Source organism: Bacillus sp. (in: firmicutes) (genome assembly GCA_017656295.1).
Classification (GTDB): domain Bacteria; phylum Bacillota; class Bacilli; order Bacillales; family JACDOC01; genus JACDOC01.
This window is the reverse complement of sequence record JACDOC010000001.1, coordinates 346,028-403,698: the sequence shown is the minus strand read 5'-3', so window position 1 is coordinate 403,698 and position 57,671 is coordinate 346,028. Positions and strand designations below refer to the sequence as shown.

Annotated in this window: 58 protein-coding genes, 1 tRNA gene, 2 pseudogenes and 1 riboswitch (2 of these 62 running past the window's edge); of the genes and pseudogenes, 10 read left to right on the top strand and 51 right to left on the bottom strand. The window is 40.7% G+C overall.

All coding sequences use genetic code 11. The features are described 5' to 3' along the window. The 4 genes from H0Z31_01980 to H0Z31_01965 all read right to left on the bottom strand — a co-directional run. On the bottom strand, nucleotides 1-146 hold the start of the coding sequence (locus tag H0Z31_01980; protein ID MBO8176203.1) for a sugar-binding transcriptional regulator. Its footprint begins 889 nt before the window's first position; 146 of the gene's 1,035 nt are visible here — the first part of the coding sequence; the start codon lies at nucleotides 144-146; its stop codon lies beyond the left edge, outside the window. Between the two features lie 134 nt (nucleotides 147-280). Further along, nucleotides 281-520 carry a glutaredoxin family protein gene (locus H0Z31_01975; protein MBO8176202.1) on the bottom strand — a complete coding sequence of 80 codons (240 nt, stop codon included), beginning with the start codon at nucleotides 518-520 and terminating at the stop codon, nucleotides 281-283. A gap of 15 nt (nucleotides 521-535) precedes the next feature. After that, on the bottom strand, nucleotides 536-1,867 hold the full coding sequence (rpoN, locus tag H0Z31_01970) for an RNA polymerase factor sigma-54 (GenBank protein ID MBO8176201.1): 1,332 nt from the start codon (nucleotides 1,865-1,867) through the stop codon (nucleotides 536-538). A gap of 179 nt (nucleotides 1,868-2,046) precedes the next feature. Continuing rightward, nucleotides 2,047-2,118: transfer RNA gene (locus H0Z31_01965), tRNA-Arg, on the bottom strand. A gap of 242 nt (nucleotides 2,119-2,360) precedes the next feature. On the opposite strand from H0Z31_01965, the gene clpP reads away from it, so the two are divergent. Next, nucleotides 2,361-2,954, top strand: coding sequence for an ATP-dependent Clp endopeptidase proteolytic subunit ClpP (gene clpP, locus H0Z31_01960; protein MBO8176200.1), 594 nt, complete (start codon nucleotides 2,361-2,363; stop codon nucleotides 2,952-2,954). Nucleotides 2,955-3,289: 335 nt separating this feature from the next. Here clpP and H0Z31_01955 read toward each other — a convergent pair whose 3' ends face one another. The 15 genes from H0Z31_01955 to H0Z31_01885 form a co-directional block, all read right to left on the bottom strand. Beyond that, the gene (locus H0Z31_01955) at nucleotides 3,290-3,547 is read right to left on the bottom strand and encodes an HPr family phosphocarrier protein (protein ID MBO8176199.1); all 258 of its coding nucleotides are present in this window, start codon (nucleotides 3,545-3,547) and stop codon (nucleotides 3,290-3,292) included. A 38-nt stretch (nucleotides 3,548-3,585) separates the two neighbouring features. After that, nucleotides 3,586-4,539, bottom strand: a complete 954-nt coding sequence (gene whiA / locus H0Z31_01950; protein MBO8176198.1) for a DNA-binding protein WhiA — start codon at nucleotides 4,537-4,539, stop codon at nucleotides 3,586-3,588. 34 nt (nucleotides 4,540-4,573) lie between these two features. After that, nucleotides 4,574-5,539 (bottom strand): YvcK family protein, encoded by a 966-nt coding sequence (locus H0Z31_01945; GenBank protein MBO8176197.1) that lies wholly within the window; start codon nucleotides 5,537-5,539, stop codon nucleotides 4,574-4,576. A 2-nt stretch (nucleotides 5,540-5,541) separates the two neighbouring features. Beyond that, entirely contained in the window at nucleotides 5,542-6,435 is an 894-nt protein-coding gene (gene rapZ, locus H0Z31_01940) for an RNase adapter RapZ (protein ID MBO8176196.1), read from the bottom strand. Between the two features lie 28 nt (nucleotides 6,436-6,463). Beyond that, nucleotides 6,464-6,922, bottom strand: a complete 459-nt coding sequence (locus H0Z31_01935) for an 8-oxo-dGTP diphosphatase (protein MBO8176195.1) — start codon at nucleotides 6,920-6,922, stop codon at nucleotides 6,464-6,466. A 478-nt stretch (nucleotides 6,923-7,400) separates the two neighbouring features. Further along, the gene (gene trxB / locus H0Z31_01930) at nucleotides 7,401-8,351 is read right to left on the bottom strand and encodes a thioredoxin-disulfide reductase (protein ID MBO8176194.1); all 951 of its coding nucleotides are present in this window, start codon (nucleotides 8,349-8,351) and stop codon (nucleotides 7,401-7,403) included. A 98-nt stretch (nucleotides 8,352-8,449) separates the two neighbouring features. After that, complete coding sequence (locus H0Z31_01925) at nucleotides 8,450-9,958, bottom strand: tetratricopeptide repeat protein (protein MBO8176193.1); 1,509 nt, start codon at nucleotides 9,956-9,958, stop codon at nucleotides 8,450-8,452. A gap of 351 nt (nucleotides 9,959-10,309) precedes the next feature. Next, nucleotides 10,310-10,939, bottom strand: coding sequence for a bifunctional phosphoribosyl-AMP cyclohydrolase/phosphoribosyl-ATP diphosphatase HisIE (locus H0Z31_01920; protein ID MBO8176192.1), 630 nt, complete (start codon nucleotides 10,937-10,939; stop codon nucleotides 10,310-10,312). Then, the gene (gene hisF, locus H0Z31_01915; protein MBO8176191.1) at nucleotides 10,917-11,708 is read right to left on the bottom strand and encodes an imidazole glycerol phosphate synthase subunit HisF; all 792 of its coding nucleotides are present in this window, start codon (nucleotides 11,706-11,708) and stop codon (nucleotides 10,917-10,919) included. The genes H0Z31_01920 and hisF overlap by 23 nt, the downstream gene beginning before the upstream one ends. Next, entirely contained in the window at nucleotides 11,698-12,441 is a 744-nt protein-coding gene (gene hisA, locus H0Z31_01910) for a 1-(5-phosphoribosyl)-5-[(5-phosphoribosylamino)methylideneamino]imidazole-4-carboxamide isomerase (GenBank protein MBO8176190.1), read from the bottom strand. The genes hisF and hisA overlap by 11 nt, the downstream gene beginning before the upstream one ends. Continuing rightward, on the bottom strand, nucleotides 12,413-13,072 hold the full coding sequence (gene hisH, locus H0Z31_01905; GenBank protein ID MBO8176189.1) for an imidazole glycerol phosphate synthase subunit HisH: 660 nt from the start codon (nucleotides 13,070-13,072) through the stop codon (nucleotides 12,413-12,415). Before hisH ends, hisA begins: the two co-directional genes overlap by 29 nt. Before the next feature lie 2 nt (nucleotides 13,073-13,074). Beyond that, a complete protein-coding gene (hisB, locus tag H0Z31_01900; GenBank protein ID MBO8176188.1) occupies nucleotides 13,075-13,659 on the bottom strand; it encodes an imidazoleglycerol-phosphate dehydratase HisB in 585 nt (194 codons plus the stop codon). After that, nucleotides 13,659-14,939, bottom strand: coding sequence for a histidinol dehydrogenase (hisD, locus tag H0Z31_01895; protein MBO8176187.1), 1,281 nt, complete (start codon nucleotides 14,937-14,939; stop codon nucleotides 13,659-13,661). The genes hisB and hisD overlap by 1 nt, the downstream gene beginning before the upstream one ends. Then, the gene (locus tag H0Z31_01890; protein ID MBO8176186.1) at nucleotides 14,936-15,571 is read right to left on the bottom strand and encodes an ATP phosphoribosyltransferase; all 636 of its coding nucleotides are present in this window, start codon (nucleotides 15,569-15,571) and stop codon (nucleotides 14,936-14,938) included. The genes hisD and H0Z31_01890 overlap by 4 nt, the downstream gene beginning before the upstream one ends. 13 nt (nucleotides 15,572-15,584) lie before the next feature. Continuing rightward, the gene (locus H0Z31_01885; protein MBO8176185.1) at nucleotides 15,585-16,745 is read right to left on the bottom strand and encodes an ATP phosphoribosyltransferase regulatory subunit; all 1,161 of its coding nucleotides are present in this window, start codon (nucleotides 16,743-16,745) and stop codon (nucleotides 15,585-15,587) included. Nucleotides 16,746-16,947: 202 nt separating this feature from the next. Here H0Z31_01885 and H0Z31_01880 point away from each other — a divergent pair, with 202 nt between their 5' ends. After that, a complete protein-coding gene (locus H0Z31_01880; protein ID MBO8176184.1) occupies nucleotides 16,948-17,358 on the top strand; it encodes a DUF1232 domain-containing protein in 411 nt (136 codons plus the stop codon). A 333-nt stretch (nucleotides 17,359-17,691) separates the two neighbouring features. Here H0Z31_01880 and H0Z31_01875 read toward each other — a convergent pair whose 3' ends face one another. The 6 genes from H0Z31_01875 to H0Z31_01850 form a co-directional block, all read right to left on the bottom strand. Continuing rightward, complete coding sequence (locus tag H0Z31_01875; protein MBO8176183.1) at nucleotides 17,692-18,246, bottom strand: acyltransferase; 555 nt, start codon at nucleotides 18,244-18,246, stop codon at nucleotides 17,692-17,694. Next, on the bottom strand, nucleotides 18,243-18,896 hold the full coding sequence (gene ppaX / locus H0Z31_01870) for a pyrophosphatase PpaX (GenBank protein MBO8176182.1): 654 nt from the start codon (nucleotides 18,894-18,896) through the stop codon (nucleotides 18,243-18,245). Before ppaX ends, H0Z31_01875 begins: the two co-directional genes overlap by 4 nt. Then, nucleotides 18,893-19,837, bottom strand: a complete 945-nt coding sequence (locus tag H0Z31_01865) for a hypothetical protein (protein ID MBO8176181.1) — start codon at nucleotides 19,835-19,837, stop codon at nucleotides 18,893-18,895. Before H0Z31_01865 ends, ppaX begins: the two co-directional genes overlap by 4 nt. A gap of 18 nt (nucleotides 19,838-19,855) precedes the next feature. Continuing rightward, a complete protein-coding gene (locus H0Z31_01860; protein ID MBO8176180.1) occupies nucleotides 19,856-20,686 on the bottom strand; it encodes a prolipoprotein diacylglyceryl transferase in 831 nt (276 codons plus the stop codon). A gap of 20 nt (nucleotides 20,687-20,706) precedes the next feature. After that, nucleotides 20,707-21,642 (bottom strand): HPr kinase/phosphorylase, encoded by a 936-nt coding sequence (locus H0Z31_01855; protein MBO8176179.1) that lies wholly within the window; start codon nucleotides 21,640-21,642, stop codon nucleotides 20,707-20,709. A 242-nt stretch (nucleotides 21,643-21,884) separates the two neighbouring features. Next, nucleotides 21,885-22,022, bottom strand: a complete 138-nt coding sequence (locus H0Z31_01850) for a hypothetical protein (GenBank protein ID MBO8176178.1) — start codon at nucleotides 22,020-22,022, stop codon at nucleotides 21,885-21,887. A 113-nt stretch (nucleotides 22,023-22,135) separates the two neighbouring features. Here H0Z31_01850 and H0Z31_01845 point away from each other — a divergent pair, with 113 nt between their 5' ends. Further along, nucleotides 22,136-22,849, top strand: a complete 714-nt coding sequence (locus H0Z31_01845; GenBank protein MBO8176177.1) for an N-acetylmuramoyl-L-alanine amidase — start codon at nucleotides 22,136-22,138, stop codon at nucleotides 22,847-22,849. A gap of 29 nt (nucleotides 22,850-22,878) precedes the next feature. Here the strand turns inward: H0Z31_01845 and H0Z31_01840 are convergent, their stop codons facing one another. The 23 genes and pseudogenes from H0Z31_01840 to H0Z31_01730 form a co-directional block, all read right to left on the bottom strand. Continuing rightward, complete coding sequence (locus H0Z31_01840) at nucleotides 22,879-23,238, bottom strand: phage holin family protein (GenBank protein MBO8176176.1); 360 nt, start codon at nucleotides 23,236-23,238, stop codon at nucleotides 22,879-22,881. Between the two features lie 14 nt (nucleotides 23,239-23,252). Further along, a complete protein-coding gene (locus H0Z31_01835) occupies nucleotides 23,253-24,359 on the bottom strand; it encodes a DUF4097 domain-containing protein (GenBank protein ID MBO8176175.1) in 1,107 nt (368 codons plus the stop codon). 23 nt (nucleotides 24,360-24,382) lie between these two features. Beyond that, nucleotides 24,383-24,700, bottom strand: a complete 318-nt coding sequence (locus H0Z31_01830; protein ID MBO8176174.1) for a DUF4870 domain-containing protein — start codon at nucleotides 24,698-24,700, stop codon at nucleotides 24,383-24,385. A 450-nt stretch (nucleotides 24,701-25,150) separates the two neighbouring features. Beyond that, complete coding sequence (uvrA, locus tag H0Z31_01825; GenBank protein ID MBO8176173.1) at nucleotides 25,151-28,027, bottom strand: excinuclease ABC subunit UvrA; 2,877 nt, start codon at nucleotides 28,025-28,027, stop codon at nucleotides 25,151-25,153. 7 nt (nucleotides 28,028-28,034) lie between these two features. Then, a complete protein-coding gene (gene uvrB, locus H0Z31_01820; protein ID MBO8176172.1) occupies nucleotides 28,035-30,014 on the bottom strand; it encodes an excinuclease ABC subunit UvrB in 1,980 nt (659 codons plus the stop codon). Nucleotides 30,015-30,395: 381 nt separating this feature from the next. Further along, the gene (locus H0Z31_01815) at nucleotides 30,396-31,181 is read right to left on the bottom strand and encodes a sulfite exporter TauE/SafE family protein (GenBank protein MBO8176171.1); all 786 of its coding nucleotides are present in this window, start codon (nucleotides 31,179-31,181) and stop codon (nucleotides 30,396-30,398) included. A gap of 66 nt (nucleotides 31,182-31,247) precedes the next feature. Beyond that, nucleotides 31,248-31,475 (bottom strand): sulfurtransferase TusA family protein, encoded by a 228-nt coding sequence (locus H0Z31_01810; protein MBO8176170.1) that lies wholly within the window; start codon nucleotides 31,473-31,475, stop codon nucleotides 31,248-31,250. Nucleotides 31,476-31,495: 20 nt separating this feature from the next. Continuing rightward, nucleotides 31,496-31,855 (bottom strand): rhodanese-like domain-containing protein, encoded by a 360-nt coding sequence (locus H0Z31_01805; protein MBO8176169.1) that lies wholly within the window; start codon nucleotides 31,853-31,855, stop codon nucleotides 31,496-31,498. 116 nt (nucleotides 31,856-31,971) lie between these two features. Then, nucleotides 31,972-32,205, bottom strand: a complete 234-nt coding sequence (locus H0Z31_01800) for a glutaredoxin family protein (GenBank protein ID MBO8176168.1) — start codon at nucleotides 32,203-32,205, stop codon at nucleotides 31,972-31,974. Between the two features lie 32 nt (nucleotides 32,206-32,237). Next, nucleotides 32,238-32,425: pseudogene (locus H0Z31_01795) on the bottom strand (DsrE/DsrF/DrsH-like family protein). A 104-nt stretch (nucleotides 32,426-32,529) separates the two neighbouring features. Continuing rightward, nucleotides 32,530-32,760 (bottom strand): CsbA family protein, encoded by a 231-nt coding sequence (locus H0Z31_01790; protein MBO8176167.1) that lies wholly within the window; start codon nucleotides 32,758-32,760, stop codon nucleotides 32,530-32,532. 19 nt (nucleotides 32,761-32,779) lie between these two features. After that, entirely contained in the window at nucleotides 32,780-33,970 is a 1,191-nt protein-coding gene (locus H0Z31_01785; protein MBO8176166.1) for a PDZ domain-containing protein, read from the bottom strand. Between the two features lie 376 nt (nucleotides 33,971-34,346). Beyond that, nucleotides 34,347-35,624 carry a M48 family metalloprotease gene (locus H0Z31_01780; GenBank protein MBO8176165.1) on the bottom strand — a complete coding sequence of 426 codons (1,278 nt, stop codon included), beginning with the start codon at nucleotides 35,622-35,624 and terminating at the stop codon, nucleotides 34,347-34,349. Between the two features lie 171 nt (nucleotides 35,625-35,795). After that, complete coding sequence (locus tag H0Z31_01775; GenBank protein MBO8176164.1) at nucleotides 35,796-37,244, bottom strand: S41 family peptidase; 1,449 nt, start codon at nucleotides 37,242-37,244, stop codon at nucleotides 35,796-35,798. Nucleotides 37,245-37,384: 140 nt separating this feature from the next. Further along, on the bottom strand, nucleotides 37,385-38,482 hold the full coding sequence (locus H0Z31_01770; protein MBO8176163.1) for a homoserine O-acetyltransferase: 1,098 nt from the start codon (nucleotides 38,480-38,482) through the stop codon (nucleotides 37,385-37,387). 5 nt (nucleotides 38,483-38,487) lie between these two features. Beyond that, nucleotides 38,488-39,792, bottom strand: a complete 1,305-nt coding sequence (locus tag H0Z31_01765; protein ID MBO8176162.1) for an O-acetylhomoserine aminocarboxypropyltransferase/cysteine synthase — start codon at nucleotides 39,790-39,792, stop codon at nucleotides 38,488-38,490. 141 nt (nucleotides 39,793-39,933) lie between these two features. Then, nucleotides 39,934-40,049, bottom strand: a riboswitch (SAM riboswitch). A gap of 184 nt (nucleotides 40,050-40,233) precedes the next feature. Then, nucleotides 40,234-41,148 (bottom strand): haloacid dehalogenase-like hydrolase, encoded by a 915-nt coding sequence (locus H0Z31_01760; GenBank protein ID MBO8176161.1) that lies wholly within the window; start codon nucleotides 41,146-41,148, stop codon nucleotides 40,234-40,236. 57 nt (nucleotides 41,149-41,205) lie between these two features. Beyond that, nucleotides 41,206-42,558 (bottom strand): PTS transporter subunit EIIC, encoded by a 1,353-nt coding sequence (locus H0Z31_01755; GenBank protein ID MBO8176160.1) that lies wholly within the window; start codon nucleotides 42,556-42,558, stop codon nucleotides 41,206-41,208. 53 nt (nucleotides 42,559-42,611) lie between these two features. Further along, nucleotides 42,612-43,337, bottom strand: coding sequence for a GntR family transcriptional regulator (locus H0Z31_01750; protein ID MBO8176159.1), 726 nt, complete (start codon nucleotides 43,335-43,337; stop codon nucleotides 42,612-42,614). Continuing rightward, on the bottom strand, nucleotides 43,334-44,089 hold the full coding sequence (nagB, locus tag H0Z31_01745) for a glucosamine-6-phosphate deaminase (protein ID MBO8176158.1): 756 nt from the start codon (nucleotides 44,087-44,089) through the stop codon (nucleotides 43,334-43,336). The genes H0Z31_01750 and nagB overlap by 4 nt, the downstream gene beginning before the upstream one ends. Then, the gene (gene nagA / locus H0Z31_01740; protein MBO8176157.1) at nucleotides 44,076-45,272 is read right to left on the bottom strand and encodes an N-acetylglucosamine-6-phosphate deacetylase; all 1,197 of its coding nucleotides are present in this window, start codon (nucleotides 45,270-45,272) and stop codon (nucleotides 44,076-44,078) included. Before nagA ends, nagB begins: the two co-directional genes overlap by 14 nt. A 103-nt stretch (nucleotides 45,273-45,375) precedes the next feature. Continuing rightward, nucleotides 45,376-46,113, bottom strand: a complete 738-nt coding sequence (locus H0Z31_01735; protein ID MBO8176156.1) for an SIS domain-containing protein — start codon at nucleotides 46,111-46,113, stop codon at nucleotides 45,376-45,378. Between the two features lie 163 nt (nucleotides 46,114-46,276). After that, nucleotides 46,277-47,326: an NAD(P)/FAD-dependent oxidoreductase gene (locus tag H0Z31_01730; protein MBO8176155.1), complete on the bottom strand. Its 1,050-nt coding sequence runs from the start codon at nucleotides 47,324-47,326 to the stop codon at nucleotides 46,277-46,279. Nucleotides 47,327-47,494: 168 nt separating this feature from the next. On the opposite strand from H0Z31_01730, the gene H0Z31_01725 reads away from it, so the two are divergent. From H0Z31_01725 to H0Z31_01705, 5 genes are all read left to right on the top strand, one after another. Next, entirely contained in the window at nucleotides 47,495-48,340 is an 846-nt protein-coding gene (locus H0Z31_01725; protein ID MBO8176154.1) for an ABC transporter ATP-binding protein, read from the top strand. After that, nucleotides 48,291-49,214, top strand: a complete 924-nt coding sequence (locus tag H0Z31_01720; GenBank protein ID MBO8176153.1) for an iron-hydroxamate ABC transporter substrate-binding protein — start codon at nucleotides 48,291-48,293, stop codon at nucleotides 49,212-49,214. Before H0Z31_01725 ends, H0Z31_01720 begins: the two co-directional genes overlap by 50 nt. 84 nt (nucleotides 49,215-49,298) lie before the next feature. Further along, nucleotides 49,299-50,309 (top strand): iron ABC transporter permease, encoded by a 1,011-nt coding sequence (locus H0Z31_01715; GenBank protein ID MBO8176152.1) that lies wholly within the window; start codon nucleotides 49,299-49,301, stop codon nucleotides 50,307-50,309. Further along, a complete protein-coding gene (locus H0Z31_01710) occupies nucleotides 50,306-51,319 on the top strand; it encodes an iron ABC transporter permease (protein MBO8176151.1) in 1,014 nt (337 codons plus the stop codon). Before H0Z31_01715 ends, H0Z31_01710 begins: the two co-directional genes overlap by 4 nt. A 292-nt stretch (nucleotides 51,320-51,611) precedes the next feature. After that, the gene (locus tag H0Z31_01705; protein MBO8176150.1) at nucleotides 51,612-52,511 is read left to right on the top strand and encodes a YegS/Rv2252/BmrU family lipid kinase; all 900 of its coding nucleotides are present in this window, start codon (nucleotides 51,612-51,614) and stop codon (nucleotides 52,509-52,511) included. Nucleotides 52,512-52,918: 407 nt separating this feature from the next. Here the strand turns inward: H0Z31_01705 and H0Z31_01700 are convergent, their stop codons facing one another. The 3 genes from H0Z31_01700 to H0Z31_01690 all read right to left on the bottom strand — a co-directional run bounded on the left by H0Z31_01700 (nucleotide 52,919) and on the right by H0Z31_01690 (nucleotide 55,819). Further along, a complete protein-coding gene (locus tag H0Z31_01700; protein ID MBO8176149.1) occupies nucleotides 52,919-53,323 on the bottom strand; it encodes a hypothetical protein in 405 nt (134 codons plus the stop codon). A gap of 135 nt (nucleotides 53,324-53,458) precedes the next feature. Continuing rightward, entirely contained in the window at nucleotides 53,459-54,550 is a 1,092-nt protein-coding gene (locus H0Z31_01695) for a class II aldolase/adducin family protein (GenBank protein ID MBO8176148.1), read from the bottom strand. 42 nt (nucleotides 54,551-54,592) lie between these two features. Next, complete coding sequence (locus H0Z31_01690; protein MBO8176147.1) at nucleotides 54,593-55,819, bottom strand: alcohol dehydrogenase catalytic domain-containing protein; 1,227 nt, start codon at nucleotides 55,817-55,819, stop codon at nucleotides 54,593-54,595. 622 nt (nucleotides 55,820-56,441) lie between these two features. On the opposite strand from H0Z31_01690, the gene H0Z31_01685 reads away from it, so the two are divergent. Both H0Z31_01685 and H0Z31_01680 read left to right on the top strand, forming a co-directional pair. Beyond that, a complete protein-coding gene (locus H0Z31_01685; protein ID MBO8176146.1) occupies nucleotides 56,442-57,536 on the top strand; it encodes a CotS family spore coat protein in 1,095 nt (364 codons plus the stop codon). Nucleotides 57,537-57,538: 2 nt separating this feature from the next. Beyond that, a pseudogene (locus H0Z31_01680) lies at nucleotides 57,539-57,671 on the top strand (glycosyltransferase family 4 protein); it runs 1,046 nt beyond the window's last position.

Here is a 57,671-nt window from a genome sequence, read left to right as displayed (position 1 = left end):
CGCTCGGTAAATCCTAACGTTTGGGCTAATGTTCGGCGTCCAACGGGTTGCAATATGTGAATCGTTTTTAAAATGTGATACCGCTTTTGCATAATATCAAGAAGGTCGGGTAATAATCTTTTTTGTAAATCAAGTAGTTGCAGCATATTCTTCACCCTTACTAGGTCGAGGGACGTTTTTTGTCCCGTATAGACGTATTATGTCCCACCGACGGTAAAAAAATAACCCCTGCTACATCTTTATTTTAGCAGGGTTGAATAAGCGATTCAACAAGAGAAAGTCAGCTTTTTTGTTGTAAGCGATTACTAATTGTCCATAAATCAATTTGCCCATATTGGACTATTTCCCCTTCGATTTCCACCACTGGAATCATCATCCCAAACTGTTCTGTTAACTCATCGCTTTCATCAATATCCACTTCACGTATGTCGAACGAGTAATCGCCTTGTAGTATCTTTAATACTTGTTTTGCTTCTTCGCATAGGTGACATTGTTGCCGTGTGTATAATACAACTTCCATTTCTCAAACTCCTAACTAATCAAATCGTTTTCGTTTCGCCGACGACGGGATACCGAGTTGGTCTCGATATTTCGCCACTGTCCTTCTTGACACAATGATTCCGTACTCTTTTAATCGATTGGCGATTTGTTGATCAGATAACGGTTTTCGTTTATCTTCTTGATCAACCCATTCTTGAATTAAGTTTTTCACTGTGGCAGAAGAAGCTGTCTCGGCATCATTCGTTTGTAAGGAACTAGTAAAAAAGTGTTTTAATTCAAAGGTACCATATGGTGTTTGCATATATTTTTCCCGTACCGCACGACTAACCGTAGATTCATGAATGTTTAGCTCCTCAGAGATATCTTTCATTGTTAAAGGCGCGAGATGTTTCGGCCCTTTTAAAAAGAAGTCTTTTTGTTTTTCTACAATTTTTAACCCAACTTTAAATAATGTTTCTTGACGGTGTTCTAAACTTTTCATGATCCAGTGATAGTCGTTCGACTTTTCTTTTAAAAATTGATTGACTTGGCGATCTTCATAGCGTGTCATTTCATCGTAATACTCTTGGTGGAAGCGCAGCTTTGGCAGTAAATCATCGAAAAGAGAGACCTCTACTTCTCCATCTTCAGCCAACCGAACAATTAAATCTGGAACAATATAAGACGGATTCTCTTCATAAAAAGATGCCCCAGGCCTTGGCGTCAGTGTTTGGATGATATCAGCTACTTCTTGAATGTCTTTGACCTCGATTTGGAGCTCTTTAGAAAGTTGTCGCCACCGTTTCTCGGCGAAATCTTCAAAATGATCGCGAATAATCTCCAAAGCGATTCTCGGCACATTTTCTTTTCGCTCTAACTGTAAATACAAACATTCTTGTAAACTCCGTGCTGCAATACCAGCAGGCTCTAACCCTTGTACGGTGGCAATACACGCTTCGACTTCATCTTCGGTCGCTTGACACATATTCGCAATTTCTCTCGTAGAAGCTGTTAAATATCCGTTCGGATCTAAATTATATATAATATGGTCAATAATTCGCCGTTCCTTTTTTGTGAACGTTTTCAAAGTTAGCTGTGCGTTTACATAATCGACAAATGAATTGGACTTGGCCGCAATTTGTTCGAGCCAGTTTTTTTCATCATCATTTTTTACCGTTTTACGTTTTTTCACATAATCATAGCGGGGGTCCATGACACGAATATTTGGTGTTTCCAATTGAATCAGTGGGTTTTCCATCGCTTTTGATTCTAAAAACGAAGTCAGCTCTTGCACGGAATATTGTAATAAGGTAATGGCTTGGGTCAATTCTTGCGTCAGCGCTAATTTGACCGTTTGTTGTTGCCATAATCCAACTTTTAAATTCATTGCACTCCCCCCCTTCATTCATTGTACAAAAAATTCATCAAAAGCTGTATGGAAAATACTTTCGTACGTACGAATGGGTTATTGTAATTATACTCTGAATATTTAGAAAAATTAACATTTCTTTCGTGAAATAAAAGAAAATCCCCTTGCGAATGGCAAGAGGATTCCAATGAATCAAACGCCCTCGGCAGGAATCGAACCCACATTTCAAGAACCGGAATCTTGCGTGTTATCCATTACACCACGAGGGCATATAATAAAACTAACGTGCACTATCTATTATACTGATGAGTCATTCTTTTTGCAACAATGTTTCTGTTTTAATAAATAGATTTTTGGGTATGATGGTATACGTAATTGTTTTTTATCTCTGCTGAGTAATTTGTTTGACCTTTATTGACCATCGGTGTATGATTACAGTACGTAAGTTTTTCTCAACATCTGTCAAACACCACGGTGAATAATGATTTTTCGTACAAAGGAGGATGAAGGAATGAACTTAATTCCAACTGTTATTGAGCAAACCAATCGCGGGGAACGTGCGTATGACATTTATTCACGTTTATTAAAAGACCGTATCATTATGTTAGGTAGTCCGATTGATGACAATGTAGCGAACTCCATTGTTGCTCAATTACTCTTTTTAGAAGCAGAAAACCCAGAAAAAGACATCTCCATTTATATTAACAGCCCTGGCGGAAGCATTACAGCTGGTATGGCGATTTATGATACAATGCAATTCATTAAACCAGACGTTCAAACCATTTGTATCGGTATGGCCGCATCCATGGGTGCGTTCCTTTTAGCTGCTGGTACAAAAGGAAAACGTTACGCGTTACCGAACAGTGAAGTGATGATTCACCAACCGCTTGGTGGAGCTCAAGGTCAAGCGACGGAAATTGAAATTGCTGCTAAACGTATTCTCTTCTTACGCGATAAATTGAACCACATTCTATCTGAACGCACTGGTCAGCCGCTCGAAGTAATCGAGCGTGATACAGAGCGCGACAACTTTATGACGGCTGAAAAAGCGAAAGATTACGGTTTAATCGACCATATTATTACAAGAAACTCTTTATCTAAATAATCGATGAAAAAACGTACGAGGACTGATTCACCATCCTCGTACGTTTCTTTTTGGGAACACATGTCTTGTTAACATGATATGGTTGTTCTTTTTACCTAGTAGAGTAGAAAACTGATTTCAAAGGGACAGCTTATGCTGTCTCTTTTACTCTCAGCTTCCCCTCATCAAACCGTACGTGAGGTTTTCCCTCATACGGCTTTCCGACGTTCTTCTTCCTTTGGCTTTCGTTCTTGTCTAACTCGCTAATTTCACTCGGGTTGGACTTAACCAACTAGCAGATAACAGCTTTGCTGGGCGCGCCTAAATAAAAAAACTCGCATTCCATTATGCGAGTTTTACTCTTCTCGACTAACAAACGCGGTGAGGACATCCATTGCTTCTTGTTCATCTCGGCCGTCTGTCATAATCGTAATCGTCGTACCCGAACTGATGGCTAGACTCATTAAGCCCATGATACTTTTACCGTTCACCTTTTTGCCGTCTTTTTCTAAAAAAACATCAGCTGCAAAGCGATTCGCTTCTTGAACAAACCGGGCTGCGGGCCGCGCTTGAAGACCAGTTTTTAACTTTACTTCCACTTGTCTCTCGAGCATATCTTTTCCCCTCCCCCTATCGAAATTATTAATAAATATTATTTCAACTGATTAATCGGTTCTCCTGCACGAAGTTTTTCAGCAATTTCATCGATTTTTCGTAATCGGTGATTGATTCCAGATTTACTTATTTTTCCACCACTTACCATTTCACCGAGTTCTTTTAATGTCACGTCTTGGTAGGCAATTCGAAGCTCCGCAATCTCTCTCAATTTATCCGGTAATGCGTCTAATCCAATCGTTTGGTCAATATAGCGAATGTTTTCCACTTGGCGTAAGGCAGCACCAATCGTTTTATTCAAATTGGCCGTCTCACAATTTACGAGCCGATTGACGGAGTTACGCATATCGCGTACAATACGTACATCTTCAAAGCGAAGTAGCGCATTGTGTGCACCGATAATATTTAAAAACTCGGTAATTTTTTCTGCTTCTTTTAAATACGTAATAAACCCTTTCTTCCGTTCTAACGTTTTAGCGTTTAAACCGAATGTGTTCATTAAATCACATAATGAATCATTATGATCTTTATATTGAGAGAACACCTCTAAATGATAGGAAGACGTTTCTGGATTGTTAACGGAACCTCCCGCTAAAAAAGCACCACGCAAGTAAGAACGTTTACAACACTTTTTCTTCACGAGCTCTGCGGATATATCGTGTATAAAGGTAAATCCTTCTCCGAGAATTTTTAAATCTTCTAGTATGTCACGGGCATTTTCTTTTAACCGAACAATATAAACATTGTTCTTTTTTAATCTCATCTTTTTCCGAACAAGCAATTCGACAGGAGTTTGATAAATTCTCTTAATAAGCGTATAAATTCTTCTCGCAATAGCCGCATTTTCCGTTTGGATGTTGACAATCAGTAAGCGATTAGAAAATGATAATGAGCCGTTCATGCGAATTAATGCCGACAATTCTGACCGAGCACAACAAAGCTTCACTTCGAGATTCGTTAATTCTTTTTTCGTTTCAGATGCGAACGACATCCCCCTTCACCTCCATTCCAAGCAACCGACATCATTACGTATTTTTACTTTCCATTAATAGGGAGTAAAGAATTTCCGAGACTTTATCTGTATCATGTCGTATAACTCCATCTTCATACGTCATAATTTCATCATAAATGACATCTAGGCCAAGATCCGTTAATCGTTCGATATCGAAATAAACCGGTTTGGCCATTTCTTCTTTATACCGTTCTTGAATGTCTAAAGGAACTTCTTCGTTGTTCACTAAAATCGTATCAATAAACGGTTGTTGAAAATGATCATAGATCGCTCTTACATGGTCGCTTGCAGTAAAATCAAGCGTTTCGCCTGCTTGTGTCATTAAGTTACAGATATATACTTTTTTCGCCTTCGCCCGGCACACCTCTTCACCAATTTTCGGAACAAGTAAGTTCGGCAAGATGCTCGTATATAAACTTCCCGGTCCGATAACGATCAAGTCAGCTGTTCGAATCGCATCTAACGTTTCCGGAAGGGGCTCAATATGTTCAGGTGTTAAAAACACACGGCGAATACGCTTACCTGAAAACGGAATTTTTGATTCACCCGAAACAACGGTCCCATCTTCCATCTCTGCGTGTAAAACAACGCTTTGATTAGCTGCAGGGAGCACCTTTCCGCTCACATTTAACACTCGACTCATTTCTTGAATCGCTCGGACAAAATCACCAGTAATTGACGTTAAAGCAGCAATAATTAAATTACCTAGCGAGTGGCCCGATAATTCGTTCGCTGTTTTAAATCGGTGCTGAAATAATTGCTCGATTAGCGGCTCGACATCTGATAACGCCGCTAAGACGTTACGTACATCTCCAGGAGGGGGAATATCTAATTCATTTCGTAACCTTCCTGAACTCCCTCCATCATCCGCTACCGTTACAATCGCCGTTATATCAATGGGATATTTTTTTAATCCGCGTAAAAGAACCGGCAAGCCAGTCCCTCCACCGATTACGACCACTCGGGGTTGTTGATGTATGGTCATGTTGTTTTTTCCTTTCTTTTCTCAATATCCCGATGGGTAATACGTGTATGATAGTCGTTTTCAAAATACTTGCCAATGTACTCTGTTAAGGCAACGGAACGGTGTTGTCCACCGGTACAGCCGATAGCAATAACGAGTTGACTTTTCCCTTCTCGTTTATAATGTGGGAGCATGAACGTTAATAAGTCGATCGTTTTCTCTAAAAATTTTTGCGTCTCGTTCCATTTCATGACATATTCATACACTTCTGCATCTAATCCTGTTTTCGGGCGCATATGCTCAATATAATGCGGGTTTGGTAAAAAACGAACGTCAAATACTAAATCGGCATCAATAGGAAGACCATGTTTAAAACCAAACGACATGACGTTTACCGTAAAAATAGAACGCTTATTCACCGAAAACTGAGTTAAAATTTTTTCCCGAAGCTCCCGCGGCTTCATATGTGATGTATTAAAAATAAGTTGCGCTCTTCCTTTTAGCTCTTCCAACAGCTTCCGTTCTTGACGAATTCCTTCAAGGGGGAGGCCGGATGGAGCTAATGGGTGTGAACGGCGCGTTTCTTTATAACGGCGAACGAGCACCGAGTCTTCCGCATCTAAGAACAAAATTTGTGGGGTCACCCAGGACGTTTCTGCCAAGTCATCCAGGGCTTTAAATAGATGGTCAAAAAATTCTCGACCTCTTAGGTCCATCACAATCGCCACTTTGTTCATTTTACTTCCCGAGTCTTTCATCAATTCCAGAAACTTCGGTAACAAAGTCGGCGGTAAATTATCGACACAGAAAAAACCAAGATCTTCAAAGCTTTGAATGGCAACCGTTTTTCCTGCTCCTGACATCCCGGTAATAATGACTAATTGAACATCGCTTACAGAACCCGTACTCATTGAAAGATTCCCCCCTTGCTGGCTTTCATCAGCTTGGATCAAGTCGATACGAAATTAATTCAAAATCTGGAGAATATGTAAACGTTCCGTAAAGGATTCCTTTTCCGTGGAGCACATAATCAAGGATATGATAATCCCCTTCAGCCATTGGCAATTCTTTTAGTTTGTCAATCGAATGCCAATGAATCGTTCCTTCTTCCGTTTCCCTTACGTTTACACCGTCTCCTTCTTTCGCTAAAAACGTAAACATCATCCACTCAGAGACCACTTCATGCCCATCTTTTATAATAAACGTGAAAATCCCTTTTACTTGCGGGTTTTTCACATAGATTCCCGTCTCTTCCCGGAATTCACGAATGCACGCTTCACGAATAGATTCACCTGGCTCCATTTTTCCGCCTGGAGCAGACCACCATCCACGTTTCGGCTTTTGAATCAATAATATTTGATCATCCTTGACAAATACGCAATTGGTTACTCGTTGCATTTTTTCACCTCAATAATATAAGAGAACATATACTTCATTTTATTATACAATGTTTTTTTAATTCGCTACAATGAACGAACATCCCTTCTCGAAAAAGTAGACAAAAAGAAAAGACACAGGTAGGTTCCTGTGTCAAAGGTTGGAATATATGAAAAAGGGGGTCAATTTCATTTCTATGTTACCTAAATTTTATTTCACCACTGTTACAACAGGTTTAAATGACCGTTACGGTTTTTAAAAAAATTGTTGAATCTTGACCCCTTTATGTCCCTTTCTTTTTAAAAGGCTCAACCCTAACATAACTAAGCGAAAGGCGGCGACTCCAGCGGGAACAAGAAGCCGCAAGACCGTTACTTGAGCGTAGCGAGGAAAGCGGCTTGCGACTTGCCCGCGGAAAGCGCCCGCCACAAGCGTAATGTATAAATATCAACATTATCGTCTACATAGCCTTTTAAACAAGGAAAGAAACTGACGATGATTAGGCACGGCTTTTTATTTTCTCTTTGAGCTCTTCTACATAATGTTGAGCACTTTGCGCAGCGATACTTCCATCACCTGTCGCTGTGACAATTTGGCGTAACGATTTTTCACGGACGTCTCCTGCCGCAAAAATACCTGGTACTTTCGTCTCCATTCGTTCATTAGTTTCAATGTATCCATTCTCGTTCGTAATGCCCAAGTTTTCGAACGGTTTTGTTAATGGAACCATACCAATATAAATGAAGACACCATCTGTTTCAAATTCGCGCTCTTCTCCTGTTTTTGTGGATACAAGCGTTACACTGCCAACTTTTCCATCTTTTTCGTTAATTTGCTTCACTGTATGACTCCAAATGAAGTCGACTTTCTCATTTTCAAACGCACGTTGTTGTAAAATTTTTTGCGCACGTAGTTCATCACGACGGTGAACGATCGTTACTTTATTAGCGAAACGTGTTAAATAGACTCCTTCTTCTACCGCTGAGTCACCCCCGCCCACAACTACAAGGTTTTTTCCTTTAAAGAATGCGCCGTCACAAACCGCACAGTAGGAAACTCCACGGCCGCCTAATTCACTTTCGCCAGGTACACCTAGTTTTTTATACTCCGCACCTGTAGCGATAATCACCGCACGGGCTTTATATTCTTTGGTACCTGTTTTGACCACTTTATAGTCTCCGTGATCTTCAATTTCTTTTACATCGCCGTACGCATATTCCGCACCGAATTTTTTCGCATGCTCGAACATTTTATTGGATAACTCCGGTCCAAGAATATGGTCAAACCCTGGATAGTTTTCAACATCTTCCGTGTTGGCCATTTGTCCACCAGGAACACCACGTTCAAGCATTAAAGTAGACATATTCGCACGGGAAGAATATACAGCTGCTGTCATCCCCGCTGGACCTGCTCCAGCGATGATCACATCGTAAATTTTTTCTTCACTCACGATGCTACAACTCCTTTTAGAACAATTGTGTAATGACTTCTAAACTTATCGTATAGAAATACTTCTTTTACGTCCATTGATTTGCTCAAAAGGTCTCACTACTTCAAAATCCATTCTTTTAACTGTTTAACATATTTCGCCACGGTCGAAGGTGAAACGCCATAAAGTTCGGCAACATGGCGCTGAGTAACTTTTTCGTTTCGTAAATGATGCCATAAATAATCAATTCCAGCGGCCATCCCTCTTACATTGGCAAACGTCGCGTTTTCAGAAGCGATAGTCGTAAACACGACGAACCAAAACGCGAATAATCCTCCATTTTCTGGGCGAATCGGACGGTGCTTCTCGTATAGCTGTACGGCTACGTCATGTCCTCTTTGAATGATGGCAGGAACTTCTGCTTCTATATATTCACTAAGGACGAGGGAAAAATATCCTTTTTCCAATGACGTAAATTGCTCCGTCCCTTTCCACTCGGTATGAGATAACAGTCGTTTTTTATTTTCGCTTAATGAAAATAAAAATATTCCAAAGAGGCGATCTTCTACGTCAGTACTCGCCATTTTTTCCATGATGTACGCTTCATTTATTTCCAATGATGGTTCCGTATTTTTTTGTTCCCAAGGAGGCGTTCCTTTTTTCTCCGGACTTAACATCTCTAACTTTTTCCACGCCGCTCGCGCAATTTCTAGATGGTTTGTATGATAGGCAGCTTGACTGAGCCAATAATAAAAGGCAGGATCACCTTCAAACCCTTGTTTTTGCAACTTGCGTAACCAATAAAAAGCTTTCTCGTAACGACCAACAAGAGCCATCGTCGCCCCTAGTTTATATCGATGTTCTAACAACATCGGGTACGTCTTTTCTAAACGATCCAGCAGTTGATTAAGTCGTCCTTCTTCCCGTTGATAATACATAAATACGGCCGCATTACACAAAGCGTGTAAGTTTCCCGGATTTTTGTCCAATACGGTATGAAGAATTGTTGTTGCTTTTTCCGTTTCCCCGGTGTAAAAGTAAGCAAGCGCTAAGTTGTTATAAGCCGAATAAAAATCTGGAAACTGTTCAATAATATCTTCAAGCATTTGAATCGCCTTTGAAAAGTTTCCTGCCTCTAATTGTTCCCGTGCTTGTTCTTGCTTTACGATGAGTTCGTCTTGCTCGTACAACACTTCGTTCGCCTCTTCGGCATCTAACTGAATAATTTCGAGCAATTCTTCGGCATCTTGGACAAATTCACCATTTGGATCCAATTCTAAATAGGTTGTGATATGTTTGTACGATTCTTTAAACAACCCTAAGTAGGCATAGTTGTTCGCTAAAAAATAATGACATTCGACCATATAAGGGTCTAATTCGTTTAATACTTGATGAAACAACTGATTAGATTTTTGATATTCTCCTGTTTCCGCATACACAATTCCTAATTGACACACAATCATCGGTTCGAGCGGTTCTAATTGATTCGCCCGAATTAAATATTTCTTCGCATTTTCCAAATCACCGCGTTGAAACGCTTTGACTCCTTTGGAAAAATAATATTCACCTGTAGGGATAAACGAAAGAATTTTCCCTTTGTTCTTTTCTACGTGTGAGTCTTTTCTCATGCAAGACCTCCAATCCCGTTAAGTGTGGGATAATTTGAAACTTCCATCCATGAGGGGCTCTTTCCCACACGGATGGTTAGTTGAACGAATCGGACCTTAAGGGCAGTTGATTCCCCACGTATCTTCTTTGGTTCGCTCCATCTTGAGGTGGGGGCTTACTCCCGTTATGGTGATATAGTAAAACTTCAAGTGTAGAAAATAACGCACATGATAACTAGAGTAGTATACCATATTTCAATCATGTCATAAAATAGGGACTCTCTGACATTTTCCTTCACATTCACCGATGAAGTACCTCATTGTCAACTGAGTTCCTTTTTTACAATAATAAAAAGGCGATTCGCTTTCGAATCACCCTTTGTCATATCGTTTCTTTAACACCGCCCAAATATCATCCAATGGAACTTGTTGCTCTTGTAAAAGAACAAGTATATGGTAGAAAAGATCAGCGACTTCCCATTTCACTTCTTCTTTGTTTCGATTTTTCGCAGCGATGATTACTTCCGCAGCTTCTTCTCCGATCTTTTTCCCAATTTTATCGATTCCTTCATTGAATAAGTAGGTGGTATAGGCGCCTTCTGGTCGATCGAGCTTCCGCTTTTCAATTCGTTTGTCTAATAACATTAAGATAGAAATGGTGGCTCGTTCCTCTTCCCTTCTATCGGTTTGAAAAAACGGTTCGTCAAAGCAGCTCGTCGTCCCATGATGACACGCCGGACCTTCAGGAATGACTTGAACTAAAATAGCGTCGCGGTCGCAATCGTATGACATGTTGACGATATGTTGCACGTTCCCACTCGTCTCACCTTTATGCCAAAGCTCTTGTCGCGACCGACTGTAAAACCATGTTTGTCTCGTTTCCATGGAGCGAATGAGCGACTCTTTGTTCATATACGCCAACGTTAGCACTTCTTTTGTACGAACATCTTGTACAATGGCTGGAACAAGACCGTTTAGATCAAAGCGCACGTTCTCGACGATGGATTCCCAACTCACGAACTGGGACCCCCTTTCCGACTAAAAAGGTTTTTACTGCTTCAATGGACGTTTCACGATAATGAAAAATCGAAGCAGCTAATGCAGCGTCCGCTTTTCCTTCGGTAAACACGGTGTAAAAATCTTCTATCGAACCTGCTCCGCCAGATGCAATGACAGGAACATGGACGACTTCACTCACCACTCTCGTCAACGCGACATCATATCCCTTTTTTCCCCCATCTGTATCCATGCTTGTTAGTAAAATTTCTCCCGCACCTAAGGATACCGCTCGTTTGGCCCAGGTAAGAACGTCTAATTCCGTCCGAACATTCCCTCCATGGGTATGCACAAACCACGTCCCTTTTTCTTCATCCCACTTAGCATCAATGGCCACAACGATACATTGGTTACCAAAATACGCTGCTCCTTTCTGAATCAGTTCAGGATTTAATACCGCCGCTGTATTTAATGACACTTTATCTGCTCCCGAGCGAAGAATTCGTTTCATATCTTCTAAGGTACGAATACCGCCCCCCACTGTAAATGGAATCGCTAACTGGCTCGCTACAGAACGAACGACATCAATCATCGTTTCCCGCCCTTCTTTTGATGCGGAAATATCTAAAAACACTAATTCATCCGCTCCATGACGGTCATACATTTTCGCCAACTCCACCGGGTCACCCGCATCTTTTAACTGTTCAAATTGAATGCCTTTGACGACACGACCATCTTTTACGTCCAAACACGGAATAATTCGTTTAGCTAACATAGCTGTTCACCAGAGAATACGCCTCTTCCAACGAGAGTTTTCCAGTATAAAGAGCTTTACCGATAATCGCTCCTTGCACGCCTTTTTCTTTTAAGGCTACCAGTTTTCGTACATCGTCGATGGAGCTGACTCCACCTGAGGCAATTACGGAACACCCGGTTGCAACTGCTAACTGTTCAATCGCTTGTACGTTCGGTCCTGAAAGCGTCCCATCCGTAGCAATGTCCGTAAAAATAAACGTTTCAACGCCAATATCGGCTAATTGCTTCGCCACATCCACCGCTTTTTTACGAGAGTTTTTTAACCAGCCATCGGTGGCAACATAACCGTCTTTGGCATCCAACGACACTGCGAATGTTGACGAACCATACGTTTTTACCCATTCACCGATAAGTTCTGGCTTTCTAACGGCTAAACTACCGATGATTAAGCGGCTCGCTTCGTTTTCCAAATACCATTCAATGTCTCGTTCGGAACGAATGCCACCTCCAATTTGAACCGCTACCTTTAGTTCGGATAACATTTGAACAATCGTTTGTTTATTTTGAGGGGTACCTATTTTCGCACCGTCTAAATCGACGATGTGCAACCATTCGGCACCTTGATCAACAAACGCTTTGGCCACTTCCAGCGGTGTTTCGCTATAGACCGTTTCTTTCGTAAAATCTCCTTGGAACAAACGGACGCACTTCCCGTTTCGTAAATCAATAGCTGGATAAAGTTGAAATGTCATCACAAGTTCTCTCCCTTACACATGATTGAACAAACCGTTTGAGTAATGTTTGACCGACTTCCCCGCTTTTTTCTGGATGAAACTGCATGCCCGTCACGTTTCCCTTTTGGACGATACTCGGGATAGCCACTTCATAAGTAGCTGTAGCCACTAAAAGGGCTGGAACGTCCGTTTGAACGTAATACGAATGAACAAAATACACATACTGTCTGTTGACCCACTGGAAGTCTGGAGCAAAGGAGGCAACTTTAAGCGCGTTCCATCCCATATGGGGTACTTTGACCTTTTCGCCTTCAGTGGTTTGATTCGGAATACGAACAACCCGGCCAGGTAAGAAACCTAACCCTTTCGTCAACCCATTCTCTTCACTTTCTTCAAATAACAATTGCATCCCAAGGCAAATTCCAAGAAGAGGCCTTTCTTGAATATACTCCGTTAAAAATGGGACAAGTTGTTGTGCATGTAATCGTTGCATAGCATCTTTAAACGCACCGACGCCAGGTAAAATGAGACCGTCTGCTCGTTTCAGTTCGTCGATCGAACTTGAGACAAACGCATCCACTCCGATTCGCTCGAACGCTTTTTGCACGCTAAATAAATTGCCCACCCCATAATCAACAATGCCGATCATTGTTACAATACTCCTTTCGTGGAAGGAACGCCTTTTTCGCGTGGATCGAGTAAGGTCGCTTCATCAAGCGCCCGCCCTAACGCTTTAAATACCGCTTCAATCATATGATGCGAATTCCGTCCGTAATGGATGATGACATGTAGGTTCATTCTCGCCTCTAGGGCCAGCTTCCATAAAAATTCGTGTACTAACTCAGTATCGAACGTTCCGACGCGTGAACTCGGAAGTTCTCCCCTCATTTCAAAATGCGGGCGGTTGCTTAAATCAATAACGACTTGGGCTAACGCATCGTCCATCGGTACCCACGCCTGTCCGTAGCGGCGAATTCCTTTTTTATCACCTAACGCTTCTTTTAAAGCAAGACCTAAACAAATACCGATATCTTCCGTTGTATGGTGGTCATCAATGTCGGTATCTCCATTCGCTTTCAGCACTAAATCAAACTTTCCGTGCTGGGTAAACAAGTCAAGCATATGGTTTAAAAATGGCACGCCGGAATCGATGTCCGCTCTTCCTTCGCCGTCGATTGTAAATCGTAACGAAATATTTGTTTCCTTCGTCACCCGTTTCCACTCGGCTGTCCGCATCATTGGTCCCCTCGCTTTTCCATTCGAATTTCCACCGCCCGTGCATGGGCTTCCAATCCTTCTAATCTTGCAAACGCCGCAATTTTCGAAGCCTGTTCTTCGAGCGCTTGCTGGCTGTAACGGATAATGCTCGATATTTTAATAAAATCATTAACGTTTAACGGACTAGAAAAACGGGCCGTTCCGTTTGTTGGGAGCACATGATTCGGTCCCGCCAAGTAATCTCCAACGGGTTCTGAGCTCCATCTTCCGAGAAAAATCGCCCCCGCATGTTGAATGTTGGCCAGCACTTCCATCTCGTTTTCCACTATGATTTCTAAATGTTCTGGAGCAAATTGATTGATCGCTTCTATTCCTTCTTCAAGGGAAGCAACAAGGACAATTCGGCCATTGTTCGCTAAAGAAGCACGAGCGATGTGTTGACGAGGAAGTTCAGGAAGTTGTTTTTCAATTTCTTGCTGAACTTTCAAAGCCAACGATTCGCTTGGAGTAACTAAAATACTCGCCGCCCGTTCGTCGTGCTCAGCTTGAGAAAGTAAGTCCGCCGCCACTTCCTTGGCATCCGCCGTATCGTCTGCTAAAATCGCAATCTCGCTCGGACCGGCAATCATATCGATATCCACTTGTCCAAATACTTCCCGTTTCGCTAAGGCGACATAAATATTCCCAGGTCCGACGATTTTATCAACCGGGGCAATCGTTTCCGTTCCGTACGCTAGCGCAGCAATCGCTTGAGCGCCGCCTATTTTATAGATTTCAGTCACCCCAGCTTCGTTTGCAGCAACTAATACGGCAGGCGGAAGTTCCCCCATACGCGTCGGTGGCGTCACCATGACGATACGCTTTACCCCGGCCACTTTAGCAGGTATCACGTTCATTAAAACGCTCGATGGATAGCTAGCGGTTCCACCTGGCACATACACGCCGACCGCCTGTAATGGGGTCAATTTTTGACCAAGCATTGTCCCTGTTTCGTCTGTCGTGATCCAGCTTGTTTTGCGCTGATGTTCATGGAACCGTTGAATGCGTTTTTTTGCTTCCCGAATGAGTTGCACTACTTCTTCTCCTACTTTTTCATACGCTTGCTCGATTTCTTGTTTGGATACGTAAAACGTCGTTAAGGAAACGTTGTCAAATTGATTCGTATAGTAAGCGAGCGCTTGGTCACCATTTCGGCGGACATGGTCAATAATTTCTTTGACAATGGCTCGCTGCGATTCCGTTGATTGTTCAATTGTCCGACGTAATTCATTCGGATTGGCTAAACGGGTGATGTTCATCGTGAAACCGCTCCTATCTTTTTCGTAATCGGTGTTAACTTTTGGACAATGTATTGAATTTGATCATATTTCAAACGAAATTGAACAGGATTGGCAATCAGTCGGGATGTTACTTCAATGATACGATCGTATTCGACCAGCCCGTTTTCTTTTAACGTCCGACCAGTGGATACAATATCGACAATCCGGTCCGCTAATCCGACTAACGGAGCAAGCTCAATGGACCCTCGGAGCGGAATAATGTCCACTTGCTCTCCCTTTTTCCGGAAATAGGATGAAGCGATGTGTGGATACTTCGTGGCGACCTTTTCATTCACTGCTTGACTCGGTAACCCCGCTACCGCTAAGTAACACGGACTAATTTGGAGATCCAGCAATTCATAAACATTCCGCTGTTCCTCTAACAAAACATCTTTCCCGGCAATTCCGATGTCGGCCACCCCTTGCTCCACATATGTCGGGACATCCATCGGTTTGGCTAAAATAAATCGGAATTTTTCTTCTTCCCCATCGATAATCAATTTCCTCGAATCCTCAAAATCGCTTGGCAGTTGAAAACCAGTTAGCCGAAGCATTTGGACGGCTTCTTCAAAAATTCGACCTTTTGGCATCGCTATCGTTAACCAGCTCATCGTTTTCCCTTCCTTAATCAAAAAATGAATAAATCTGTTTATATTTGTCAGAATAAAGTTTTATCTCATCCAAACTTTCAATCGGTTGTAAAACGATAGGAATTCCTTCCGCTCGCTTCTGTAGAGCAAAGCGAATTGCTTCCCGTTGCTTGTGTGGCAGAAACAGTACACATTCAAGCACCGGCAGCTGGACCTTCACGTTAAGCGCTTCTAAAACGTAATCGAGTCTTAGAGCAAAGCCCGTCGCCCCTAGCTTTCTCCCAAACTTTTCTACTAAAAAGTCATACCGGCCACCGTTCCCAAGCGGAAAGCCTATTTTTGGTGCATCCACTTCGAAAAGAATGCCAGAATAATAGTTCATTTCCCCAACAAGCGTTAAGTCAAATTGAACAAAAGAGGACACTTCATAATCTTCCAACACGTACCAAAGCTTTGATAGCTGCTCGAGCTCCTCAGATCCCTCTTTGTCGGTTAACAGTTCGGAAGCGGTAGAAAGCACGTCTTCTTTTCCCCGCAACGATAAAATGTTTAACAACCGTTTTTTCGTTTCCGTTGATACGGATAACGATTCGACATCTTTTTCGAATGCGACATAATTTTTTTCCACTAAATGCTGAGTAAACGAAGAAACGAGACGTTCTTCAGGGAGCATTCCTTTTAAAAGCTCCTGTAATAAGGTGGCATGCCCGATGGACACTTGAAACTTTTCTAAACTAATTTCTTTTAGTACAGAAACAAGTAAGGCGACGACCTCTCCATCAGCAGTAATGGAATAATCACCAATATACTCCACACCTATTTGTTCGAATTCCGATAGTGCTCCTCCCTCTTTTTTTGGCGAACGAAAAACGGGAGCACAATAGCCGAGGCGTAAGGGTAGTGGTTCTTTAGATAACGTCGAAGCAGCTAAGCGGGCAATTGGTGTGGTCATATCAGGTCGTAATACAAGCGGTTGCCCAGATGAGTCGAGTAGTTTAAATAATTGGTGATCTTCAATAGCGGAAGCCACCCCCACCGTTTCGTAATATTCCAATGTCGGAGTTTCAACAAATCGATACCCCCACATGTGCAAGACGCGTTCTATGCTGGATCGAATTTGTTTTTTTCTTTCATATCGCTCTGGAAGAATGTCTTTCATCCCGTTCGGTTTTTCAAAAGCTAAAATTCGCGACAATGTTCTCACCCTTCGAATGATTCAAAATCCTTTAGTTCGCTAATATGGTAGTAAAGTAAAGTTATTCGTAGTTTACCTTGCTTTTCGGTTGACGTCAACCAAAATGGAAAACTTTTTTATCAAATGTTTACAAATGGTAACAAGCATCTTTTTTTCAAGAAAATGAAACAGTAAGGTACAATAACGATAAGAGGTGGTTGAAATGAAAGAAACGGAAGAAATGAAACGGGAGTTAGAGAAAAAAGGTGAACATTACTCGGAAGAAAAACTGTGGCAAAAGTTAAAAAAGTATGGAAAAAAAGCTGGGGTTTCGGCCGTTTACTCGGTACTCCTTCTTTATTACACCCTTCAAAAGCCGAACGTTCCTCCAAAAGCAAAAGCGATCATCATCGGGGCACTCGGATACTTTATTTTTCCAATTGATTTAATTCCTGATCTATCACCAGGAGTCGGCTTTACGGATGATTTAGGTGCGTTAGGTGTCGCCTTACTCCAAGTGGCCATGTACATTGATGACGACGTCAAACAGAAAGCGCAGAAAAAATTAGCCGATTGGTTCGGTAAAGACGTTGACTTATCTTACGTGGAAGCAAAAATAAACGGAAGGGACTGATCTAACTGAGGGCTTGATTTTCAGTAGATCAGTCCCTTTTTTTGATTGATAAATAGGAACGTTATAGCAAGTAAAATTCGACTTATTGGCAAGTAACTCAACGGTAGCGGAAAGTAATTCAATAGTAATGGCAAGTAAATTAATAGGAACGGAAAGTATTTCAAGAGGAACGGAAAGTATTTCAAGAGGAACGGAAAGTATTCCAAGAGTAACTGAAAGTAAACCTCTATCTAAGCAAGTAAATATCTATATGGAAACCATAGACCACGATGGCGAGAAGTTTACACTCATTTTTCCATCTCAATTCGAATAGAATGATGCATAAACTCTCGTCTAAAAATCCGATTTCCGCAAGTGGTCCATTATTTTAACTGAACTTTCTATCTGATCCCGCTGTTCCCGTTCTTCTTTTGTATAAATAATTCGCATCGGATTTCCGCCGACGAAGGCACCGGCTGGAACGTCTTTATGAACAAGCGTTCCTGCTGACACAATTGCACCGTCCCCAATGGTCACACCAGGTAAAATCGTCGAATTGGCCCCGATTAACACTTCATCACCGATTCGCACCTCGCCCAGTCGATATTCGTTAATTAAATATTCATGAGTGAGAATCGTCGTATTATAGCCGATGATGCAGTTGGAACCAACCGATATTTTTTCTGGAAACATTACATCCGGCATCGCCATTAAAGCGAACGATGTTTGTTTACCAACTTTCATTCCGAGAAGCGTCCGATACAGCCAGTTTTTCACCGGTAAAAAAGGCGTATAACGAGCGATTTGAATGACGATGAAATTTTTCATCACTTTCCAAAAGGAAACCGTTTTATACATTTGCCATAACGAATTAGAACCTTGGACGGGATATCGATCCGTTTTTCTCATTGTTTGCTCACCTGTAAAATATCAAATAAATCTTGAATATGCTCGAGAATATAGTCTGGTTCAAATTGGGCTAAATACTCTTTTCCTTTCGCTGACCAAGCAACACCTGCCGTCTTCGTCCCCGCATTTTTTCCACCTAAAATATCGTGAGAGTTGTCGCCAATCATGAGCGCTTCGTCAGGGGTGGAGCCAAGTTGTTGTAACGCTTTTTGTAATGGCTCCGGATCCGGCTTTGCATGTTTCACATCGTCAAGACCGACGACCACATCGAAAAATTTGTCCAATTTCGTCAAACGGAGTCCTTTTATCACGGTGTCACGAATTTTGGTTGAAACAATTGCCATTTTATATCCCTGTTCATGTAATGCTTGAATGGTTTCATATACCCCGTCAAACTCTTTCACGAGCAAGTCATGGTTTTCTAAATTATATTTCCGATATCGTTCGATCATTTCGTCTACGCGTTCAGAATCGATTTTCATAAACGTATCCGCAAGCGGTGGACCCATAAATGGCAATACATCTTCGCGCTTGTATTGGTCCGGATAGTAATGGTTTAACGTGTGTATAAACGATGAAATTATTAATTCGTTCGTATCAATTAACGTTCCATCCAAGTCGAATAAAAGGGTCGTAATACGTTTACTCATAATGAAGCTTCCTTTCTATTCGTGATTGCGAGACGCCTCCAAACAAGCGAGACGATACATGTGATGATAATAGCAACAACTACCCGAATTAATAATAACGGCCAAACCGGAATGCCTAACGGAATAAAAATTAACGTATCCTCAATGACCGCGTGACAGGCGACAAGAAAAATAAACGCCAAGGTGACATCTTTGGAACTGACTCCGTCTTCTTTTACCGCTTGGATCATCACCCCGGCCCCATAGGCTAAGCCAAATAAAAGGCCAGCTGCCAACGTTGTAGAAGTATTCCGACTCATACCAAGAATTTTCGTAAATGGAGCGACCCACTTGGAGAATTGTTGGAGCCATTTTAAATCTTTCATGAATTGAATACCCATCATTAACGGAATGACGATAAGAGCTAACTGAAACACTCCGATCGCTGCACTTTGTAGCCCATACAACGCAATTTCTCCCCACGAAGAAAAAGTCGGGTCACTTGGAGCCACCATGCCATATTGGGCTAGTTCACTGCCGCCTTCCCAAAGAAGATGAATAAAAAAGGCCGAAATCAAGGCTAAGCCTAACCGGACAGCCACCATCACCCATATTTTGACCCCGACTTTTTTAGCCACGCTCGATTCAACGAGTAAATTATGTGAAAACGATAGCATCACCGCGAGAATGAATACTTCTTTTACTGTCAGTTGTAGTGATAAAATGGCACCAATCCCCGCATATAAGTTTAAAAAATTTCCTAACACAAGCGGAATCGCCGCATCTCCAGATAAGCCGATATACGACATCAATGGTGAGATCAATTCAATCAACCAATGAAGAATCGGCGTATGTTGTAAAATCGATACAAATAACGTAATGGGAAAAATAATTTTTCCAAGCTCCCATGTCGTCTTTAGTCCAACTTGAATCCCTTGACGGAACGATTGGCGCCAATTCATATTTCTCTCTCCCATCTATTATTCTTTATCAGCATAACGTTGGTCAGCATACCCTTTAAAGCGACGATACCATATCAAACCAATGGCACTCACAACTAACACAATGGAAATGATTTGTGCCATTCGTAGCGTATCGGTCAACATTAAACTGTCTGTCCGCATGCCTTCAATATAAAACCGGCCGATCGAATACCAAATGATATATGTTAAAAATACTTCCCCACGACGTAAGGTCACTCGTCGTAAAAATAACAATAAGGTAAAACCAGCGAGGTTCCACAGCGATTCATATAAAAACGTTGGATGATGATAAGCTCCATTAATGTACATTTGATTGATGATCCAATCTGGTAAAAATAGCCCTTCTAAAAAGGAGCGACTTACTTCTCCACCATACGCTTCTTGGTTCATAAAATTGCCCCAGCGACCGATCGCTTGCGCTAAAATAATGGACGGTGCCGCAATATCCATCAATTCCCAAAATGAAACGTGCTTCGCTCTAGCAAAGACAATCGTGGTCACAACTGCACCGATAAGTGCCCCATGAATAGCTAACCCACCGTTCCAAATTTTAATGATATTTTCAGGGTATTGAGAATAATAGTCCCACTGAAAAATCACATAATAGGCCCGTGCCGTAAGAATCGAAATCGGAAGCGCCCATATGAGTAAATCCGCAAAAATATCGCTGTCTAGTCCTCGTTTTTCCGCTTCTTTGGATGCTAATAAGTAACCCAGCACAATGCCAATCCCGATGATAACTCCATACCAGCGAACTTCAATCGGTCCAATCGAGAAGGCAATTGGATCAAGTGGTTGCATTGTATGTTCCTCCTTTTCATTTATCATACGTTAACTCATTTTGAAGATTATAAATCTTCATGTCCGCTTTCCTCAATAACATCCGCTAATTTTTCGGTAAACTGTTGCGCCGCATTGACGCCCATCCGTTTTAAACGGAAGTTCATCGCAGCCACTTCAATAATGACCGCTAAGTTTCGTCCCGGTCGAACCGGAATCGTTAATTTCGTCAATTCCGTATCAATAATTTTTATTTTTTCCTCTTCAAGGCCCAGGCGGTCGTAATGTTTATTTTGATCCCATAACTCTAAATGAACAACGAGGGTGATTTGCTTATGACTTTTAACCGCTCCTGCACCAAACAAGGTCATGACGTTAATAATGCCCAGCCCACGAATTTCGAGTAAGTGCTCAATCAGCTCGGGGGCTGAACCAATAAGGGTATCTCCGTCCTCTTGGCGAATTTCGACACAATCGTCCGCAACTAGCCGATGACCTCTTTTCACTAACTCTAAGGCCGTTTCACTTTTCCCAACTCCGCTTTTTCCAGTAATGAGAACACCGACGCCATAAATATCGACTAACACCCCATGAACAGCGGTCGTTGGGGCAAGCTTACTTTCTAAATAATTCGTAAGGCGGCTGGATAGACGCGTCGTCTTCATCGAAGATTTCATTACTGGTACGTCGTGCTCGTTCGATGCGACAATTAATTCTTCCGGTACATCCATATCCCTTGAAATAATAATTCCAGGAGTAATATCCGTACATAACTTTTGCATGCGCAATTGACGTTCTTCTTTGGACAACATTTCAAAAAAAGATAATTCTGTCTTCCCTAACAATTGTAGTCGCTCAGCTGGATAATAATCAAAGTAACCAGCCATTTCTAACCCTGGTCGGGAAATATCGCTAGTTGTAATCGGGCGATGAATCCCTTCTTCACCGCTGACTAGCTCTAAATCGAAACGCTCAATTAAATCTTTTGTCCGAACTTTAGCCAAACTAAGAGCCTCCTTACTTTTTGAAAATAACGATGAACAATCGTATGTATATTACAAATTCCTTCTTCATTGTAGCACTAATTGTCACCAATTGACATGATTCAATACTCTGTAGGAAGTTCCGTTTTTTTTAGACTCTACCCTGAAATAACTGTAGATAACTTTAGCTGTTATTTCATTTATCGATGTGCCAATTTTTATTGCATGGTTGGCTGTTAAACGATACTGTTGATGATTATACATTACGCTTGTGGCGGACGCTTTCCGCGGGCAAGGTGCAAGCCGCTTCCCTCGCTACGCTCAAGTAAGGGTCTTGCGGCTTCTTGTTCCCGCTGGAGTCGCCGCCGTGTGAATAACTTGCTAAAAATCAACAATGACATATAACATAGCCTTTCTTGAAAATCACTATTTTCTCTGTAAAAGTATCGGATGGTTAAACAGGCTCATATTATAGAAGTAGGTTTTTCCTAAGTTTAATAGGGGTGAACGAAGGATGAAAATTATGCTCGATGCTGGACATGGATTTGACACACCAGGGAAACGATCACCGAATGGAATGAAAGAATATGAATATAATCGAGCGGTTGCTAATTATGCTAAGCAAATGCTGGAAGACTACGAAAATGTGACCGTATATTTTGCACACTCAGACGAAGACGATGTCCCATTGCAAGAGCGGACGGACCGGGCCAACGCGTTAAATGTCGATTGTTATATTTCCATTCATTGCAATGCATTCGGAAACGGGGACTGGAACGAAGTCGACGGCATCGAAACGTACGTCTATATCACAAAACCAAAAGAAGCGTATGAACTGGCAACAGTTATTCATAAACAGCTTTTAGCCGTGACCGGTAGAGACGACCGAGGAGTGAAAACCGCGAATTTTCATGTGCTAAGGGAAACAAAGATGACCGCCGTTTTAGTTGAATGCGGGTTTATGACCAATCGTTTAGAAGCAGATTTGTTAAAATCGGATGAATATCGAAAAGCGTGTGCAGAAGGAATTGTACGAGGTCTAGCAGACTATTATCATCTAAAGAAAAAACCGAAACTAGTTCCAAGGATACTATCTACCACATCCGAAAAGAATAGAGGCTTATATCGCGTACAAGTAGGGGCATTTAAATACAAAGAAAATGCAGAACAATTAGCTCAAAGACTGAAAGAAGCCGGATTCGATTCGTATATCTACTATGAAGACTAGCAAAAAAAGGTGACTTGGTGTGTGGCAAGTCACCTTTTTTCATAGAAGGGTTCAATGACGACTTTTTGAATAAGTATATTAGCAATAGTCAAGATAATTGTCGCTAATAATGCCATGCCAAAGCCATGGATTTCAAAAGCATCCCCCATTAAAAAGTCGGTAAATTGAAGCATGAGCGCATTGATGACAATTAAAAATAACCCTAGTGATAAAATCGTAACGGGTAGCGTGAAAATGATTAAAATCGGTCGAACAAACGTGTTAATAATGGAGAGGAGAAAGCTTGCTCCTAAGGCTGCACCAATGCTTGCTACATAAAATTGATCAAAATACCCAGCAATCGCAATAAAAATGATTGCATTAACGACAATACCAATCAACCATCTCATCATACGTACATCCTTTATTTTGTCATTTCTCGTTCTTTTACTGTAATCGAACCTGTTTTGGTTTCCATAAACAAATACGCAGGGGTAACGGAATGACCTTTTTTCACAAACCTCATTTGCTTATGAACGACATCATCTTTTTCTTCAAGAACTTCTTTTCCTTCGATATCTACCCCTAATTTACCCAAATACGTTTTCAGTTCCCCATCCAATTTTAAGGAACGGTTTAATTCCAGCTCTAAATTACCTGTGACTCCTTTCATACTAACGACTTTGACGTCATCACCATGTAACCGTCCTTTCATATTTCCATTAAACGAATGAAGATCCACATTTGAAAAATCCCCATCAAATTCAATCTTTCCGTTAATTGTTTCCGCTTCAATTTTCTCCGCTTGACAATCATGAAGAAGAATATGACCATTCGCCGTTTCTAATTCGAACTCATCCCCCGCAACTTTGTTCAATTCAATTTTTCCGTTCGCGGTTTTTACTTTCACTTTTCCAACAGCTACGTCTTTCATCGAAAACGGTCCGTTAAAGATTCGAACAGAGATACGTTCATACTCCGCTGGTGGAACATACACCCGTGTATCGACTTTCATAAGTTTCAATTGGGTCGAAAAGCGTAACTTTCCATTTTCAATGGAAAAAATCGTATTCTTTAAAAACGTCGTCCGTCCTTCGTCGTAATTTTCCGTCCGGTACACTTTTCCTTGACACTCTAGTCGTACGTCTTGCTGGTCCCATGGAATGATTTCGATTTTCCCGTTCGCAATATCAAACTCCATTTCGGTAAGGTACGCATCGGCATGATGGAAAACGTGGGAAACATCGACCGATTGCCCTAATTGAAAATCAAAGTCGAAATCTTTAATTTTTTTCAATACCGAATTCATAAAATCAATCAGTTTCGATTTCGCTTGTTTAAACTGACGATCTTCACGGTCTTCTTTTTTCTCGTTTTGCTCGATCACGATGAGTTCATTCAACAGCTCTTCCTCTTTTTTCTGACGCGATTGTTGTTCCTTTTCCAACTCTTCTAATAACGTCAATGCTTCCGCTGCGGACAACACCCCGCTTTCTACCATCTCTAAAATTCGTTTCCGCTCTTCTTTCATATCTCTCCCCCCACACCTGTGCGTTAATTCATTAACACTTTAATTCCTTTAATCACATTCCACATAATGACAATAGCAACCAAAATACCGTATACGACAAACGATAAAATGAAGAAGAATGGAATACCACTACCCGATGTAAAAATCCCAATGTCTAAAATAAGCCCCATAATAATGAACACGATCCCGATAAAAGGAATTAAATGGGACAAAAATGCCGACTTCGCATGCCGTTTCGTTTCTGGATTATTCGTCACAAAATAAACAACGATCGGAAAAATAAATCCCGCAAAGAAAATACTAAAATAACAAAGTGATGATAATATTTTATTCGTTTCCATTCTGCTCAACTCCTTTAATCAATATTACGTCTGAAGGAAAGAAAAGTTTCATTTTCGTTTACGAAGAATAAAACAAACGTTTGTTTAACTCCCATCCTGCCTGTCATTAATATACTTTCATGTTTAAACAAACGTTTGTTAAAAGGTAAATTGCTTTTACAATTTAGGATTCTCTAGGTATAAAAAAGTAACCTGATAAATTTTAATGATTTACATTTGAATAAAAAAATCTGACCTTTAAATTCAATAACGAAGTATTTGATCAAACGTTTGTTTAGATACATAAAACGCATTCGGACCGAACCTTTAGTACTTAATCAAACGTTTGTTTGATATTTGTAATAAGCACGTAGGAAACTAAGTTTGGCACATAGAATTTCAATTGGTACGTAGGCACAGTAAAAGCTTAAAAAGGCTGACTTTCCTTCACGAAAGTCAGCCCTTTCCTTTTTATAACGAGGTTGTCACTTGTTCTTGTTCTTTTAAACGTTGTTTCATACGATGTTTGTCCCGTTCTAAAATCGGTTTTAAGTAGCGACCCGTGTAGGATTTCGGGTGTTCGGCCACTTCTTCCGGCGTTCCTGTGGCAACGATTGTTCCACCTTTATCGCCACCTTCTGGACCTAAGTCAATAATATAGTCCGCAGCTTTGATAACGTCTAAGTTATGTTCGATTACAAGGACGGTGTCGCCGTTTTCAACTAGCCGTTGTAAGACGTTCAGTAAGCGAGAAATGTCATCGACATGCAGACCAGTTGTTGGCTCGTCTAAAATGTACAACGAACGTCCAGTGGAACGGCGATGTAGTTCCGAAGCTAATTTGACCCGTTGTGCTTCTCCGCCCGATAACGTCGTCGCCGGTTGTCCGAGTTTCATGTAGCCTAAGCCGACATCCGCAATCGTTTGTAATTTCCGCTTAATTTTCGGGATATTCTCAAAAAATACGAGGGCGTCTTCGACAGTCATATCTAACACTTCCGCAATGTTTTTCCCTTTATACGTTACTTCCAACGTTTCACGGTTATAGCGTTTCCCGTGGCACACTTCGCACGGGACATAGACGTCCGGTAAAAAGTGCATTTCGATTTTAATAATACCGTCACCGCGGCACGCTTCACAGCGACCACCTTTTACGTTAAAGCTGAAGCGACCCTTTTTATACCCGCGCATTTTCGCTTCATTCGTTTGGGCGAACACTTCTCGAATATCGTCAAACACACCGGTATAAGTAGCTGGATTGGATCGCGGTGTGCGTCCAATTGGGGATTGGTCGATATCAATCACTTTGTCGAGATGTTCTACACCTTTAATTTCTTTATGTTCCCCTGGCTTATTTTTCGCTCCATGCAATTTTTGTGCGAGCGACTTGTGGAGAATTTCGTTAATGAGCGTACTTTTTCCAGAACCCGATACACCAGTGACTGCAATGAACGTCCCTAATGGAAACTTCACATGAACATTTTTTAAGTTATTTTCTTTTGCCCCAATAATCTCAATATATCGTCCATCACCGGTGCGCCGTTCGTGTGGAATTGGGATAAACTTTTTCCCTGACAAATACTGACCAGTTAGCGAGTTCGGATCGTTCATCACTTCTTCAGGGGTTCCGGCTGACACAATCGTACCGCCATGGACTCCTGCTCCTGGTCCGACATCGATTAAATAGTCGGCCGCCAGCATCGTATCTTCATCATGTTCAACGACAATTAACGTATTTCCGATATCGCGCATATTTTTCAGTGTTTGAATGAGTCGGTCGTTGTCACGTTGATGAAGACCAATCGACGGTTCGTCAAGAATATACAGAACCCCTGTTAACCGAGAACCAATTTGGGTCGCTAAGCGAATACGCTGGGCTTCCCCGCCGGATAACGTTCCAGCCGAACGATTTAACGTTAAGTATTCTAAGCCCACGTTCACTAAAAATCCGAGTCGTTCCCGAATTTCACGTAAAATTAAATGCGCAATTTTCATCTCTTTTTCAGATAACTGGAGATTGGCAAAAAATTCGTCTGCTTCTTCAATGGACATCGCGGTCACTTCACCGATATGTTTACCGGCAATTTTGACAGCTAAGCTCTCTTTTTTCAAACGATGCCCTTTACATGTTGGACACGGCTGGTGGGCCATGTATTTTTCCATTTGCTCGCGAATATAGTCGGACGTCGTTTCACGATAACGCCGTTCAATGTTTGGAATAACCCCTTCAAATTCAATGTAGTTTTCACGAACTTGACCAAAGTCATTTTCGTAACGGAAATAAATTTTTTCCGAACCAGATCCGTACAATACTTTATCGAGCAATGGTTTAGGGATTTGTTTGACTGGCACATCCATGTCGATCCCATAATGGTTACAAACCGATTCAAGTAGTTGCGGATAATATTGTGAGCTAGACGGTTCCCACGGAGCAATGGCATGCTCGCGTAACGACAAATCCCAATTCGGAATGACTAAATCAAGATCGACCTCTAACTTCGCCCCTAAGCCGTCACAGCTCGGACAAGCCCCATACGGACTGTTAAAGGAAAACATCCGGGGCTCTAATTCGCCGATAGAAAAACCACAATGCGGACACGCATGATGTTCGCTAAATAAAAGTTCTTCTTCTCCAATCACATCGATAATGACTTTTCCTTCGCCTAATTTTAAAGCGGTTTCTAATGAATCCGCTAAACGAGAGGCCATTCCATCTTTGACCACAATCCGGTCGACGACTACTTCGATTGAGTGCTTTTTATTTTTCTCTAGCTCAATATTTTCACTTATATCCCGCAATTCACCATCGACACGGACACGGACGTATCCTTGCTTTTTAATGTCCTCTAACGTTTTTGCATGGGTCCCTTTTCTTCCTGACACAATCGGTGCTAGCACTTGTAATTTGGTCCGCTCAGGATATTCTAAAATACGGTCCACCATTTGCTCAATCGTTTGGGATGTAATTTCAATGCCATGGTTCGGACAAATTGGGTGACCAACCCGTGCGAATAACAAGCGTAAATAATCGTAAATTTCCGTTACTGTCCCAACCGTCGAACGTGGGTTACGGCTCGTCGTTTTCTGGTCGATAGAAATGGCTGGGGACAACCCTTCAATGGCATCGATGTCCGGTTTATCCATTTGGCCTAAAAATTGTCTTGCGTACGCCGAAAGCGATTCGACGTACCTTCTTTGTCCTTCTGCATAAATGGTATCAAACGCTAATGAAGATTTCCCTGAACCAGAGAGACCGGTTAACACGACTAGTTTGTCTCTCGGAATCGTTACATCGATATTTTTTAAATTGTGAGCTCTTGCACCTTTTACGATGATTTGATCTTTCACTTTATGGTCATCCTTCCGCTTTCAACTCTAATATTAAGTCACGCAACTCGGCCGCTCGCTCGAAATTGAGCGCTTTGGCTGCTTCTTTCATTTCTTGTTCTAATTGCGCGATGAACTTTTCTTTTTCTTGTTTTGTCATGCGCTTTTGCTTTGGTTCGGCTTCGTACGTCGTCGTCTCTTCGGCCGCATAAGTGGCTCGAATGACATCGCGTACATCTTTTTGAATCGTTTTCGGAACGATGCCATGCTTTTTATTATACGCTTCCTGAATTTCACGACGACGCTTCGTTTCGTTAATCGCCTTTTCCATCGATTCGGTGATGGTATCGGCGTACATAATAACATGTCCGTTTGCATTCCGAGCCGCTCGCCCGATCGTCTGAATGAGGGAGCGTTCAGAACGTAAAAATCCTTCCTTATCTGCATCTAAAATGGCCACTAATGACACTTCTGGAATATCAAGACCTTCCCGCAATAAGTTAATTCCGACGAGCACATCAAATTTTCCTAAACGCAAGTCACGGATTATTTCGATTCGTTCGAGCGTTTTTATTTCCGAATGCAAGTAGCGTACTTTAATGCCAACTTCTTTTAAATAGTCCGTCAAATCTTCTGCCATTTTTTTCGTTAATGTCGTTACTAACACCCGTTCGTTTCGCTCGATGCGTTCGTTAATTTCACCGATTAAATCGTCAATTTGTCCTTCAATCGGACGAACGTCAATCGTTGGATCTAACAAGCCCGTCGGACGGATAATTTGTTCAACCACTTCCGGACAATGCTCCAGTTCATACGGGCCAGGCGTTGCAGACACGTAAATAATTTGATTGATGTGGTCCTCAAACTCTTCAAATTTTAATGGCCGGTTATCAAGTGCTGATGGGAGACGGAAGCCATGATCCACGAGCACTTGTTTGCGCGCTTGGTCTCCGTTGTACATGCCACGTATTTGCGGAAGTGTTACGTGCGACTCATCGATGACAATTAAAAAGTCATCCGGAAAATAATCGAGCAGCGTATACGGTGTTGATCCAGGTGGTCGCAACGTTAAATGCCGCGAGTAGTTCTCGATACCCGAACAAAAGCCCATTTCGCGCATCATTTCTAAATCGTATCTTGTTCGTTGTTCGAGCCGTTGCGCTTCAAGTAATTTCCCTTCTTCACGCAGCTCCGCTAATCGTTCTTCCAATTCTTTTTCAATGCTTTGGATAGCCAGACGCATTTTTTCTTCCCGTGTAACGAAGTGGGAAGCTGGGAAAATCGCCACATGATCCCGCTCACCGATAATTTCTCCAGTAAGGGCATCCACTTCCCGAATACGGTCAATCTCATCGCCAAAAAATTCGACCCGAATACAATGTTCATCCCGTGATGCCGGGAAAATTTCGACGACATCTCCACGCACCCGAAACGTTCCGCGTTGAAAATCGATGTCGTTGCGGGAATATTGCACATCGACTAAGCGTCGAAGAAGGTAATCACGTTCCATCTCCATGCCGACACGAAGAGAAACGACTAAGTCGCGATATTCATCTGGCGAACCTAAACCGTATATGCACGACACACTCGCGATAATAATGACGTCATTTCGTTCAAATAAAGCCGATGTCGCTGAGTGTCGTAATTTATCAATTTCATCATTAATGCTCGCGTCTTTTTCAATATACGTGTCCGTTTGGGGAACGTACGCTTCTGGTTGATAATAGTCGTAATAACTGACGAAATATTCAACGGCGTTGTTTGGAAAAAATTCTTTAAACTCACTGTACAACTGGCCGGCAAGGGTTTTGTTATGGGCGATAATAAGGGTCGGTTTGTTCACTTCTTTAATCACATTTGAAATCGTGAACGTTTTTCCCGTACCTGTTGCACCTAATAACGTTTGATGCTTTTTCCCTTCCCGAATCCCTTTCACGAGTTGTTCAATCGCTTTCGGCTGATCGCCTTGTGGTTTGTATTTAGAAACGAGCTCAAATTCCTTTTTCACCATTCTGTCCCCCCAAACGAAAAGATTCAATCGTTTGACAATTTTTCTCTTTTTCCATTCTACCACAAATCCCTTCTTCCTAACCAATAAAAAGCGAACAAATTTTCGGTATTTCAATTTTCAGTACGATGCCTGTTCTCCCTAGCGTATTTTTTGAATGGCTATGTTATATGTCATTGTTGATTTTTAGCAAATTACTCACACGGCGGCGACTCTAGCGCAAACAGCAAGCCAGGCATGACCCTTACTTGAGCATAGCGAGGGAAGCGGCTTTCGGCTTGCCCACGGAAAGCGTCCGCCTGCAGCGAAATGTATAAAATAAACAGTATCGATTAACAGAGCCTTTTGAATAAAAAAACAGCCCTTCACTAGGAAGAACTGTCACGCTACAATACCAACCCACATTTTTACCGCTGTTGCAAAAATCAGAACGGCAAGTATAGCTTGTAAAATTTTCGTGTTCACTTTTTGTCCCATTTTCGCCCCAAGTGGAGACGCAAAGACACTCGCCAAAATCATAATAAGGGCGGGTACGAACAACACTTGACCTGTCATGACTTTTCCGACGGTCGAACCAATCGACGAGATAAACGTAATGGCTAACGAACTGGCGATCGTCATACGGGTTGGAATTTTCAATACGACTAACATGATCGGAACAAGTAAAAACGCGCCCGCTGCTCCAACAATCCCGGCACCGATTCCGACAAGGAGGGCTAATCCTGCTGCTAACCACCGATGAAAGCTTACTTGGTCTAACGGAGTATCATCTACTCCTTTTTTCGGAACAAACATCATCACAGCGGCTAGCGCGGCTAATAGGCCGTATACGACATGAATCACCGCTTCCGACATCACCGTCGAGCCGTATCCGCCAATAAAACTACCGAGCAGAATACTTCCGCCCATATAGAGAATTAAATCTCGGTTCAAATACCCGCTATTTCGATACGCCCATACCCCACTAATGGTTGCAAAAAACACTTGAATAGCACTAATTCCCGATACTTCGTGGGCCGTAAAGGCAGCAAACCCAAGTATAGGGGGAACATAAAGTAAAAGCGGATATTTGATGATGGAGCCACCAATCCCAACCATTCCTGAAATAAACGAACCGATAAAGCCAATAAGAAAAATGGTCACCCAATAAAAAATGTCTTGTTCCACGGTTTCTCCCTCCTTGAACCAATAAAAAGAAGGGGGAATGCCCTCTTCATCACCCCTCTTCCGTTCTTACGCTTTTTTAATCCAAAATTGGAACACACCGTTTTCTTCTTTTTTCTCCAATACTTTATGACCTAACGATTCCGCCCACGCGGTTAAGTCCGTCAAGGACCCTTTGTCAGTTGCATGTATTTCTAACACTTGACCACTTTGTAATTCGTCCATCGCCCTTTTCGCTCGAACAACCGGCATCGGACAGGCTAATCCTTTTGCATCTATTTTGAAATCTGCTTTCATCATTGCTTGTCCCTCCTTTCTTATTTACAGGCATTTAGTCCGCCTTTAACGTTTGTAATTCGTTGAAATCCTTGTTTTTTTAATATTCGCGCTGCTTTTTGACTGCGCATTCCTGATTGACATATTAAGACGACTTCTTTTTCTTTATCTAGCTCAGAGCTTCTCTTCTTTAATTCGTGTAAGGGGATGTTTTGAAAAGGTGACAGGTGATAGGCTGCATACTCCCCTTTCGTACGGACATCGATCCATTGTTTGTTCCGGTCCGAACGAATTCGTTTTAACTCCGTTGCATCAATGTGCTTGATACCACGAACAGGGAGTAACTGCCGACTTAGCCACACAATTACAAGAGCCCAAACTACGTATGGTATCCACTCCATGTCAATTGGCACCTCAATTACCTATGTGGGTATTTTTGATTATAAAAATTTTTATTCAGTCGACTTTCCATTTTCTTTTGTATACTCCATATGTTCCCTTTCATTACTCAGGAGCACTAGGAGTTCCAAATCGCCATAATCGTTTGCGGATCGAAACCAAGCACCCATTTTCCGTCAATGTTTGTTTGTGGAACCCCCATTTGTCCTGTTGTTTCCACAAGTTTTCTTGCTTCTACTGGATTTTGTTGTACGTTTACTTCTGTAAAAGGAATACCTTGGTCGGTTAAAAAGTTTTTTAACATCACACAATACGGACATGTATTTGTTGTGTAAACAGTTACATTTTTCATGCAATATCCCTCCTATTTTTTTAAAGTTAGGGTCATGTCAGCATTTTTCGCAAAGAGTAAGAAACTAATTGTTTGTGCACTTCTTTATGAATTAAATTTAATCCTTCGAATGTACAAAATACTTTCACTTCACCATCCGTTGCAGCTGCTGCTGTGGCGATATTCAACACATTATTTCCATTAAATAACCACCATTTGCGGCAATAATCGCAACTTTCAATTCCAATTCCCCTTTGTTTTATACCCTTCACGGTATTTAGTATATACCCTATATAGTATATTGTCAACCAATAAAAAAGTTCCCCAAACTAGGAGAACTTATCATTAGGCTTGACCTTTAAATTTGGCAACCATTTGGCGCGAATACCAAAAGCCGACCGTGAGCGAAGCGGCATCGATAATGATTAATAACCAGCTATCTGTATATCCTTTCGATACCGAAGCGGCAATTAAGGCGACGGTTAACACTAATCCTACGATATAATTGTAAGTTACTCGCGTAAAAAGAACGACAAGTAATCCTGGTAAAAAGAGCGCTAACAATAACTTAGTCATTGTTCCTCCTCATTTCTCTTTATCCGACATCTTCTTCCCATTTCTTTTCTTCAGGAACAAATAGTAATCCTAACTCATGGTGGTCCCCTTCATAAAGGGCACCTTGAACAAAACGGACTTGTTGATTTGTATCGTATACTTCCAGTTTGCAGTAGGCCCGATTTTTTTGCAAGGCTTCGTAAAAGGACCGCTCATTATGAACGTCTATTCCGTTGACCTTGCGCACGACTTCTCCAATTGATAGCCCCATTTTACTTGCTGGAGTATTAGGAATAACTCCAAGTATTTTGACCCCGTTCGTTTGCGGAACAAAAAACGAAGGAGACTGTTGTTCTTTCACACGAACTAGGTAGGCTAACACTTCCCGCCCAAGCATTCCAACGGCCACCGCCACAATCGCCATGAATGGATACCAAATGGCAACAATGGCCAAAAGGAACACAAGACTAGCTACCACGATAATCCGTTTTCCTAAAGTAGAAAGGACGATTTGCGGTAAGGTACTATGCAGCCGATGTTCAAACCCGATAAAAAACGGGACGAGAACGAAGGAGTATGTTTCTGCTCCGATTTGAATCACTGGCCACCATTCAAAAGGACTAGTTAATTCACCCGATGGCAACAAGAGAAGAATGGGGAGTACCCAAGCTTTTTTGACATAGTGGGCCCCTACCTGTAATCCTCTTCGACTTCGAATGAGTGTTGGCGATGAATAAAGCGCTCCTTTTCTTCCGATTAAAATTCCTTCTGCTACAAGAAGTAAGCCGAGCAAAAAGGCTAAGGAAACCAACAATTGCTTAGCATCGATACCCGTTGTTTGTTCCACAATCGGAAGCGACCAATCGTATTGAATCATAAACCATAGTGCAAAAAAGGAGAGCCCGTTTGTAAAAGCCGCTGACAGCCAACGATAGCTACCGAAAAGCGAAAGGACAATGGTTACCGTACCAATAAGAACAAGCGTCTCTATCGTCACCGTCCATCCTAGCACCACGGTCACAATCGATAACAAGCTACTAATAAATATAGCTTGTCCAATCGTTTCCAGTAAATCTTTTTGTAATGAATATACCCGAATATGAAAATCTTTTCGCTCCCGTTGTACCCGGCGATAACCGTTGAGAATTACAAGAATCGTTGCATAATAGAAAAGGGGATGAAGAAAAAACGTCCCGATTCCTTTCAGTAGTTCCGCCAGCCATACACCCATATCACGCACCATCCTCATTTCAAATTCCGTACATATTTTGTATCTTTTATTTTACCAAATCTATGTAGGAAAACCTATGAGTAGATAAAAGATTTCTATTATTAATTGCGTAATTTAATTTTTTCCGAAGACTCTGTTAAACGATAAGGCTTTGTTATATGTCATTGTTGATTTTTAGCAAGTTATTTACATGAAGCGAAAGGCGGCGACTCCAGCAGGAACAAGAAGCCGCAAGACCCTTACTTGAGCGTAGCGAGGGAAGCGGCTTGCAGCTTGCCCGCTGAAAGTGTCCGCCTGCAGAGAAGTGTATACATATTAACCGAAAAACATAGAAAAAGGAGATGACCTAAAACAAATCGAGTCATCTCCTTCATATTTATTTCTGTAATAAACGTACAATTTCTTTATTCCCTAAATCCCTGGCATAATCGATTGCCGAGAAGCCTTCATTATCTTGTATAGCAGGATCGGCTCCTGCTTCTAAAAGAAGTTTTACCATATCAGCATCCTCATTATTGGTCGCGTACATGAGCGGTGTCCAACCGTACACATCTTGAATATTGGGTTCAGCTCCTTTTGAAAGTAACAACTGAACGGTTTCTACGTCACCGCTCGACACTCCCCAGAAAAGAGCTGTCCAGCCTTCATTATCCGCCACCAGCAAATCTTCTTCTGATTGTATCAGTTCAGCTACCTTTTCTACATCTCCAACAGAAGCAGCATCCATTAATTCAGTCACACCAAGATCCTCACTATACCCGAATATTTCTTGTAAATTCGTTGCAGCTGATTGAATGAAAAAAACGGCACCAACAAATAAGAGAAAGATCACAAAATAAAAACCAAGGATGAATAAGAAGTAATGATTATTGCTTTTTACTCTTACGTCTTTGGCCTCTTCATTATGAAAGAAATCGGCAACGGCATGAATTCGTTTTGGCAACGTTGGATGAGTGGATAGCTTTTCGGCTAACCATACAAAAAATCCTTTTTCGGCTTCGAGTTGTTTTACATATTCTTGATGATTCACACGATCGTACAATGTTTTTCCAATCGCTAGCACCGTTAAACTATTAATGGACGCTTGATAATTTTTCGTAAAGTACGCAGCATAACGATCGCACGTATATTCACATGCACGTGAATACGCCTCGGATAAAAACGGGACCCATTTGGCTGGTAGAATAAAAATTTGCTTGATAATATGATTCCGTTTAATATGAGCAAGTTCATGAGCAATGACAAAAGAAAGCTCATTATATCGCTCCTCTTTAATCAAATCAACAATATCAGAATAGAGAACAATCATATTTTTTCCGAAAAAGCGCGTAGCAAACGCATTTAAGATGCCGCCTGATTCTAACACAAAAATATCTGGACACTTCGCAAGTCCCATTTCTTTACTTATTTGTTCTGCTCTTTTGTACACTTCTGCAAATTGCGTTTGGCTAAGCCGTATCCCGTTGCCACGAATGTGTCCGATCATCAATCCATGTAAAAACAAACCTAAGACGAAAAGTCCAATCACGATAAAAATCCCAATAATAGAAATAAAGACTGTTAAATAAACAAGGATACTAACAATCAAGCAAAGCACAAAATATAACTCTTCTTTTCGATGAACAAGCCCTTTCACTTCTTGCTGTACAGTCACGTTAAATTTCTCCAACCTTCCTTTTACAATCTTCGTGAAAAGTATAGGGCGTTTTCCATAAAGTTTCAATATAATTATGAAGCATGGAAAAATAAGTATATAGACTCCTTTAAAAAAAGATAGTTAGCTCTTTAAGTGAACTAACTATCGTATAAATTCGTTTTATATCATTTATTCTTTTTCCAACTGATTCCGAATCACTTTTAACGCGGCTTGAAGCTGCCAATCATTTTTCTCATCTTGGATGGCTTCCATTACTTTTTCTTCGAGCTTTTGGGCTGTGGCAGAATCGATTTTTCCGGTTAATGGGAGCCTCTCCTGCCGCTGAAACGCAACGACCGCTTTTTCAGTTTGTTCGCTGAAAAATCCGTCTAAACGTCCAGGACCATACCCTAGACCGTACAGCATGATTTGTGCAATTTTTACTTGTTCACTATTCATATCTTTTACAAGTGCTGTTTCTATGTTGAGCGGATGCGTGTAAAAGAACGTCGGTTGTCGTACTTCAATCGTTGGTTCGATGCCTTTTTTATGAATCCAATTTCCATCAGGTGTCAACCATTTGAACATCGTTAACTTAATATTGCTTCCGTCACTAAACGGTATCGCCTGCTGCACCGTTCCTTTTCCAAACGTTCGCTCACCGATTAACGGATACCCTTCCGCTTCATGAAGCGCCCCTGCTAAAATTTCTGAAGCCGATGCGCTCCCTTGGTCAATCAGGACAACTATAGGATACGGCTTTCGTTCCTTTAACGTGGTATAATATTGGATCGTTTCACCGTTTCGTTGTTCGATTTGAACAAACGGTTTATGATCGGTGATGAGTTCTTTTAACATGTCCTCCACACTCGACAAGAGCCCCCCAGGGTTTCCCCGAACATCGATAATGAGTCCTTTCATCTGTTGTGACTCCAGATCTTTTAATTGTTTTTTAAAATCAGCTGCCGTATGTTCTGAGAAGGATGTCACTTCAATATAACCAATCGGAATGCCTCCATCTTCTTTCATCGAAGCGTTAACCGTTTCAATCGGAATTTCGTCCCGAACCACTTCAATTTTGACGGGCTCGGCTACTCCTTCACGCGCAATTTCTAACGTTACTTTCGTTCCCTTTTTACCTCGAATTTTTAACGTCACTTCGTACAAGTCCAACCCTTCGACGCTTTCTCCGTTCACTTTTAAAATTTGGTCTTTCGGCTTCAATCCTGCTTTTTCTGCCGGTGAATTTTTAAATGGCGAAACAATGATCATTTTTCCGTCCTGCATCCCTACCTCAGCGCCAATTCCTTCAAACGACGACTCAAGCGATTCCGTGAACCGGTTCGCTGTATCGGCATCCATATACACCGAATACGGGTCATTTAACGTCGCAAGCATTCCTTGGATAGCCCCTTCAATTAACTGCTTTTCTTCGACTTCTTCTACATATTGATCACGAATAAGTTCAAATGCTTGCCCAACTTTTTTTAAGTTCGGTGGGAGCTCCGCTGAATTTTCTGTAGATGGAACTTGCTCTGCATGTTGCTTATTTTCTTTCACATTCATCACAACATATGTACTACTCGCTCCAAAAAGAAGTGCACAAACGATCCATATCGCAAACCAACGTCGTTTCATCCTCATCCTCCTTATATTAATCCATCCGTTTGTCCAATTTGAGTGAAAAAGACATCACACAAAGCGTGCGATGTCTTTGTTACTTCATTTATATGATAAAAAGGGACGAGATATGAAACGATGGGCAAATGGTGTCGTCATTAACGTGCTTGGGCCTGTTTTTTCGGTTTCAGATGGGTGCGGATGATGTCATCCCATCGATTAAATTCGGTTAAAAAGCCGTCATGACCGAATGGTGTTTCGACATAATAAAATGTACCGTTCGGAACGATTTCCGTAAAACGTTTTAACACATCAGCTGAGTAAATGAGATCGTGCTGAAACGCAACACCAATTACTTCTGCTTCATAGGTTGAGGCGACTTTTTTCCACCCGCCACGACCTCGACCAATATCATGGCTATTCATTGCATGTAATAAATAGAGGTAGCTATTTACGTCAAACCGGTTGGCAAGCTTCTCCCCTTGGTATAGGAGATACGATTCGACTTCATAATACGGAAAATCGGTCGATTGGTTCATTTGGCGTTCAAATCGTCCATTAAAAAGGTCATCGCTTCGATACGTCACTAGACCTGCCATCCTTGCAATGTGAAACCCTTTCACTTCGGACGAATGGAGATAATTTCCGTTTTTCCAATGTGGATCGTTTTCGATGGCGGCGATGCCAATCCGATTAAACGCAATTCCGTAGTCACTTAAATATGGAGTCGCTGCTAAAATAAAGAGTTGGTCCATAAAAGTCGGATACATCACTCCCCATTCAAACACTTGCATACCGCCTAACGAACCGCCAATCACCGCTTGAACATGGTGAATTCCTAATTGGTCGAGCCCCATTTTTTGAGCATGAACCATGTCACGAACCGTAATGCGTGGAAATTTCATACGATACACAGACCCGTCAGGTGATAGACTTGTCGGTCCGGTCGACCCTTGGCAGCCACCAAGCACATTAAACGTAATGACTTGATAAACATCAGTATCGACCGCTTTTCCGCTTCCAATCAGTCCGCTCCACCACCCTGGTTCATCTTCCGTTCCGACGGCAAACTGGTTCCCCGTTAACGCATGACAAACGACAATGGAAGGGCCGCTCCTATTCCCGCATCGCTCATACGCTAAGGCAACGTCAGGAAGAACATAACCGGACTCTAACCGTAAATTACCGATTGACACCTTTCCGACTTCCCTAGATGTTTGTGGAGTTGTTTTACTCACAGATAAGTTCCCTCGCATTCTGCTTATGCTTCGGTGGCCGTTAATTTCGTTGCTTTTTCAATCGCTTGCTGTAAATCATGAATTAAATCGTTTGGTGATTCTAAGCCAACAGATAGACGAATCAATTCTTCCGTCACACCGGTTTGTTTTAATTCTTCGGCACTTAATTGCTGATGGGTTGTAGACGCAGGATGAATAATGAGCGATTTTGCATCACCGACATTGGCAACATGGGACCAAAGTTGAACGTGGTCAATCACTTTTTGACCGGCTTCTCTACCGCCTTGAATACCGAAAACGACGATGGAACCAAATCCGTTCGCTAAATATTTTTTCGCTAATGCATGTGACGGATGGTTTGGAAGCCCTGGATACGTGACCCATTCGACCGAAGGGTGATCTTGTAAAAATTCCACAATTTTTTGGGCGTTTTCATTATGCTTTGGTATACGAAGGTGCAACGTTTCAAGCCCTTGCAAAAAGATGAACGCATTTTCAGGACTTAAACATGAACCAAAGTCACGAAGCAGTTGCACGCGTAACTTGACCGCAAACGGTGCATCCTTCACGTCTACTGCATAGCGAAGCCCATGATAGCTCCGGTCCGGTTCGGTAAAGCCCGGGAATTTTTCATGATTCCAATCAAACTTTCCGCTATCAACGACCACTCCACCGATGGCTCGACCATGGCCACCAATCCATTTCGTTGCGGAGTGGATGACGATATCGGCTCCCCATTCTATTGGGCGGCAGACATATGGAGTGGCAAACGTGTTATCGATAATAAGTGGAAGGTGATGATCATGAGCTATTTTCGCGACCGTTTCAATATCAAGCACATGTAAGCTTGGATTTCCAATTGTTTCGGCAAAAATTGCTTTCGTTTTTTCCGTAATTGCTTGCCGGAAATGATCGGGATCGGTTGGGTCAACAAATTTAACGTTAATGCCATACTTCGGTAAGGTCACCGCAAATAAATTATACGTACCGCCGTATAAATTGCTGGCAGCGACTATTTCATCTCCCGCATGCGCCACGTTTAAAATAGCTAACGTAATGGCCGCCATCCCGGATGATAACGCAACGGCTGCGGCTCCTCCTTCCAGTTGAGCGATGCGCTTTTCAAATACATCTACCGTTGGATTCCCAATGCGGGTGTAAATATTCCCCGCTTCTTTTAAGGCAAATAAGTTTTGCGCATGTTCCGTATCCCGAAACACATACGATGTTGTATGGTAGACCGGGACCGCCCGTGCTCCAGTCACAGGATCTGGCTCCTGCCCTCCGTGAAGCAAAATAGTTTCCAATTCATAATTGTGATTGCTCATACACATTCCTCCTTCAATTTTTGACCAATGACAAGGGAAACAAGGTTGAACATGTTGAAGACTCTAGTGAGGATCATAAGAAGAGGATAGGATGAAAAAAACCCCCTTCCTAAGAAGAGGGTTACGTGTCACACGCTCCTCCTCTTATCTTTCAGATCTCAAGGATCTGTAGGAATTGGCACCTTTTCAAGCCGTTTTTTGACTTGAAGGTTGCCGGGCTTCATTGGGCCTAGTCCCTCCGCCTCTCTTGATAAGAGTTGTGTTCCAAACTCATATGAAAATGTTCTTGTTGAGCATTGTATAATACTGGAACATGGAATGTCAATCTTTTTTTATTTTTCTGATAATTATTTATGATTTATGATTAATAAACATGTTTAATTATGCTTAATTAACGAATAAAAAGCTATACTACCATGTGTCAGATCTTACAATGACCAATCATCGTAGGGGAGAGGAAGCCATACGAATAAAGGTATGTCGTTTTCCACGAATGGCAATCGAATAAGTCATAATATTTTCCGGTACAGCGATTCCGTGAAAACCTGCGTCCCCAATATGAAAAATATCAGCTCCTGTCATTTTTCCCATTAATGCGATTTGTCTTATCGTTTGTTCATCTGCTCCTTCTTGACTCGTTCCAATGGTAAGCATTACTAAACTCTTTTTCTGATGAGCAAAATTGACCCAATGTTGAACCTTTTCCACCGTTATTCCCGGCACTGTTCCTGGAGCTGGTAGAATAATAACATCAGCCCCTGCTGCTATAAAACTGTCAATGATTTTGGTAGAAACAATTTCGCTTCCAGTCTCATTAACTACTCCAGCTCCATGCATTTTTCCAGCAATAATTAACCCATTTTCTCCAAGAATATTTCTTGCTTGTGAAATGGCTTGAATAATTGCTTCATTCGATACCCCAGTCTTCGGGTTTCCTGTTAAACAAACAAAGTCAAAACCCAATCGTTTTACTTGATTTAAGGAACGATCTGTAGCTATTCTACCTTCTGGAAGCGTGGTCAAAGTTTCTACCGAAGAAACGGTTGGATCGACAGGCTCCAAGTTCACACCTATGGGACGACCGATTAAGTGTTTAAGCCTTCCCACAACACTGTCACCTTCTTCACCTAAGCCTTGTATACTAGGGGAATACACATCAAAACCATTTAATAACAAGAGGTCGGCTCCAAATGCAGCAGCTAGCTCCGGATTAGATACAGAAGGATATAATGGAGATACACTAGTAATAACTTCCGAAACAATGACTCTACCTTCCGAAGCTAAAATAGAATGCTTGAGCTCTTTCCCATCCATTTTAAAAAAGTCTGTAGCAGTACAATCGAGTAGACGTTTCATCTTTATCCCCTTCTAACCTTTTAAAAATTTTAATCTACAGGACAAGGTTATGTCGTATTATAATGCTTTCATTCGATCAGCAATAAACTCAACGTCTGTTCCCACTACCACTTGGAGATCGGTACTGTTTAATTTGATCACACCTTTTGCTCCTAAATGTTTGAGAGCGCTTTCATCAACTTGTGACATATCCTTTACCTTCAAACGTAAACGAGTAATACAATGATCAATTTGAACGATGTTGTCCTTCCCACCTAATGCCGACATATAGGAGATTGCTAGTTCGTTATATTGAGATTTTCCAGTTTCTTTTATTCCTTCTACTGTTTCTTCTCGTCCTGGTGTTTGTAAATTGAGTTTAATAATTAAGAAGTAGAAAAGGATAAAATACACTAATCCGTATGCAATCCCTTGTACAAATAACAACCAAGGTTTTTGTGCAGCGCTTAAGTTTAAGAAGAAATCGATAGCTCCTGCTGAAAAACCAAAACCGTGATGAATATCTAACAACGTAGCAATTGACAATGATAGCCCAGTTAATATTGCATGAACGAAGTAGAGAAGCGGGGATAAAAACATAAACAAGAACTCAACCGGTTCTGTAATTCCAGTTAAAAACGAAGTAAATGCCACCCCAATGAGAGCTCCAGCAACAGCTTTTCTCCGCTCTTTTTTCGCTGCGGCAATCATAGCAAAGGCAGCAGCAGGTAGCCCAAACATCATAACTGGGAAGAATCCTGCCATAAAAATACCTGCTTCCGGATCACCGGCAAAAAACCGGTTCAAGTCTCCGGTAACTCCATCGTATTCACCAAAAACAAACCATACTAAACTATTTAACACATGGTGCAATCCAATTGGAATTAATAAACGGTTAAGAAAACCAAATACCCCAACACCTACGGCTCCTGCGCCAACAATCCACTCACCAATAGTGTTGATACCTTCTTGTATTAGTGGCCAAATGAACCCGAAAAGTCCAGCTAAAAGAAGCATGACGAATGAGGTAACAATTGGTACAAATCGCTTTCCACCAAAAAACCCTAACCATTCTGGTAATTTTATATCGTTGTAGCGATTGTACAATAAACCTGCGATAATACCTGAAATAATTCCACCAAGGACCGCCATATTAATGTCTTCATTAATAGCAGCCGTTCCTTTTGTTAAAACAAAGTACCCAATAGCCCCTGCTAAAGCAGCAGAACCATTTCCATCTTTAGAAAGTCCTACCGCTACACCAATAGCAAAAATTAAAGCCAAGTTTTCGAAAATGGCCCCTCCAGCTGCTGCTATAAAGGAAATATCCAATAAATCCGGTTGCCCGAGACGAAGTAGCAAAGCAGCTGCAGGTAGCACGGCAATAGGAAGCATGAGCGCCTTCCCAATTCGCTGTAAAAAACTTAACATATCATTTTTCCTCCTTTTTTTGTTTTTATTGTAAAAAGCAAGTAAACATGCTTTTACAATCGATTCATCTCAACAATGAACTTATAACGGTCTCCCCGATACACCGATTTGACAATTTCGAGAGGTTTACCGTTTTCTAATAAACTTTTACGTTGAATAAACAAAACTGGTGCACCTTCCTTAATCTCTAGTAAATCCGCTTCTACCTTTCTAGCAACCGAAGCTTCTAATTCTTGAACACCTGTATGGATTATTAACCCAGCCTTTTGTTCAATCCATTCGTATAGCGAACCTTTAACCACTTCTTTCGTTAATTGTGGAACCCGTGAACAAGGAAGATAGCACGTCTCCAACGCCATCGGGATGTGATCAGCTAAACGGATTCGTTGAATTTCATACACTTCATCCAATTCAGGTATGTTTAATTGTTGAGCCAGCGATGAAGAAGCCTTAATGACACTAAATCTTAATAGTTTAGTACCTGGCTCCATCCCTCTTACACGCATATCTTCTGAAAAGCTTGTTAATCCTTTTAACACCTGTTCAATTTTTTGTTCAGCAACAAATGTTCCTTTTCCGCGTTTTCGAACTAAATAACCATCGTTCACCAAATTATTTATTGCCTGTCGAACAGTCATGCGACTTATATCAAATTGCTCTGCCAACTCTCTTTCAGACGGAATCGACTCCCCTGGCTGTATTTTTTTCTTTTCAATCCATTCCTTAATCATTTGCTCCAATTGATAGTAGATTGGAAGTGGTGAATTTTTGTTGATCATATAACATACACCTTTCTTGAAGATTGAGATAACTTTGAGCAAGCTGCTTCATCCGCCAAAATAGTGACATCAGGATGATTTTTTAGCACTGATGCTGGAAGCATTTCATCTATGTCACTTTCTAAAAGTTGTGACAGAATCGTTGCCTTTTTTACACCAGAAACTAATAGAATGATTCGACGACTTTCCATAATCGTCGTAATTCCCATCGTAATTGCTTTCGTAGGAACATCCTCAATACTTGAAAAAAAGCGAGCATTAGCTTTTCGAGTACATTCATCCAGTTGTACGACATGCGTCCTTGATAGAAAGGGGGTACCTGGTTCGTTAAATCCGATATGCCCATTGATTCCTATACCTAGTAATTGAAGATCAATGCCCCCTACTGTTTGGATACACTGTTCATACTGGAAACATTCTTGTTCTAAGTCTGCCGCCATTCCATTGGGTATATATGTAGCAGCTATTGATATATCTAGATGGCGAAACAAATGATATTTCATGTAAAAGTGATAACTATTACGATTACTAGGTGGTAGACCGACATATTCATCCAAATTGAACGTTTTTACTTGTTTATAAGAAGTCCGCTGTTTCCGGAAATCGGAAACAAGTTCCTTATACGTTCCAAGCATGGTACTACCTGTAGCCAACCCTAATACCGCATTTGGTTTTTCATGAATCTGTTTCAAGATAAGTACTGCAGCTTTTACACTCATTTCTTTATAATCTTTCACTTTAATTAGTTTCATCTAAACCCTCCCTTCTTGTGTATGCTAATTTACCCCGACAGAAAGTCATCGCGACTTCTCCTTCACAATCCAATACAACAATGTCTGCATCCTTCCCTTTCTTCAAGCTTCCTTTCCGATTCAAAATATTTAATTGAGAAGCTGGATTCCATGAGGACATCTGAATGACGTCACGTAACGAACATTGTGTATATGTTTGTATATTTTGAATTGCATCTTTCATTTTCAAAATACTTCCTGCCAACGTACCATCAGCTAAGGTTGCTTGTTTTTCTTTCACAGTTACTTCTTGTCCACCTAATTCGTATATACCAGGTTTCATGCACTTTGCACGCATCGCATCCGTAATGAGCATCAATCCTTCTTTCCCTTTATTTCGATAGGCAAACCGTACCATTGGTGGACTAACGTGAATACCATCGACAATAATTTCTGTTTTGATTTCATCATGCATCAATACGGCTCCAGCAACCCCTGGTTCACGGTGGTGCAAACCTCTCATGCCATTAAAAAGGTGAGTCCCATGCGAAATCCCAGCCTGAATGGCGTGAACCACTTCATCATAAATCGCATCCGAATGGCCAATGGAGGCAACGACACCATGTTTTTTTAAGTACTTTACAAGTTCAATTCCTCCAGGTAATTCGGGTGCTAACGTCACTAAACGAATAAAGCCATTAGCGTCTTGCTGCCATTTATGGAACAATGAAATATCTGGATCGATGATATATTCCTGATTTTGTGCTCCGGCCCGTTTCGGTGATATAAACGGACCTTCCAAATGAATTCCTAATATTTCCGCTTCCCCTGGTTGATTGCTCGTTTCCATGTATAGTGCTACGTTTCGAACAGCGTGTTCAATTAAAGATTTCGGGGCCGTCATTGTCGTTGCTAAAAAAGAAGTCGTTCCTTCTTGAGGTAATATGGTCGCCATTGTACGAAGTGCTTCAGTAGTTCCATCCATTGTATCTGCACCTGCTACACCATGGATATGAAGATCTATAAAACCAGGAACAACACGATCTGTTGGTAAAAGCTCAATGACATTCGCATTTGGAAATGTTGGACATGTAGACATTGGACCAACTTCAAGAATTGTTATTCCATCTATTACCACATATCCAGGCGAATACGTTTGTTGTTCTGCGTAAACGCTTCCATTAATAAGTATCGTTCGCATTATTCAAACTCCTAGAGATTCTATTTTTTTTACAAATTATAACATTATGAATTCTAGTTGTCTAGACCACTATACAACCAAACGTCTACTCCTTTTTTATCGACAACTACCTTTTTGAAAACTTAATACGGGATTGATAGGAACTGATTAAGCGTTCGTTATATTCGGTAGTATGCTCAATATTGCCACTTAAAAAAACAGGAGGGATGGTTCCGTCTTTGATTAACTGTTCAATCGCTGTTACTATCATTCCATGGACAATTGTCATACTAATAATCGTGGACACAGGACCAAATGGAACCTCGCTCATTGGATGGGAAAGGAGTGTATCACCAATCGGAACATGGTTATTAATTACTATATTCGCTACATCACTTAAGTAGAATCCATGTTCATGTTTTGAAGAAAATTGATTTCTGTATTGTAAAGAAGTTACAGCAATGACGTAAGCACCTTTTTCAAGTGCGATTTGTGCTACATCTATCGGTACAGGATTCCGGCCTGAAGTAGAAATAACAATCACGACGTCTTCCGGGCGAACATCTACTTTTCTCATGAATTTTTCTGCATATCCATTCTTTTTTTCAATATGGGATGATTGGATTGCATCCTGATGTAACATTAACTCTTCAATAAAAATAGGTTGTATGGGTACTAATCCTCCCGCTCGATAATAGGCATCTGCAGCTACAAGATGTGAATGACCACATCCAAAGAGATGCACAATCCCTTGATTACTAATTGATTCAGCAATCTTCTCACCTGCTTTTTGGATGGCGTCTTTTTCATAGGTTTGAATTGTTTTCAAAAGAGTGGTTACTCCTTGAAAATAAGCATCAATCATTCAGACCCTCCTTTCTTTGTTACAAATGTAAATAAACTATTGGAAATAATTAAGCACATGAATAAATCGTAATAGTCAAATTTATATTGTAGTAATCTTTCCTCCTTTCTCCTGTACTTAAAACAATATTATAATAATTATCTACTAGTATTGAAAAGTTATGTTACTTCATCATCTCTCTTACTAACTCCTTATTTCTTGTCTTAAAAACCTCATTATGCGAAGAAACCATAGCAACCTTGTCAGCATCAGGCTGAATATATTGTTTCGCTTTGTTTACAGCATTAGCCGCATCCTGAAAAGCACCTGCGATTAAATGTAATTTCCCATCGTATTTCAAAATGTCTCCAACTGCGTAAAGGCCAGGAACGGAAGATTCGCCATGTGCATTGCCTGCAATAAAGTAATTATCAGCTAACTTAATATTTAACTCACTATTCTCAAGTAGGGTAGCATCACGTTCATACCCATGATTAATAATCACTTCATCAATCGGTAAATAGATTACTTCTCCAGTTTCACTATTGGTCAATTCCACACGTTCGATTACTTCACGATTCTTACTTGCTATTAGTTTGGTAATTGACGTATGAAAGAAGCAAGTAACTGAGCTGTTTAATAATTGGGAAACTTGTGATTCATGACCTTTTAAGACCTCTTTCCGATAGGTAACATATACTTTTTTGGCGATTGGCTCTAATTCATTGGCCCAATCGATGGCTGAATTTCCTCCTCCCGAGATGATCACAACCTTGTCTTTAAACCTTTTTAAAGATTTGACGGTGTAATGCAAATTAGATACTTCAAATCTCTCAGCACCTTCGATTTCTAGCTTTTTAGGTTTAAGTATCCCACTACCAATCGCCACAATCACTGTTTTCGAAACATGTTGTTGTCCAGAGGCAGCTCGTAAAACAAATATCCCGTCATCTTTTCGTTTGATGGACTCAATTTTTTCATTCAATACGACGGTCGGATGAAAAGTTAAACCTTGTTTGACTAACTGTTCAATTAATTTTTCTCCTGTAATTGGTGCATGCCCTCCTACATCCCAAATCATCTTTTCTGGATAGGCATGGATTTTACCACCAAGTAATGGTTGATATTCAATTAACTTCGTTTTCATTTCTCGAAGTCCGCTATAAAAAGTCGCGTAAAGACCAGCTGGTCCCCCGCCGATAATCGTCACATCATATAATTCTTCCTTTTCCATTTCCAATCACCTCAAGGTTGTAATTGATTATCATTATCAATTAATATACTCCTTTTTCTTCACATTTACAACTAAAACAGCTATTGACAAGGCGAGAAAGTAGAATTATAGTTTATTTGAAATTGATTCTCATTATCGTGTTATACTTGCTTAGATGGAGGTGATAAGATGGTACGCCTATACACAAATGACCTGAGTGTTAGTTATGATGAACGGTTAATCGTAAAAAATTTGAGTATACAAATTCCCGATAAAAAAATCACCACCATTATTGGCTCTAACGGGTGTGGGAAGTCAACATTACTCAAAGCACTTACCCGTATCATTCCCCACCAATCAGGTACCGTCGTCTTAGATGGTAAACAAATATCGACAGAAAACACGAAAATACTCGCCCGAAAAATGGCGATTCTTCCCCAAACACCAGAAAGCCCAAGTGGCTTAACTGTCGGAGAATTAGTATCTTATGGCCGTTTCCCTTACCAAAAAGGATTTGGCCGTTTAACAAAAAAAGATTATGAAGTGATCGACTGGGCACTGGATGTCACAGGAACGGTGGACTTTAAATATCGTCCTGTCGATTCGCTTTCCGGTGGTCAGCGTCAACGCGTTTGGATTGCTATGGCTCTTGCCCAAGAAACAGAATATATATTTCTCGATGAACCGACCACCTATTTAGATATGGCCCATCAACTGGAAGTGTTGGAGCTTCTTCAACAATTAAATAAAGAGCAAGGACGAACGATTATCATGGTTCTACATGATTTAAACCATGCCGCTCGCTTTGCTGATTTTTTAATTGCCATGAAAGATGGCCAAATTGTAAAAGCGGGAACTTGTGAAGAAGTAATAAACCAAGAGGTATTAAAACAAGTATTCCACATTAATGCGGTCATCGGTCGCGATCCGTATACAAATAAACCAATATGTATTACCTACAATCTATTAAAAGGAGAGAATAAACATGAAGAAACTTATGATGCCATTCCTACTCTTATTGGTGCTAGTCATTAGTGCTTGTAGCAATGAGTCAACGACAAAAGAAAGTCAATCTTCAGCAAAAGAGGAGAAAAAAGAAACGATTATCTACCAATCTGAAAATGGACCTATTGAAGTACCAGCTCACCCGGAACGAGTAGTGGTTTTGTCATCTTTTGCTGGGCACGTGATGGCTTTAGATGTTAATCTTGTTGGTGTCGATTCATGGTCGAAAATGAACCCACGTTTTCAAGAAAAGTTAAAAGATGTGGAAGAAGTATCGGATGAAAATATCGAAAAAATTATTGAATTAAATCCAGACTTAATCATTGGTTTATCCAATATCAAAAATGTGGATAAATTAAGTCAAATAGCACCTACTGTTACATATACGTACGGGAAATTAGATTATTTAACACAATTCTTAGAAATTGGAAAACTATTAAACAAAGAAGAAGAAGCTCGAGCTTGGATTGAGGATTTCAAAAAACGGGCCCAAAAAGCGGGAGAAGAGATACGGGCAAAGATTGGAGAAGATGCAACGGTTTCCGTTATTGAAAACTTCGATAAACAACTCTATGTTTTCGGAGATAACTGGGGTCGTGGTACCGAAATCTTATATCAAGAAATGAAATTAAACATGCCTGAAAAAGTAAAAGAAATGGCTTTAGAGCCTGGTTACTATGCCTTATCCCTAGAAGTTCTTCCTGAATTTGCTGGTGACTATATCATCTTTAGTAAAAACCCAGATTCCGATCATTCATTCCAAGAAACGGATACGTACAAAAACATACCAGCAGTAAAAAATAATCGAGTATTTGAGGCAAATGCAAAAGAGTTCTACTTCAATGACCCAATCACTTTAGATTATCAGCTTGAATTCTTTATTCAAAACTTTTTAGGTAACTAATCACTAGACTGACGAGGAATTCTACATTAGTTAGGATTCCTCGTGATTTATTTTGTATATATCCATATGAAAAGAGGGATCAACATGTCGTCAGACAAGGGCCATACTATCCCATTTGTATATAAGTTCATTGCTGCCACTTTGGCATGCGTAGGGATGTTTATAATTTCCATGGTACTTGGAGCAGCAGACACGACGATAAAAGACGTGTGGTTCGCCTTAACCTCTAATGTAAAAAGTGATCGACTATTAATTATTCGTGAACTTCGTTTACCACGCGAAATTGCCGCCATTTTTGTTGGGGCAGCACTAGCAACTTCAGGTGCCATTATGCAAGGGATCACAAGAAATCCGCTTGCTGATCCAGGATTGTTAGGACTAACTGCAGGTGCCAATGCCGCCTTAGCCATTACCCTTGCCTTCATTCCTTCTGCTAATTATTTCAGTATTATGATTGCTTGTTTTATCGGAGCGGCTGTTGGTTCTATTTTTGTATTTGGTATTGGTGCCATAAAAAAAGGTGGGTTTTCTCCATTTCGTATTGTGCTTGCAGGGGCTGCTGTTTCGGCATTTTTATTTGCGGTCGCCGAAGGAATTGGCATTTACTATAAAATTTCCAAAGATGTATCGATGTGGACGGCGGGAGGTTTCATTGGTACATCATGGAGTCAACTGCAAGTCATCGTCCCTTTTATTCTATTCGGTATTTTTATTGCCCTCCTTCTTTCAAGACAACTGACTATTTTGAGCTTAAGTGAAGAAGTGGCCGTTGTATTAGGCCAAAAAACAACGCAAATAAAAATGGTCCTGTTTTTTGTCATTATCCTATTAGCTGGAGCTTCTGTTGCTCTGGTTGGCAATATGGCCTTTATCGGTTTAATGGTTCCCCATATCGTTCGGGCAATGGTAGGAACCGATTACCGTTTGATTTTACCTATGTCAGCGATGATAGGAGCTATTTTTATGTTATTTGCTGATACTCTCGGACGGACGATCAATGCTCCATACGAAACACCTGTAGCTGCCATTGTTGCTATGATGGGATTACCTTTCTTCCTTTTTATTGTACATAAAGGAGGTAAAGTACTCTCATGATATCACCACTTCTTTTAAAAAAGCAGCGTATGATTCTCTGTGCATTATTAGCACTCATCATGTTGACCATTGTGATTGGGATGGGCTTAGGCTACTCCTCCGTGTCTTTTGATCGAATTCTTCCGACTTTATTAGGTCAAGGTACTTTTAAAGAAGAATTTGTATTATTCTCTGTCCGCCTGCCACGAATCATCATTACATTACTTGCAGGAATGGCTCTCGCATTATCTGGAGCGATTTTTCAAGGAATCACCCGAAATGATTTAGCTGACCCAGGCATTTTAGGCATTAACTCTGGTGCTGGTGTCGCTATTACCATTTTCTTTTTATTTTTTCCGATCAGTTCCGGGACATTTATTTATATACTCCCACTAGTCGCTTTTTTAGGTGCCCTATTAACGGCATGTCTCATTTATGTACTATCGTATAACAAAAGTCAGGGACTTTCCCCTATTCAATTAGTGCTAATTGGAGTAGGATGTTCGATGGCACAATCTGGCTTGATGGTTGTTCTTATCTCTTCGGCTGAACGGACGAAAGTTGATTTTATCGCAAAGTGGCTAGCCGGAAGTATTTGGGGGACTGATTGGCCCTTTATTTTGGCGATTCTTCCATGGTTGATAGTCTTAATCCCTTTTACATTATATAAGGCCAATCGATTAAATCTCCTTAGCTTAAGCGATCCTGTCGCCATCGGTGTTGGATTAAACATTAAAAAGGAACGAATCGTATTGCTTATTACCGCTGTAGCACTTGCTGCTTCTGCCGTTTCTGTCACCGGAGGAGTTGCTTTTATCGGTCTAATGGCTCCACATATAGCCAAAGCACTTGTTGGACCTCGAAATCAATTATTTATGCCAATTGCCATTCTTCTTGGCGGATGGCTATTGTTAGTGGCTGATACAATTGGACGTAATTTAGCGGACCCTGATGGGATTCCTGCGGGGATTATGGTCGCATTCATTGGGGCACCATATTTTATCTATTTATTAATGAAAAATGAGAAATAGATTCTGAAAAGGGCAGTATAGATCGACTTTATACTGCCTTTATTTGTCGTGTTAAAAAATAAACAAAAATTGTATGAAAGTTTACGAATAACGACATCATCGGACAACAAGTGCTAATTGAAAAAGGTAGAGAAGGATTTCATTACCATCATAATTTCATCTTAGCAAAACCATACTATTTCATAATTGACAAAGATAAAAATATTGGGACATGTAAATGGAAATCTTTTTTTACCAAAACCTGTCACAAAACTATAAAGAGCTTGTTGGACTAAATGTGAGGTTTTTCATCATGTATGATAAACAGGCGTTAATGGTTTATAATCCATTTTCTGGAAAACAGAAAAAACACAAAGAATTTCCAATGTTAATAAATAAACTTTCAGATTTAGGTTATCACTTAACGATTTATCAACCAAACGAGTTAACCCACTTTAATTATCTAATTAAAAAAGCATGCCAGCAAAAATGGGACGCCATTTTTATTGCAGGTGGGGATGGAACCATTAACCGAACCATTCAATTTGTAGCAGAACAAGAGTATAGACCAAATATTGGAGTGTTCCCCTTTGGCACAAGTAATGAATTTGCCAAATTTATTGGAATACCTTTAAATATTTTTGACGTTGTTTCCATTATTGAATCCGGGTTCTTAAGACCTGTCGACATTGGGAAGTTTGGAAATCGATACTTTACCAATATTGCAGCTGCAGGTTGGCTCACAGATATTACTTATGAAACCCCTCCGTACCTTAAATCTAAAATTGGAGAATTAGCGTATTGTCTTTATTTTTTTAAACAGTTTTTGATGAAAAAACCATTAGATACGATTTCAATAAAGGTTTCCTCCCAAGTTCTTTCTGACCTATCCTTATTTATAGTGATGAAAGGAAACTCTGTTGGTCCAATCAATCGTCTTATTGAAGAAAAGACAAGTGATGACGAAGCTTTTCATCTGATTACGTATAAAAAAACAGCCCGAATCCGACTGTTTTGTGTATTACTATCGAAAATGCTTAACCTGACGAATGACCCTTCCATTATTCAACATACGAAAATAAAATCAGCTGACTTTATCATACCTGAATCACTCGCTTTAAATCTTGATGGAGAACTAGCGAAAGTAAATAGTACAAGTTTTAACGTTCTCCCTAAACATCTCAAAGTGTTTAGTTCCCGTTCAAAAAAATAAAATAACCTCTCCCCTGTTCAAGATGAAAAAACATTTAAAAAGGGTCTAAAAAATTCCCCAAGTCCATTAATGGGTACATGGGGATTTCATTGTTAATAGAAACCGCCTATTATTTCTTTTTGTTCATTTCTTCGTATGCCTTTTCATAATCAAATTCGACTAACGCAACGATCATTTTATTGATTTCTTCAACGATAGCCTTAATAAATTGGAGCATGACCGTTTTACAAACTCCTTTCATGAGATTGTTCATTAACGAATTGATAATGTTAGTTTGCTTAAAAGTAGATTTACTATGCACATTTTATCGAACGATACTTTTTTCTTTTTGGCTCTGTTAAACGATACATTTCGCTTGTGGCGGACGCTTTCCGCGGGCAAGCCGCAAGCCGCTTCCCTCGCTACGCTCAAGTAAGGGTCTTGCGGCTTCTTGTTCCCGCTGGAGTCGCCGCCTTTCGCTTCATGTGAATTAACTTGCTAAAAATCAACAATGACATATACATAGCCTTCTTTTTAAAAACAGTATCAGTAAAAGTAGTGCTAATTTCTTTATAATAAGGAAAAGAATTGCTGATTGGCTTGCAGTTTCGGTTATTTGGCTTGCACTTTCGGCCATTTGGCTTGCACTTTGGCCTTTCGGCTTGCACTTTGGCCTTTTGGCTTGCACTTTTGGCTTTTTGGCTTGCACTTTCGGCCATTTGGCTTGCACTTTCGGCCATTTGGCTTGCACTTTGGCCTTTTGGCTTGCACTTTGGCCTTTCGGCTTGCACTTTCGGCCATTTGGCTTGCACTTTCGGCCATTTGGCTTGCACTTTCAGCTTTTTGGTTTGGTGGAGCTCAGATTGAAACCAAATCTGAGCTCTTTTCATGTAATAATAGGATGGATCGATTCACAAATTTATTTCAGAGATACTTCAGCAAAATGTGTTTACATTTTCTTAATTACGTTAAAACATTGGTACTTGAGGAATAATTTTACCGTCGATCCGTTCAAAGATGTCATTTAAATCCGTACCTGTAATGGTTAAGCCATGGTTTTTCAAACCAATAATCGCTCTAGCAGGCTCCTCCGAATCTCGGACAAGTTCAGCAACTGTTTTGGCAAGTTCAATCGTTCCACAAGGATAATTTATCTCTGTCGCCTTTATTCCGTCCATCCAAGCATGAACATGGACAATGGCCCCTACCTCTGGGTGTTCTTTATAAATCATCCAGTGCTCAATCGCGTCGACAGAAGCCCTTTTTGGTGTAATATTCGGGGGAACGCTTACTTTTATGGCATTTTTATCAGGATCATACCCCCTGATTAAAAGAAAATCTTCCCCAACTGTTTTCATATCTGCTTTGTTAATTCCGCTTGCACTCATCCAAAAGCTTTCACCGTCCCGTCTGGCACTGAGGTTTCCATAGCTAAGTCCTCCTATTCCGTAAAGTTTATTTAGATGACGCATATCACGAGGTGTAAGATATTCCTCTAATGGAAATGGAGCTGGGAGTAAATTCATTCGATCAAGCTTTTTCCCGGATTCGCTTAATGATTTTGTAATCTCATCGCCGTTCCACATCTCTTCAGGAAGATCGTCATAAAAATCATTGTCAATCACTAACTGTGAAGCGGCCAGCGGTTCTAATCTTTCATAAATACGTTCAAAAAATTTTCCTTCTTCTCCTTTTCGATACGTCAATTTGTAAAACCCTTGTTCAGGAGTAAGAAAATATATATCTGTTGTTTCATCATCATTATGTAGGATATACATCAAATGATTGGCTAAAGACCTGACTAAATATGGATAGGCTGATTTGTGAATATTTTCTGTTTTTTCCGATGTTTCCATAACAGAAACGACAAACGTTGCCTGAGCCTGTCTCCGGTAAGGCCGCGGTTTTTCAGAATCAATATAATGAAACACAAGTTTAACATTTTCTTCAGGAACGTTATAAAACGTATAACCTCTTGATAAAAACTCCTCTTTTATTCCTTCAGCAAGCCAATTTAAAAAAGGAGTTTGTATGTTTCCATTCATGGTAAAAGTTTTCATCATATTTCCCTCCTAACTTGTGTTTTCGTAGTGAAAAAGGATTTAAGGTTCGAATACCACTTTCATGATGGAACCTTTTCCTTTGTTAACAACCGTTTGTAAGGCTTCACGATAATTTTCCAAAGGAAAACGATGTGTGACCAATGGGGATAAATCCACCTTTTCATTACGCATTAATTCGATAGCAATTTGTAATGTACGCATTTTCTTTCCTTGATATTCATCTGTACTGTAAGCAAAGCTTCCTTTAATATCTAACTCATTCAGCCAAACCGTCGTCCAATCCACACCGTCAATGATCCCTGCTAATCCCAATAGAACAACTTTTCCTCCATGTCTAGCAAAACGGAGTGAATCGTTTATGCTTTGTTTATTGCCGACACATTCAAAAATAAGATCGGCTCCACCTTGTATAACCGGATCACCAAAGAGTGGCTCTAACACGCTTGCATGAAGAGATTTGGCTGTTTGGTAAATATAGTCTTTATTTTTTGTCAGATAAATAATTTCATCTGCACCATAGTGGGAAGCAAGCTGTGCTTGAAAGGCGTGTTTGGCTAAAACGACTAAACGGCAAGGTATTTCCAGCGCTCGAATAGCAGCGACAACGCAAATTCCAATGGCACCGGCTCCAATGACCAATACCGTATCATCCTTTTTCGGACGATTTCGCAAAACCGCATGCAAGGCACAGCTAAAAGGTTCTACCAACACACCGTTTAAATCATTTACATGATCAGGAAGCTTCAATACTTGACTTTTATGTGCCACAAGATAAGGTCCCCAGCTTCCACCGGTGTCACGGCAAGTCCCTATTAACATTCCTGGTGAAATTTCCCCTTCAGTCATAAAATGACAAAGACTGTAATCCCCCTGTCGGCAATTTGGACAAGGATCTGCTATTCCTCTTGTTATACATGATAATATCGGGTCAATAACTACCCGGTCTCCCACATGAATGTTCTCTACCTTTGAACCAACTTCTTCAATCGTTCCTACCACTTCATGTCCAATCGTAAATGGAAAAGACGCAAACGGGGAAGTTGCTGGACTATCATTTAAAAGGATCAAATTTAAGTCACTTCCACAGATTCCTCCATACTTTACCTTTACTTTTACCCATTCATCGTTTGGAAGTTTCGGGACTTCTACACGGCGTAATCGAATGCATGAGAATCTGGAATCCCAATAAAAGGATTTTGAAAATTTACCCATCATTTTACTCAAAACATACCGCGGTACACTGTAGTCAAATTGAATGGAATTCATTTTTGCATGACCCCCTGATATGGAATATTTTTGTTAATTTGACCAAAAAATATACACAAAAACAACATTTTTTCTAATTATGTAATATGTTAGGAAAACATGTTCTAATACAAGCTGGTCAGCTAGGTAAACAACAATTAATGACCAATCAACAGAAAGACATGTACAATGCTAAGAAAATTTAAAAACGAAAACTTGTTCACCATTTCCAATATCCCTTTCAACAGCATTCCTCCTAAGAATCCCCAAATCTCCCACTCAACTAACCAAACTATCCAAAATCCACCTAAAAAAATTTACATTTCCTTATTAATCTGGTTGAGTTGTCCTATACAAATCTTTTTATTAAACATAGTTTAGTAAAAGGATGGAGAAAGACTAATGCCGATTAACGCCAATTGTTTATAAGAAATAAACACCTAATTCGGCAGAATGTAAGACCCATGGATGCTAAAAAAGATTTCAAATTCATAGGTGATACACTTTACAAGATATTGATACTAAGTAAACGATGTGGTAACCGAAATGTCTAGATTAAAAGATAAATAGCCTTTCGATAATTTAAATCCTCGGCCAGTTTATTCAAGAGGAAGATTCTTTTTTATTTTTTAGGAGGGATAGTGTGGAGAATATTTTAATCGAACCATGGGAAGTGGATGAGTCCACTCATGAGTTTTTTATACCTGACTATATCAACAAGCTAGCAGATCAAGTACTAAAGCATTATGATTTTTCAGTAAAGAGCATTCAGGTAGTTACAACGAAACCTGATAAAGGGGGCGCTATTTGGAAGCTTGAAACAAGCACTGGGCCGAAAAGCTTAAAGCTGTTACACCGAAGACCAACTAGGAGTTTATTTAGCTTGGGAGCTCAGGAATATTTAGTTGATGTTCGGCAGGCAAGAGTACCACCTATTGTAAAGACAAAGGATGGAACAAATTATGTTGAGGCTGGTGGAAAGCTATGGTTTGTCGCAGAGTGGATTGAATCATTAACACCTGTAACAAAAGATTTAGAGGGAGCCAAACTGCTTTGTTCCGCCCTCGGCGAATTTCATCGATTAAGTAAGGGCTATGTCCCCCCTCACCAAGCGGAAACAGCTTCAAGATTGCACAAATGGCGAAGAAATTATGAAAAAATCATTCTAAAAATGGATTGGTTTCGAAACATTGCCAAAGCTTATAACGATCTGCCTGCAAGTTCTTACTTATTAAATGTGGTAGATGAATTTGAAGCACAAGCTCGAAAAAGTCTAGAACGACTGGATCAATCTAGCTATTTTGAATTAATCAAACATGGCAATGCGTATTGGGGCTTAGTTCACCAGGATTATGGCTGGTCTAACGGTCAAATGGGTTCTAATGGGATGTGGATTATAGACCTTGATGGTGTAGCTTTTGATCTACCGATTCGTGATTTAAGAAAGCTAATTACTGGAACTATGGCAGATTTATATAGGTGGGATACAAAGTGGATCAGGGAGATGATTAAGGCCTACCATAAAACAAATCCAATTTCTCCTCAATTATATGAGATTCTTATGATTGATTTATCACTGCCAAACGAATTTTATAAAAATATAAAAGAAGTCGTGTATGAGCCAGAAATATTTCTCAATGAACAAACTACACAATTAATTCAAACGATTGTCGAAACCGATCAGTCTAAGTGGCCTGTATTGGAAGAAATACAAAACGACTGGAAGGGGATGGAATAAACATGAAGATTTTAATGATTTGTACTGAAAAACTCCCTGTTCCTCCCGTATTAGGAGGGGCAATCCAAACTTATATTTCTGGTATTCTTCCACATTTAAGCAAATTTCATGAAATTACGGTTTTAGGAACTAGTG

What these genes read in the sequence shown, in the direction of transcription:
- hisF (MBO8176191.1), bottom strand. Translation starts at nt 11,708, where the DNA reads ATGTTAGCTAAACGAATTATTCCGTGTTTGGACGTAAAAGATGGTCGT.
- hisH (MBO8176189.1), bottom strand. Translation starts at nt 13,072, where the DNA reads ATGATCGGCATTGTTGATTATGGGGTGGGCAATTTATTTAGCGTGCAA.
- H0Z31_01845 (MBO8176177.1), top strand. Translation starts at nt 22,136, where the DNA reads ATGAAAATTATGCTCGATGCTGGACATGGATTTGACACACCAGGGAAA.
- H0Z31_01765 (MBO8176162.1), bottom strand. Translation starts at nt 39,792, where the DNA reads ATGAGCAATCACAATTATGAATTGGAAACTATTTTGCTTCACGGAGGG.
- H0Z31_01775 (MBO8176164.1), bottom strand. Translation starts at nt 37,244, where the DNA reads ATGAAACGACGTTGGTTTGCGATATGGATCGTTTGTGCACTTCTTTTT.
- H0Z31_01710 (MBO8176151.1), top strand. Translation starts at nt 50,306, where the DNA reads ATGATATCACCACTTCTTTTAAAAAAGCAGCGTATGATTCTCTGTGCA.
- H0Z31_01880 (MBO8176184.1), top strand. Translation starts at nt 16,948, where the DNA reads ATGAAAGAAACGGAAGAAATGAAACGGGAGTTAGAGAAAAAAGGTGAA.
- whiA (MBO8176198.1), bottom strand. Translation starts at nt 4,539, where the DNA reads ATGTCGTTCGCATCTGAAACGAAAAAAGAATTAACGAATCTCGAAGTG.
- H0Z31_01890 (MBO8176186.1), bottom strand. Translation starts at nt 15,571, where the DNA reads ATGAGCTGGTTAACGATAGCGATGCCAAAAGGTCGAATTTTTGAAGAA.
- H0Z31_01790 (MBO8176167.1), bottom strand. Translation starts at nt 32,760, where the DNA reads ATGACTAAGTTATTGTTAGCGCTCTTTTTACCAGGATTACTTGTCGTT.
- H0Z31_01750 (MBO8176159.1), bottom strand. Translation starts at nt 43,337, where the DNA reads ATGATCAACAAAAATTCACCACTTCCAATCTACTATCAATTGGAGCAA.
- H0Z31_01695 (MBO8176148.1), bottom strand. Translation starts at nt 54,550, where the DNA reads ATGAAAACTTTTACCATGAATGGAAACATACAAACTCCTTTTTTAAAT.
- H0Z31_01760 (MBO8176161.1), bottom strand. Translation starts at nt 41,148, where the DNA reads ATGAAACGTCTACTCGATTGTACTGCTACAGACTTTTTTAAAATGGAT.
- H0Z31_01720 (MBO8176153.1), top strand. Translation starts at nt 48,291, where the DNA reads ATGAAGAAACTTATGATGCCATTCCTACTCTTATTGGTGCTAGTCATT.
- H0Z31_01860 (MBO8176180.1), bottom strand. Translation starts at nt 20,686, where the DNA reads ATGATAAATGAAAAGGAGGAACATACAATGCAACCACTTGATCCAATT.
- rpoN (MBO8176201.1), bottom strand. Translation starts at nt 1,867, where the DNA reads ATGAATTTAAAAGTTGGATTATGGCAACAACAAACGGTCAAATTAGCG.
- H0Z31_01810 (MBO8176170.1), bottom strand. Translation starts at nt 31,475, where the DNA reads ATGAAAGCAGATTTCAAAATAGATGCAAAAGGATTAGCCTGTCCGATG.
- H0Z31_01865 (MBO8176181.1), bottom strand. Translation starts at nt 19,837, where the DNA reads ATGAATTGGCGCCAATCGTTCCGTCAAGGGATTCAAGTTGGACTAAAG.
- H0Z31_01785 (MBO8176166.1), bottom strand. Translation starts at nt 33,970, where the DNA reads ATGGGTGTATGGCTGGCGGAACTACTGAAAGGAATCGGGACGTTTTTT.
- H0Z31_01830 (MBO8176174.1), bottom strand. Translation starts at nt 24,700, where the DNA reads ATGGAAACGAATAAAATATTATCATCACTTTGTTATTTTAGTATTTTC.
- rapZ (MBO8176196.1), bottom strand. Translation starts at nt 6,435, where the DNA reads ATGAGTACGGGTTCTGTAAGCGATGTTCAATTAGTCATTATTACCGGG.
- H0Z31_01840 (MBO8176176.1), bottom strand. Translation starts at nt 23,238, where the DNA reads ATGAGATGGTTGATTGGTATTGTCGTTAATGCAATCATTTTTATTGCG.
- ppaX (MBO8176182.1), bottom strand. Translation starts at nt 18,896, where the DNA reads ATGAGTAAACGTATTACGACCCTTTTATTCGACTTGGATGGAACGTTA.
- hisB (MBO8176188.1), bottom strand. Translation starts at nt 13,659, where the DNA reads ATGCGGACAGCCGAGTGGAAACGGGTGACGAAGGAAACAAATATTTCG.
- H0Z31_01835 (MBO8176175.1), bottom strand. Translation starts at nt 24,359, where the DNA reads ATGAAAGAAGAGCGGAAACGAATTTTAGAGATGGTAGAAAGCGGGGTG.
- H0Z31_01725 (MBO8176154.1), top strand. Translation starts at nt 47,495, where the DNA reads ATGGTACGCCTATACACAAATGACCTGAGTGTTAGTTATGATGAACGG.
- H0Z31_01955 (MBO8176199.1), bottom strand. Translation starts at nt 3,547, where the DNA reads ATGCTCGAGAGACAAGTGGAAGTAAAGTTAAAAACTGGTCTTCAAGCG.
- clpP (MBO8176200.1), top strand. Translation starts at nt 2,361, where the DNA reads ATGAACTTAATTCCAACTGTTATTGAGCAAACCAATCGCGGGGAACGT.
- H0Z31_01690 (MBO8176147.1), bottom strand. Translation starts at nt 55,819, where the DNA reads ATGAATTCCATTCAATTTGACTACAGTGTACCGCGGTATGTTTTGAGT.
- nagB (MBO8176158.1), bottom strand. Translation starts at nt 44,089, where the DNA reads ATGAAACTAATTAAAGTGAAAGATTATAAAGAAATGAGTGTAAAAGCT.
- H0Z31_01800 (MBO8176168.1), bottom strand. Translation starts at nt 32,205, where the DNA reads ATGAAAAATGTAACTGTTTACACAACAAATACATGTCCGTATTGTGTG.
- H0Z31_01770 (MBO8176163.1), bottom strand. Translation starts at nt 38,482, where the DNA reads ATGCGAGGGAACTTATCTGTGAGTAAAACAACTCCACAAACATCTAGG.
- hisA (MBO8176190.1), bottom strand. Translation starts at nt 12,441, where the DNA reads ATGACATTTCAACTTTATCCAGCTATTGATTTACGAAACGGGAAGTGC.
- H0Z31_01850 (MBO8176178.1), bottom strand. Translation starts at nt 22,022, where the DNA reads ATGTCATTGTTGATTTTTAGCAAGTTATTCACACGGCGGCGACTCCAG.
- H0Z31_01705 (MBO8176150.1), top strand. Translation starts at nt 51,612, where the DNA reads ATGTATGATAAACAGGCGTTAATGGTTTATAATCCATTTTCTGGAAAA.
- H0Z31_01935 (MBO8176195.1), bottom strand. Translation starts at nt 6,922, where the DNA reads ATGCAACGAGTAACCAATTGCGTATTTGTCAAGGATGATCAAATATTA.
- H0Z31_01805 (MBO8176169.1), bottom strand. Translation starts at nt 31,855, where the DNA reads ATGGAGTGGATACCATACGTAGTTTGGGCTCTTGTAATTGTGTGGCTA.
- H0Z31_01875 (MBO8176183.1), bottom strand. Translation starts at nt 18,246, where the DNA reads ATGAGAAAAACGGATCGATATCCCGTCCAAGGTTCTAATTCGTTATGG.
- H0Z31_01715 (MBO8176152.1), top strand. Translation starts at nt 49,299, where the DNA reads ATGTCGTCAGACAAGGGCCATACTATCCCATTTGTATATAAGTTCATT.
- H0Z31_01975 (MBO8176202.1), bottom strand. Translation starts at nt 520, where the DNA reads ATGGAAGTTGTATTATACACACGGCAACAATGTCACCTATGCGAAGAA.
- H0Z31_01925 (MBO8176193.1), bottom strand. Translation starts at nt 9,958, where the DNA reads ATGAGAAAAGACTCACACGTAGAAAAGAACAAAGGGAAAATTCTTTCG.
- H0Z31_01755 (MBO8176160.1), bottom strand. Translation starts at nt 42,558, where the DNA reads ATGTTAAGTTTTTTACAGCGAATTGGGAAGGCGCTCATGCTTCCTATT.
- hisD (MBO8176187.1), bottom strand. Translation starts at nt 14,939, where the DNA reads ATGAACATCACCCGTTTAGCCAATCCGAATGAATTACGTCGGACAATT.
- H0Z31_01735 (MBO8176156.1), bottom strand. Translation starts at nt 46,113, where the DNA reads ATGATTGATGCTTATTTTCAAGGAGTAACCACTCTTTTGAAAACAATT.
- H0Z31_01730 (MBO8176155.1), bottom strand. Translation starts at nt 47,326, where the DNA reads ATGGAAAAGGAAGAATTATATGATGTGACGATTATCGGCGGGGGACCA.